This window comes from Bradyrhizobium nitroreducens (assembly GCF_002776695.1).
GTDB classification, from domain to species: Bacteria; Pseudomonadota; Alphaproteobacteria; order Rhizobiales; family Xanthobacteraceae; genus Bradyrhizobium; species Bradyrhizobium nitroreducens.
In genome coordinates this window covers 1,890,074-1,933,360 of sequence record NZ_LFJC01000003.1, presented here as the reverse complement: position 1 = coordinate 1,933,360, position 43,287 = coordinate 1,890,074, and the positions used below count along the sequence as shown (strand labels likewise).

The window sequence follows — 43,287 nt, the reverse complement described above, 5'->3', positions numbered from 1 at the left end:
ATCAGAACCGAAGCTCTAGATTCTTGTTTTGACGCGTTTTCTTCACGCGAACCGGTGTCCACTTCGCTCGAAAACGCTCTAAGCTGTCACGTCGGAGCTGGCCGCGCCCGCAATGACGCCGTTCTTTGAACGTCGCGCCAGCCAACGCGCCGCCCAGCGATTGATCGGACGCTCGAGCAAGATCCAGGACGCCGACGCGATCGCGATGACCACCACGAGCATGATCCAGCGCCAGATCTCGCCATTCGCCTTGTCGAAGTGCAGCCAGGCCGCCAGCCACGGCAAGAACATGAATGCCGGCCAGTGCCACACATAAAGGCCATAGGAGACATCGCCAAGCTTGACCAGCAAGCGCGGCGCCGCCGGCAGAAGCGCCAGGCCGGCGACGGCCAGGCAGCACGCCATGGGGGTTGCCCATACCGTCAATCGCGGACCGAAAACATACGCACCGGCCGCGAGCGCCAGAAGCCCCAGACTGGAGCTCCAGCGCGGGGAGAGCCGTCCGATCATCATGTAGGCGAACACGCCCGCGGCGAAGTCGGCATAATGGCCGTCAGCGAAACGGGCGATGATCGGAGGTTGAGGCTCGATCGCGCGCCCGACCCAGGCAGCCGCGACGCACCAGACGAGCAACAGCCGGACTCCGCCGAGCGGGATGAGCACTGCGGAGACGAGGTAGAAAATCACCTCGTATTCGAGTGTCCAGCCGACCGAGTTCATCGGTGTGGCTTGCGGAACGATCAGGAGCGACCGCAATATCCGCCCCAGCTCGATCTCTTGAGGCGGCCCCCCGATGCTGCGGCTGAAGAGAACGATCATCACCAGCGTGGCCAGCGCGTTGAGGGGGTAGATGCGGAAAAAGCGCTTGGCGAGGAAACTTAGGGGCGTGTAACCCGGCGCCGTCGAGACGTAGCAGACAATGAAGCCGGATATGGCAAAGAACAGATCGACCCCGTCGGCTCCGTGATCGGCCAGAAATTTCCAGGTGACGAGCTGCGACTTGTCGAAATAGATCAGCGCGAGATGCGTGTGAAAGTAGAATACGGCCAGAGCGGCCACCGCGCGCCCGAGCTGCACGCCCGGCAGTCGGCCATGACGTTGAGCGTCTCCCCTCCGGTCCACGCCTGCGAGCGCACCCGGCCTTGCGTCACTCGGCATGTCCGCTCACGCGCAGTTCGGATGACGCATCCTAAAGCATGATCCGGAAAAGTGCGAAGCGGTTTTCCGGAAAGATCAGGCGCAAACAACAACCTGAAGGGCGATGACGGTTCCTCCGAATCTCATCGCGCTTTACGTCGCCTTCGCCGTCACGATCCAGATCGCGCCCTGCAGCGCCACGCTCTGCTCCTTCAGGAACGGCGTGAGCATCTCGCGGATCGAGGCTTTTGCGGCCTCATATGTCTCCGGCGGGTGCCCCTGCAGCGCGCGGCTGGCCGGACCGATCTGGAGGGCGCCGTCGACCGCCGCGTCGAGACCGCCGCCGATCGCGACATCCATCGGCAGATCGTGCGGCTCCATCGCCACGTCCACGAATCCCGCGCCTTTCAGGATGCGCGTCACGCGCTCTTCCGAGGCGAAGGCGAACGGGCCCGGCTCTTCCGGTCCCACCGGCGGCATCTTCGGCACATGCTTGTAGACCGCCATCAACGGCGCCATCATCCACGGGTTTTCCTTCGGCTCGCGCCAGCAGGCAAAGGCGAGCCGCCCTGTGGGCTTCAGCGCGCGGCGCAGGTTGGCGAAGGACGCGATGGGATCGGCAAAGAACATCACGCCGAAGCGCGAGGCGAGCAGATCGAAGCTCGCCGGCTCGAATGGGTAGACGGTGGCATCCGCCAGCACGAAATCGAGCGGCAGCCCCTTGGGCGCAAACGCGCGTGCCTGCGACAGCATCGGCTCGGACACGTCGAGGCCGAGTGCAAAACCGTCAGGCGCCACTGCCTTCGCAAATGCGAAAGTCGTCGCCCCCGAACCGCAGCCGACATCGAGGATACGCTCGCCCGGCTTCGGCTTGGCGCGGTCGATCAGCACCTCGGCAATGGGGCCGAGCAGGCGCTCCTGCGCCGCATGGCGATCGGCCCAGCGCTGCCCGCTCGGGCCGTTCCAATAGGCGATTTGATCGGCATTTTGCTCGTTTCCGCTGGTCTGTTGCATTGGGCTCCTCGCCGCACGCGCTCGCGCGCCATTTGTCCTTGCAGGATCGTATCCGTTCTCGGGAATTCTTATCAGATTTCCATTGTCTGAGTGCATCTCGGTCGGCGGGGCCGGCACGTCTCCGCCTAAAGTGACGTGGCTATCGGTCTGGGCCCGGCGACGAATTCCATGGCTATCGAGATCGGAACGCCGTCGAACTATGTGACAATAACCAAACACGGCTCAAGAGCGGATGCTGACACGAATTCGCCTGAAGCCTCGCATTCGCTATGCTTCGGTGCCTAGTTTCTCAGGGAGAGTGCTGTTGACCTTGCTATTTCCCATACATGCACGGGAAGGGCCGGCATCGGTGGCGTGACGTTCGGGCGATAGACTCGCTCGATCAGGTCAACGGAGGCTCTGTGCACATCCCGGACCGTAAGTGCTGCCTGCACGGACCAGGCCATCCAGACAAGAACGGGTAACCAGCGAATCCGCTGACTAGACGTCGCCATGGCGAGCAGCAGGCCGTAGGCAAGCGCCGGCAGCGCCAAATGACGATCCCTCGCATAGGCGTAGGAGAAAACCGCGCAGCCAAGAGCGACAATGAGGAGCAATATCGCCGGTCTGCTTCGCCATTTCGGCAATAGCAATGCGATCAAGGCAGTCGATGCCAATTGCAGAGGAGTCTCGTAGCGAAGTTCGTGTATCGGCTCTCCCCATTTGGTCAGGCGAGTCCAAAGCGCGATGACCTGTGACGCGATGTTGACGACATAGGAATGAATGTCGACCGGGCTGGCGTTGGCCAGACCCATTCCGTGGCCGATGGTCGCGGCTCTCATCGCGAAATATCCGAGCGTGATGGCTCCGAAAACCAGCGTTGCCCTAACCGGCAAAGACGCCGCAAGAAAAGGGTAGAAAACCAGCAGAGCCAGGCCGTTCTCCTTCATCGAGAGAGCCGCCACAAACAGGATGGCGCACAGAGTCAGCTTCATGCCTTCGCTCCGCGAAGAGAAGACAACAGCCAGACCCGCCGCAAAGCAGATCAAAACGACAACGTGAGGCAATTCGCTCAGCCATATGACCGACCCCGATATGAACGGAGATCCGATCAGAAAAACGGCAAGCAGTGGAACCGTTGAACCCGGCAGGTTTAGCCGCGCCGCCGCGACGGATGTCGTCCACAACAGTAAGAGCAAAGCGCCAAATTGGACGATCCGATAGGGCAAAAGATGCCAGCCAAAGGCGGAATGAAGCAGTTTCAGCAAGAGCTCCGCACCTGGCCGATAGAACGGGCTGCCGTCCATCCAAGCCGGGCTAAAGGGGATTTCGGCGAATCGTTGATTGCCGAGCCGGTAAAGCCACGCAAGATCGTCCACGTATTCGAACGGCTCGCGGGCCATGACCACGAACAGGCCGATCATGAGAACGGCGGTGCACGCCCACATGATCGTCATTGCCGAGCGGCGGATGGCGTGCGGGAGAGGCCGATCTGGCAGACTTAGATCCATGGTCGGATCAGTCCTAAAGCATGATCCGGAAAAGTGCGAAGCGGTTTTCCGGAAAGATCATGCGCAAACAACAACCTAAAGCGCGATGACGATTCATCCAAATCTCATCGCGCTTTAGTAGCGCCAGCGCGACGGCGGAGGACGCCGCGCGGGGCGCGACATCAACAGCGCGAGCGCAAAGCCGATGCCGCCCGCCACCAGCAGCGCGCCGAGCGGATTGTCCTGCACCTTCTTCGACAGCGCCTGCGTGCCGTCGCGGAAGGTCTCGCCACTGTTGTCGTAGGCGTCCTTGGCGTAGTTCGCTGCGGTATCCGTGGCGTCACGCACGGCATCCTTGGCCTGGCCGTAGAGATTCTGCACCGTGCCTGCAGCTTCGCGCGCCTTGCCCGATGCCTGCGTCTTGGCATCGCCTGCCGTGTCTCCGATCGCGCCTTCCGCGCGTCCGGCATATTCCTTGGCCGATCCAACAATCCGATCCGTGTCCATGAAGCTCCTCCTCGGGGGTCAGCCCAAGTAACAGATCAGGAGCGGCGCAGTTCCAAGTCAGGACGAAAGTGTTGCCCTACAGAATCAGCCCACCATCGACAACGAGGGTTTGCCCGATGATGTAGGACGACAGCGGCGAGGCCAGGAACAGCGCGGCGCCCGCCATGTCGGCCGGCGTGCCCAATCGTCGCAGCGGGATGCGCGCGAGCGCGCCTTCAAGCCGCTTCGGATTGTCGGTCGTCACCTTCGTCATCTTGGTGTCGACGAGCCCCGGCGCGATGCCGTTGACGCGGATGCCGTCCTCGGCCCAGGCCTCACCCAGCGTCCGCGTCAATCCGACCGCACCGGTCTTCGAGGCGTTGTAGGCGGGATTGCCCATGGTGGAATGATATGCTGCGGTCGAGGACACCATGATCAGCGCGCCCCTGGAATCCCGCAACATGGAATGAAACCGCGTGGCGCAGGCCATCAGGCTCATCAGATTGACCTCGACCACCTTGCGGAAGCCAGCCATCTCGAACTCGCCGCGCCGATAGAGCACCGCGCCTTGCGCCAGCACGAGGATGTCGAGCCTGTCGAAGGCCGGCTTGAACGCTTCGATCGCGCCGGGACTGCCAACGTCGAGCTGCGCATAAGAGAGGCCCGTGAGATCGGAGCCTTCCTCCGCAGAATATTCCGTTGCGCGAGCACGCGTGCCGCACACCGCGACCTGGGCGCCCCTGGTGCGAAACGCCTGCGCGATGCCGTTGCCGATCCCGCTCGAGCCGCCGACGACCAGCACCTGCCTGCCTGAGAAATCGAGCTCGTTCGCCATCGCGGCCTCCCCTTTTGTCTTGCTTGTTTGACCTGTCTGCGGATCGGTGCCAGCCTTGTCAATCATAACAAGAACAAGCAGCTTCCCGAGGAAACAGCATGTCCGAGTTCAAGCAGCTCAGCCGGTCCGTCAAGGGCCTGACCGTTCTCGTCACCGGCGCGGCGAGCGGCATGGGGCGAGCGACCGCGCGCGTGTTCGCAAACGAGGGCGCGAACGTTGCCGTCACCGATTACGACGAGCAGGGCGCGCATGCGGTTGCGAAGGAGATCGCGGCGAGCGGCGGAGCGGCGAAGGCGTGGAAGCTTGACGTTGCCGACGGCGGCGAGATCAAGCGTGTCGTGGCTGACGTTGCCGCGCATTTCGGCGGACTCGACATCGTCGTCAACAATGCCGGCATCTCCGTGCGCGTCGCGATCGACGACGAGACTTACGAGGACGCCTGGGCCAGGGGCATTGCCGTGATGCTGACGGCCCATCCGCGCATCATCCGCGCCGCGCTGCCGCATCTGCGCAAGTCGAAGAGCCCGCGCATCGTCAACATCGCCTCGACCGAGGCGCTCGGCGCCACCGCATTGCACAGCCCCTATTCGGCCGCGAAGGGTGGCGTTGCCAGCCTCACCCGCTCGCTCGCCGTGGAGCTCGGCCGCGAGGGCATTACGGTCAACTGCATCTGCCCCGGTCCGATCCGCACTGGTATCACCGACCGCATCTCGGAGGAGCACAAGACGATCTACGCCAAGCGTCGCACCGCCCTCGGCCGCTACGGCGCCCCCGAAGAGGTCGCGCATATGACGCTGAGCCTGTGCCTGCCGGCCGCGTCCTTCCTCACCGGCGCAGTCATCCCGGTCGACGGCGGGCTGATGGCGCGGAACGCGTGAGAGGCATGCGCTCGAAGCGTTGACAAGCACGAGCGCGGGAGTAGCTTTTTCGCCGACAGAGCGGGACCAACCGCTCGCGACCTGTGGGAGAAACGCCATGACGATCGCCATCCGGCAGCTTCAGAAGCATTTTGTCGGCGAGGTCTCCGGCCTCGACTTGCGAAAGCCCCTCACCGAGGCCGAGGCGCGCGAGGTCGAGGCCGCCATGGACAAATATGCGGTGCTGGTCTTCCACGACCAGGACATCACCGACGAGCAGCAGATGGCCTTCGCACTGAACTTCGGTCAGCGCGAGGACGCGCGCGGCGGCAACATCACCAAGGCAGATGAATACCGTCTCACCTCGGGCCTGAACGACGTCTCCAACCTCGGCAAGGACGGCAAGCCGCTGCCGAGAGACAGCCGCGCCAATCTGTTCAACCTCGGCAATTGCCTGTGGCACTCCGACAGCTCTTTCCGGCCGATCCCCGCGAAATTCTCGCTGCTGTCGGCGCGCGTGGTGAACCCGAAGGGCGGCAACACCGAATTCGCCGACATGCGCGCAGCCTATGACGCGCTCGACGACGAAACCAAGGCGGAGATCGAGGACCTCGTCTGCGAGCACTCGCTGATGTATTCGCGCGGATCGCTCGGCTTCACCGAGTACACCGACGAGGAGAAGGCGATGTTCAAGCCGGTGCTGCAGCGGCTGGTGCGGACGCACCCCGTGCATCGCCGTAAGTCGCTCTATCTCTCATCGCATGCCGGCAAGATTGTCGGCATGAGCATGCCCGAAGGCCGGCTGCTGCTGCGGGACCTGAACGAGCACGCGACGCAGCCGGAGTTCGTCTACGTCCACAAATGGAAGCTGCATGACCTCGTGATGTGGGACAATCGCCAGACCATGCACCGCGTCCGCCGCTACGACCAGTCCCAGCCGCGCGACATGCGCAGGGCGACGGTGGCGGGGACGGAGCCGACGGTGCAGCAGCAGGCGGCGGAGTAGCAGTTACAAACTCCGCCGTCGTCCCGGACAAGCGCAGCGGAGCAGAGCGCAGATCCGGGACGACAGCGAGACTGTGGCGCGAGCGTCTGAGCAACTACGCGTGCCCGGCCTCGTTGGAGAGCATGCCGGGATCAATACCGATCTTCTGCAGGGCGCGGTTGTATTTGTCGTCGACGTCGTCGCCGAAAATCAGATCCGCATCCGCATCGCAATGCAGCCAGCCGTTGCTCTGGATCTCGGTCTCGAGCTGGCCCGGCGCCCAGCCGGCATAGCCGAGCGCGAGGATGGCATGCTTGGGGCCGGAGCCGTTGGCGATGGCGCGCAGGATATCGACGGTCGCCGTGAGGCAGACGCCGTCATCGATCCGCAGCGTCGCGTTCTCGATGTAGAAGTCGCTGGAATGCAGCACGAAACCGCGGCCGGTGTCGACCGGGCCCCCGCGCAGCACCTTCATGCTTTCGGCATTCTCCGGCAGCTTGATGTGCTCGCCCTTCTTGATGATGCCGAGCTGCTGCAACAGCTCGGGGAAGTCAATGCTGCCAGCCGGATGGTTCACGATGATACCCATGGCTCCCTCTGCCGAATGGGCACAGAGATAGATCACCGAACGCTCAAAGCGGGAATCGCCCATCACAGGCATCGCGATCAGCAGCCGGCCGTCGAGATAGCCGGCCGAATTGGGCAGCGCGGCCCCCCCCCGGCGGGTGCTTTCGCCCGTTCTCTTTCCTGTGGGAGCCATCGGTGAAGCACTCCGGTTTCAATTCCTATCCTGATGTCGGACCTAGCCGCTGTCAAATCAAGGCTTGCAGAGACTCGATTCAAGTGCATCCATCACAAGCAATTCAATGGTTTGCCGGGGTGCGCCCCTGTAAAGACGTGCCATGCTGACAAGAGTTCCCCTGCGTGCGGCGATCGGCGTCGCGACAACCATGCTTGCGTCGTCTCTGGCCGTCGCAGCCCATGCCGATGACGCGTCGCCATGGCAGCGCGACGGACATTCCGCAGTGCGGCTGTTGGCGGGATCGCGAAGTGGCGCCGTGCTGCTCGGCGGTATCGCCTTCCAGCTCCAGCAGGGTTGGAAGACCTATTGGCGCATCCCCGGCGACTCCGGCGTTCCGCCGCGGTTCGACTTCTCGAAGTCGGACAACGTCGAGGCGGTGACGGTGATGTGGCCTGCGCCGCTGAAATTCGACGACGGCGCGGGCGGCCATTCGATCGGCTATCACGACCAGATCGTGCTGCCGTTGCGCATCGTCGCCAAGGCGGCCGACAAGCCCGTGACGTTGCGCGCCGAGATCAATTACGCGGTGTGCGAGAAGCTCTGCATTCCGGTCGAAGCCAAGATCGAGCTCGGCTTCAACAACGTCGCCTCGACCGAGGACGCCAATTTGCGTGCCGCGCTCGACACCGTGCCGAAGCCCGCCAATATCGGCGATCCCAATCCGCTCACCATCCGCGACGTCAAGCGCGACGGAACCAAGAACGTGGTGGTCGACGTGGTCACGCCCGACAGCCGCAACGTCAATCTGTACGTGGAAGGGCCAACGCCCGATTGGGCGCTGCCGATTCCGGAGCCGGTCAAAGACAGCCCGGCCGGCGTGAAGCGCTTTTCCTTCGAGCTCGACGGCCTGCCGCCCGGCGCCAAGCCCGACGGTGCTGCGCTGAAATTCACGCTGGTCGGGCCTGAGAAGTCGTACGAGTTCAATACGAATTTGGAGTGATCGTCGGTATCGCGAGTGAGTTGCTCGACTCGCGCCCTGGTTTCAGACGTCGTCCCTGACAAGCGTATGGTGGCGAGACAGCGCCCCGCCCAACCCAATCTTAACGAATGGTTGCTAATTCCTCATCTGCCGCAGCATGCCGGGCGACCTGAGGGATCTTCGAATTGGCCGTGATGGATGCACAACCCGCAACGACCGGACCGGCCGGGCTGATCGCGCGGCTGCGGGCCAGGCTGACGGGCGGCCCGAGCGAGGCATCGCTGACGCGGCGGCTGGCCGGCACCATCTTCATCATCCGCGTGATCAGCGCAGGCCTTGCCTATGTCTCGCAGGTGCTGCTGGCGCGCTGGATGGGCACCTCCGACTACGGCATCTATGTCTATGTCTGGACCTGGGTGCTGCTGCTCGGCAGCATGATGGATTTCGGCATCTCGGCCTCCGCGCAGAAGATCATTCCCGAGTACCGCGCCGGGGGCGAGCAGGCGCTGCTGCGCGGCTTCCTCTCCGGCAGCCGCTGGCTGACCCTTGCCGTCTCCACGCTGGTCTCACTCGCTCTTGCCGGCATCGTCAGGCTGCTGTCGCCCTGGATCGATCCGGCCGAGGTGCTGCCGCTCTATATCGGCTGCATAACACTGCCCGCCTTCGTCGTCGCCAACACCCAGGACGGCATCGCGCGCTCGCATGACTGGATGCAGCTCGGCTTGATGCCGCAATTCATCATCCGCCAGGCGCTGATCATCGGCATCACGGGCGCTGCCTTCCTGCTCGGCTATCATCTCGGCGCGGTCGCCGCGATGGCCGCGAGCGCGGGCGCGGTCTGGATCGCGATGACGGGACAGATGGCGGTGCTCAACCGCAAGCTCGCCGATCACATTCCGTCCGGCCCCAAGACGTACGACATCCGCGGCTGGCTCGCGGTCTCACTGCCGATCCTGCTGGTCGAGAGCTTCTACCTGCTCTTGTCCTATACCGACGTGCTGGTGCTGCAGCAGTTCCGCCCCTCCGACGAGGTCGGCGTCTATTTCGCTGTCGTGAAGACGCTGGCGCTGGTCTCGTTCATCCACTACGCGATGTCGGCGACGACCGCGCATCGCTTCGCCGAATACAACGCCAGCGGCGACAAGGCGCGGCTGTCGGCCTATGTCGCGCACGCCATCAGCTGGACGTTCTGGCCGTCGCTGGCGGCGACGATCGTGCTGCTCGCGCTCGGCAAGCCACTGCTCTGGCTGTTCGGGCCGCAATTCGTGGTCGGCTACGACATCATGTTCGTCGCCGCGATCGGGCTCGTGGTGCGCGCCGCGATCGGGCCGGTCGAGCGGCTGCTCAACATGCTCGGTCAGCAGAAGATCTGCGCGCTCGCCTATGCACTGGCCTTCGTGATGAACGTCGTGCTCTGCATCGCGCTGGTACCGCGCTACGGCGGCCACGGCGCCGCAGCCGCGACCTCGATCTCCCTCACCTTCGAGACGGTGCTGTTGTTCTGGATCGTGCGGCAGCGTCTCGGCCTGCACGTGCTGGCATTTGGCAAATAGGCGCAGTGCACCCTCGATGCTTGCTGCCGTTGGGGAACGGCTCTGTCAGCGCAGCCACGGGAACGAGGCAAAACGCCTCCCCTCCTTCAACCCGCGATAAAATTTTTCTTATTCTGCCCAAGTGGTTGCGCATTAGGGGAACTGTATTCTACGTCGTATTGCCTAACCGCCGAGATCAACCTAAGATTCCCTCGACATGTTTGATCCACTCTACGTCGCCTCCGGATTTGGCGTCGGCCTGCTTGTCGGAATGACCGGCGTGGGCGGCGGCTCGTTGATGACGCCGCTCCTGATCCTGCTGTTCGGCGTGCATCCCTCGACCGCGGTCGGAACCGACCTGCTCTATGCCGCCGCCACCAAGACCGGCGGCAGCCTGGTGCATGGCTGGTCGCGCAGCGTGCACTGGCCGGCGGTGCTGCGGCTGGCCTGCGGCAGCATTCCCGCGAGCGCAGTGACTCTGCTGGTGCTGTGGAAGCTCGACCTCAAGAGCGATTCCGAGCGCAGCCTGGTCAATCTGGTGCTGTGCTTCGCGCTGTTGCTGACCGCGACCTCGCTGATCTTCCGCAAGTCGATCATGGAGCGTTACCGCGGCAGGCTGGAGCGTGTCGACGACCGCACCACCGCGATTGCAACCGTGATCACCGGGATCGTGCTCGGCGTGCTGGTGTCGATCTCGTCGGTCGGCGCCGGTGCGGTCGGCGTCACCGTGCTGCTGCTGCTCTATCCGCGTCTGCCGATGGTGACCATTGTCGGCTCCGATATCGCCCACGCGGTCCCACTGACGCTGGTCGCCGGCATCGGGCACTGGGCGCTCGGCGACGTCGACTGGGCGCTGATGGGCGTGCTGCTGATGGGTTCGCTCCCCGGCATCATCGTCGGCAGCTACAGCGCGACCCGCGTCCCCGAGACGGTGTTGCGGCTGACGCTTGCCAGCGTGCTGTTCGTGGTCGCCGGCAAGATCATGTTTGCGGAGCTGAAACTGTCGTCGGCGTTCGTGACGGCGTTGGCCTGGACGCATTGAACGGAAAGCTGCCGCCTTGGTCTCGCTTTCCCAGGGTGGGTTAGCCGAAGGCGTAACCCACCCTACGGCACCTCGTCCCCGGCCCCTACTCCGCCGTCCAGCCGCCGTCGATCGACAGGTTGGTGCCGGTGATCTGGGCCGCATCGTCGCCGCACAGGAAGAGCGCGAGGGCCGCGACCTGCTCCGATGTCACAAACTCCTTGGTCGGCTGCGCATCGAGCAGCACGTCGTTGATGACCTGCTCGCGCGTCAGATTGCGCGCCTTCATGGTGTCGGGGATCTGCTTCTCCACCAGCGGCGTCCAGACATAGCCGGGGCTGATGCAGTTGCAGGTGATCTTGTGGGTCGCGACCTCCAGCGCCACGGTCTTGGTGAGACCGGCGATGCCGTGCTTGGCCGAAACGTAGGCCGACTTGAAGGGCGAGGCGACCAGCGAGTGCGCAGACGCCGTGTTGATGATGCGGCCCCAACCCTTCTTCTTCATGCCGGGCACGGCGGCGCGGATGCCGTGGAAGGCGGAGGACAGGTTGATCGCGATGATCTGGTCCCACTTCTCGATCGGAAACTCCTCGACCGGCGAGACGAACTGGATGCCGGCATTGTTGACGAGGATGTCGACCGAGCCAAACGTCGTCTCGCCCAGCGCGATCATGCCGGCGATCTCGGCGGGCTTGGTCATGTCGGCGGGCGAATAGATCGCTTTCACCTTGAAGTCCTGTTCGATCTTGGCGCGCTCCTTCTCGATGTCGTCCGGCGAGCCGAAGCCGTTGATGACGACGTTTGCGCCGGCGCCGGCGAACGCACGCGCATAGGCGAGCCCGATGCCGCTGGTGGACCCGGTCACGACGGCGTTCTTGCCTGACAGACTACCCATTCTATTCGCTCCTGTTTGCCGGGGGCGCGACGACGTCCCCCGTGAGATCGTAGGTCACCATGGTCTCGCCGGACTGCGGCCGCTCGAGCCAGTCCTTGTGGCGCATCGACAGATGCACGTCCTTCACGCCGGCCTCCCAATGCTCGACCATGGCGACGTGCGAGAAGTCGTAATCCTTGGACGAGGATTCGTAGTTCTTGCTGCGGTAGATCAGATGCACCACGGTGACGGTGCTTTCACGCGATACCTTCGCGAGGAATTCGACGGAAGGGTCGTTCTTCAGATAATCGGGCAGTTTGGAAATCAGGTCGCGCACCGCCCTGCGGGCGTTGTGCAGCTGCTTGTTCTTGTCGGTGTTCATCCGCGTGCGGCTGGAGAAGCGGATATCCTTCTCGCGCTCGGTGGCCTCCAGCAGCGAATTCGGCAGGTCGCCGCGGGCACTGAACAGATCGACCTGGAAGATCAGCATGTCGCGATCGACCTCGGCATCGAGCACGTAATCGAGCGGGGTGTTGGAGGCGATGCCGCCGTCCCAATAATGCTCGCCGTCGATCATCACCGAGGGAAAGCCGGGCGGCAGCGCGCCGGAGGCCATGACGTGCTCGGGGCCGATTTTCTTGCCGAGCTTCTTGAACTCGTAATTGTCGAAATATTTGAAGTTGCCCGAGGTGACGCCGACCGCGCCGACCGACAGGCGGGTCTTCAGGTCGTTGATGCGGTCGAAATCGACCAGACGCTCCAGCGTCTTCTTCAGCGGTGCGGTGTCGTAATAGCTCTCGGCTTCGGGATGCCCCGGCGGCCACAGCGGCGCCGGCGGGACGCGCGGGACGAAGAAGCCGGGCACACCGAAGGTGGCGATCAGCGCGGCACTGGTCGAGTTGAACAGTTCACGGCTGTGGTCGCTTTTGCCGATCGGTTTCCATGGCACCGGCGCCGACACCATCTCCCAGAATTCTTTCAGCCGCTTGACCCGGGTCTGCCCCTCGTTGCCGGCGATGATGGCGGCGTTGACTGCGCCGATCGAGATGCCGGCGACCCATTCCGGCTCGAAGCCGTGGCCGCACAGCGCCTGATAGGCGCCGGCCTGATAGGAGCCGAGCGCACCGCCGCCCTGCAGGACCAGGACGCGTTGCGCATTCGCGGGGATGCTGGCGGTTTCCGGACTACGATCGGTCATGGGGGAACAATAGCAATGGCGCATCACCGTGGCGACCCTCCGCCGCAGCGTCAATGCATGCCGGGATCAAGTCTGGCTTATCGCTCCGTCGAGGCCAGGATCATGGTCCAGAACACCTTGTATTTGGTGCCAGGAGCATAGCTCGCCGCGATGCCCAATTTTGTGACACCGCTCTTGAGCATGTTGGCGCGGTGCGGGGGCGAGTCGCGCCAGCCGGAAAACGCTTCCGCCAGCGTATGATAGCCGGCCGAGATGTTCTCGACCGCCACGGTCGCCGGATAGCCGCCGGCGGCAAGGCGCTTGGCCAGGGGCGCGCGGACGTCATGGTCCATCTTGTTGGCCGCCGCCATGGCATTGGACTGGGATTCGGCGAGCCGCATGAGATCGGGGTCGACCACGACGGTGCCGAGCATGTTGTTCTGGCGGTATTGCGAGATCATGATCGCGGCCGCCTGCGCATCGAGCTTGGAGCCCGGGGCGGCCATGTCGGTATACATCGACGGCTGCTGGACCGGCGCTTCGTTGCCGGCGCAGCCGGCAAGCAGCAAAGTAACGAGAATTGCGGCCGCAGCGCGCATGTTTGGAGGCCCCCGAATGAGGGGCCGTTGTTGCATATCAACAATGGCTGAAAGGTGAATTTTGAAGAAAATCGACGCAAGTCGTTCCGGGGCAGCGCGGAGCGCTGAACCCGGAATCTCGCTCAATAACCTCGGGATTCCGGGTTCGCGCTGACGCGCGCCCCGGAATGACGGGGACCTACCCCGCAAATATCCGGTAACGGCGCGGTTCGAGGCCGACGGTCTCGCCGACGCGCAGTTCCTTGTCACGGGGAGCGTCGATCTCGATGGTCTTGCCGCCTGACAGGACGATCTCGGCCCGCTGCACGGGACCGAAATTGCGGACGTGCTGCACGGCGCCCTCGAAGGCGCCGCTGCCGGGCGGGCCGACCAGCATATCATGTCGCCGCACGAACAGCTTTGACGCACCAGGCGCAGCCCCGCCTGCCGCAAGCGCGAGCGGCCGGTCGCCGAGCCTGACCACGCCCCCTTCGACCTGAACCGGCAATTCGATGGATTCGCCGATGAAGCCGTGAACGAACGCGCTTGCCGGGCTCTCGTAGACGTCGTCGGGGGAGCCGACCTGCTCGATCCGACCCTTGTCCATCACCACGACGCGGTTGGCGACTTCGAGCGCCTCCTCCTGGTCGTGGGTGACGAAGATCGAGGTCACGTTGATCTCGTGATGCAGCGAGCGCAGCCATCGGCGCAGCTCTTTCCGGACCTTGGCATCGAGTGCGCCGAACGGCTCGTCGAGCAGCAGGATGCGCGGCTCGATCGCGAGCGCGCGGGCGAGCGCGATGCGCTGGCGCTGACCGCCGGAGAGCTGGCTCGGATAGCGGTCGGAAAGCCAGTCGAGCTGCACGAGATCGAGCAGCTCCTTGACGCGCGCGCGGATGGCCGCCTCGTCCTTGCGGATTGCGCGCGGCTGCACGCGCAGGCCGAAGGCGACGTTCTCGAACACGCTCATGTGGCGGAACAGCGCGTAGTGCTGGAACACGAAGCCGACATGCCGCTCGCGCGCGCCCTGCGCCAGCGCGTCCTCACCGTTGATGAGCACTTCGCCGGCGTCGGGCCAGTCGAGGCCGGCGACGATCCGCAGCAGCGTGGTCTTTCCCGACCCGGATGGTCCGAGCAGTGCCACGAGCTCGCCGCTGTCGACCTTGAGGTCGACGCCGTCGAGGGCTTTGAAGCTGCCGAACGTCTTGACGAGATCTTTGACTTCAATGGTCACTTGCGTCTTGTCCCTCATCCAGGTGACGTTCAAGAACGGTCTTGGCGATCAACGTGATCAGCGCCAGCATCGCCAGCAGCGAGGCGATCGCGAAGGCGGCGACGAACTGGTATTCGTTGTAGAGGATCTCGACCAGGAGCGGCATCGTGTTGGTCTCGCCGCGGATGTGGCCGGAGACGACGGAGACCGCGCCGAACTCGCCCATCGCCCGCGCGTTGCAGAGCAGGACGCCGTAGAGCACGCCCCATTTGATGTTGGGCAGCGTGACGCGGAAGAAGGTTTGAAGACCCGAGGCGCCGAGCGAGATCGCGGCCTCCTCCTCCTGGGTGCCCTGCTCCTGCATCAAGGGGATCAGCGCGCGCGCCACGAAGGGGAAGGTCACGAAGGTGGTGGCGAGCGCGATGCCGGGCACCGCGAACAGGATCTGGATGTCGTGGTCGCGCAGCCAGCCGCCGAAATAGCCCTGCGCGCCGAACAGCAGCACGAAGACGAGGCCGGAGATTACCGGGCTCACCGAGAACGGCAGATCGATCAGCGTGATCAGGAAGGTCTTGCCGGGGAAGTCGAACTTGGCGATCGCCCAGGCGGCGACGAGGCCGAACACGAGGTTGAGGCCGACCGAGATCGCGGCGACCAGCAGCGTCAGCCTGATCGCAGCCAGCGCCTCGGGCTCGGCGAGCGCGGCGAAATAGGCGGCGATCCCTTTCGAGAAGGCATGCGCGAACACCACGACCAGCGGCAGCACGACGAAGATTGTGAGAAACGCGATCGCGATCGTGATGATGGCGATGCGCACGGCCTTCGGCTCGGTGCGGAGATTGTCCCGCGCGAGCGCTTCTCGCGCCCGGACCGTCTCGTCGGACGAGGTGACCGGGCCTGAATGGACAATCTGCATCGTCATGGTCCGCCCTCAGCGCGCCGGGATCCGGCTCTGCGCCCAGCGCTGGAGCCGGTTGACGGCGAAGATGATGACGAAGGACACGACGAGCATGACCACCGCGATGGCGGTCGCATCGGCGTAGCGGAACTCGGAGAGGCGGATCACGATCAGAAGCGGGGCAATCTCGGAGACGTTGGGCAGATTGCCGGCGATGAAAATCACCGAGCCGTATTCGCCGACCGCGCGGGCGAAGGCGAGCGCGAGCCCGGTGAGCAGCGCCGGCGCCAACGAGGGCAGGATCACGCGGATGATGGTCTGCCAGCGGCTGGCGCCGAGGCTGCCCGCCGCTTCCTCGATTTCAGGGTCGAGATCCTGCAGCACGGGCTGCACCGTGCGCACCACGAACGGAATACCGATGAAGATCATGGCGACGAAGATGCCGACCGGCGTGAACGCCACCTTGATGCCGAGCGCCGCAAGCGGCGCCCCCAGCCAGCCCTTCTCGGCGAACAGCGCGGTCAGCGCGACGCCCGCGACCGCCGTCGGCAGGGCGAAGGGCACGTCGACGATGGCGTCGAACAGCCGGCGGCCGGGAAAGCGGTAGCGCACCAGCGCCCAGACGATGATGCTGCCCATGACGAGATTGACGCAGGCCGCCGCGAAGGCGAGGCCGAAGGAGACACGCAAGGCGTTCAGGGTGCGGCGGCTGGAGAGGATGTTCCAGAACTGCTCGGGACTGAGCTCGAGCGACTTCAGGAACAGCCCGGCGAGCGGAATGAGGATGATGACGGACAGCCAGGACAGCGTCAGTCCCATCGTGAGACCGAAGCCCGGCAATGTCCGGTGTCGTGCTGTGACTGCGCTCACCAGGCCCCCTGCTAAAGCCCCTTAAGACAGCGCCAGATCAGTTCTTGTAGATCTGGTCAAAGATGCCGCCGTCGGCGAAATGTTCCTTCTGCGCCCTGGTCCAACCACCGAAAACGTCGTCGATCGTAAATAGTTCGACCTTGGCGAAGGAATTTTCGTATTTTTTCGCGATTTCGGCATCGCGCGGTCGGTAGAAGTTGCGTGCGGCGATCTCCTGCCCCTCCTTGGTGTACCAGTACTGGAGGTAGGCATCGGCGGCGTTGCGAGTGCCCTTTTTGTCGGCAACCTTGTCGACGATCGCGACCGGCGGCTCGGCGAGGATGGATTGCGGCGGCGCCACGACCTCGAACCTGTTCGCGCCGAACTCCTTCAGCGCGAGGAACGCCTCATTTTCCCAAGCGAGCAGCACGTCGCCCACGCCGCGCTCGACGAAGGTCACGGTCGCGCCGCGTGCGCCGGTATCGAGCACCGGCACCTGCTGGTAAAGTTTTCCGATGAATTGCTTGGCCTTGTCGGCCGAGCCGTATTTCTTCTGCGCGAAGCCCCAGGCGGCAAGATAATTCCAGCGCGCGCCGCCCGACGTCTTCGGGTTCGGCGTGATCACGGCGACGCCCGGCTTGATCAGATCGTCCCAGTCCTTGATCGCCTTGGGATTGCCCTTGCGCACCAGGAACACGATGGTGGAGGTGTAGGGCGACGCGTTCTGCGGCAACCGCTTCTGCCAATCCGTCGCCGTGAGGCCCTTGTTCGCGATCGCGTCGATGTCGTAGGCGAGCGCGAGCGTCACCACATCGGCCTGCAAGCCGTCGATCACCGCGCGCGCCTGCGACCCGCTACCGCCATGCGATTGCTTGATCTCGACGCTCTTGCCGGTTTCCTTCTGATAGGCGCTCGCGAACGCCTTGTTGAATTCGGCATAAAGCTCGCGTGTCGGATCATACGACACGTTCAGCAGATTGATGTCAGCAGCGAGAGCCGCGCTTGCCAAAAAACCCGTTGCGAGCAATCCTGCAGCGAGCGGAACGATACGGCGCATCATGTCCATCTCCATTCACTTCACTGACATCGGTGTCAGCGAAGGCAGGCGAAACTCGCGGCGAAACGTGCTCAAGTCAACGAAACCGGATTTTCTTGTTCGCGAACTCGCAGTGCGGCTGTACTACGAAGTCTTCATCGTGTGGATGCCGCATTCTGTCTTGGCCCGGCCGCGCCAGCGACCGGCGCGCTCATCCTCGTCGTCGGCCGTTCTGCTCGTGCAAGGCATACACCCGACCGACCGGAATCCGGAGGCGACCAAGGGGTGACGCGGCAATTTGGCGCGGACGAAGATCGCCTCGAGTTCCTCGCGCGAGACGTTGGCGAAGGGATTGAACTTCAATCGCGCACCGTCGTCCTCGACGACGGCAATGTCGGCACGCGCGTTGCCCTGGAAGCGCTTGCGGCCGTTCAGCCAGGCCGAGAACGGCTCGAGCGCACGCGCCAGCGGTTCCACCTTGCGGATGCGGCAGCAGGCGTCGGGATCGGTGAACCAGAGCTCGCGGTCGGGATCTTCGCGCGACAAGGCTTCCTCGGCCGGCTTGATCGAGCGAACGTCCTTCAGGCCGAGTGTCGCGATCAAAGTATCGCGGTAGGCCAGCGTCTCCTCGAACAGCCATCCGGTATCGAGGAAGATCACGGGGATCGCCGGGTCGACGTCCGCCATCACCTTCAGCAACGTCGCCGATTCCGTGCCGAAGGACGACACCAGCGCCAACTTCTCGCGCCCGACCGTCTTCAGCGCCGCAGCGACGATCTCGGCGGGCGAGGCATCGCGCAAGCTCCGATCGAGCTCCTTCGCCGAAGGCAGTGCAGAAGCAGATACCGGCGTAAGCTGGGACGCAATGACGTTCACGTGCCGACACCCTCGGAGTGACGCAGCTGCATGCGCCGGTGCAGGGCCGTGATGCGGCCGTCGCCAGTCGGCTGGTAGAACACCGAATAGCGCTTGGCGGTCTGCATGAAGGCTTCCGCGTCGGCCTGCTTCTTGACCTCGAAGGAATCGAAGCCGGCACGCAGCATGAACACGAACTGATCACGCAGGATCTGTCCGGTGGCGCGCAATTCGCCGCGGTAATTGTAACGCTCGCGCAGCAGGCGGGCCTGGCTGTAGGCGCGCCCGTCGCGGAAGGTCGGGAACACCAGTGCGACGGCGGCGATCCTGCCGAGATAAGGCACGAGCTCGGAGATGTCGCGGCTGTTGGGCCAGATCACGCCGACCTTGCCCGAACGATTGAGCAGCGCATCGGCTTCGCCGATGAAGCGCTCGGCCGGCACCAGGATGTCGCCGCCCTCGGGCAGCGGCGTGTCGACGGCCAGCTTGGCGAAGCTGTCGTCGGTGATCTTTCCGCCTTTAACGAGTGGCATAGACGCGCTCCTTGAAGGGTTCGACGCCGAGACGCTTCACGGTGTCCATGAACAGCTCTTCGGGCCGCTCGCGCAGCGCCAGATAGGCTTCCACGATGTCCTCGATGACGTCGGCGACCTCGTCGAACTTGACGCCCGGCCCGATCAGGGTGCCGAGCGCGGCGTTCTCGTCGGCGCGGCCGCCGATGGTGATCTGGTAGACCTCCTCGCCGTTCTTCTCGACGCCGAGAATGCCGATATGGCCGACATGGTGATGGCCGCAGGCGTTGATGCAGCCGGAGATGTTGATGTGCAGCCGGCCGATCAAATTGGCGAGCTCGTGATTGGCAAAGCGCCGCGTCAGCTCCTGCGCGATCGGGATCGAGCGCGCATTCGCCAGCGAGCAATAGTCGAGACCCGGGCAGGCGATGATGTCGGTGATCAGGTTGACGTTCGGCGTCGCGAGCCCGAGCTTGTCGAGCGCCTTCCACAGCGCCGGCAGATCGCGCTTGGCGACGTGCGGCAGCGCCAAATTCTGCTCGTGGCCGACACGTATCTCGCCGAAGGAAAATTTGTCGGCGAGATCGGCGAGCGCATCCATCTGCTCGGCGGTGGCATCGCCCGGGGGCCCGCCGGTCGGCTTCAGCGAGATCGTGACGATGGAGTAGCCCGGCACCTTGTGCGGAGCCACCGAGTTCTTGCGCCATGCCTCGAAATCGGGATCGGCCGCGGCCTGCCGCAGCTCGTCGGGCATGTGCGGCAGCTTCTCGTAAGCCGGATAGGTGAAGCGCGAGCGGATGTCCTCGATCACCTCGTCGTCGATCTGGAGCGAAGAGTTGCGGATGTGCTGCCACTCCGCCTCGACCTCGCGCGAGAATTTCTCGATGCCGAGCTCATGCACCAGGATCTTGATGCGCGCCTTGTAGATGTTGTCGCGGCGGCCGTACTGGTTGTAGACGCGCAGGATCGCCTCGATGTAGCTGAGGATGTCGCGGCCGTGCACGAAGTGCTTGATGGTCTTGGCGATGAACGGCGTGCGGCCGAGCCCACCGCCGACCAGCACCTCGAAGCCGGTCTCGCCCTTCTCGTTCTTGATCAGGCGGAGGCCGATGTCGTGGATCTTGATCGCGGCGCGGTCGTGATCCGAAGCGGTGATCGCGATCTTGAACTTGCGCGGCAGGAACGAGAATTCCGGGTGCAGCGTGGTGTGCTGGCGGATCAACTCCGACCAGATGCGGGGATCCTCGATCTCGCCCGGCGCGACGCCGGCCCACTGGTCCGAGGTGACGTTGCGCATGTTGTTGCCGGAGGTCTGCATCGCATGGATGCCGACCTTGGCGAGATCCTCCAGCGCGTCCGGCAGCTCGGCGAGCTTGATCCAGTTGAACTGGATGTTCTGCCGCGTGGTGAAATGTCCGTAGCCGCGATCGTACTTTCGCGCGACATGGGCCAGTGCCCGCAACTGGTTCGTCGCCAGCGTGCCGTAGGGGATGGCGACGCGGAACATGTAGGCGTGCAGCTGCAGATAGACGCCGTTCTGCAGACGCAGGATCTTGAACTCGTCCTCGGTGAGCTCGCCGGAAAGGCGTCGCTTCACCTGGTCGCGGAACTCCGAGACGCGCTCGTTGACGAGCGTGCGGTCGATTTCGTCGTAAGCGTACATCAGAGAATGCCTTACACCTGGGCCGACTGTCCGATGGTGACACCGGTACGGCGGATCTGTTCGCGCAGATTGCCGGGCTCGATCTTGCCGTCCGCGCCGACCTGCACCGGGGCGATATAGGGTCCGATCGCGCCGACGTCATCGGCGACGGACTCCGCAAGCAACGCCTTGGCTTCGTCGGAATTGCGTACGATCGCGGCCTCCGACAGGTCCGCAGACCAGCTCTTGGTGGCGGTGCGATAGACGACGATGCCGTCCCAGGTCCGGTTGGCAGTCACGATCGAGGGGCCGGCGATCTTGATCTTCTTCTGTTCGAGCGGGGAGGTCATTCGGCTGCATCCAATAGGTCAGAGATGATTTGGGTGGGTGTCTGGCGGCGAAGCGAACCGGCATGCCGGATCACCTCGCCGATGATGAGAATGGCGGGACCGCCGTCGGTCCGCTGCGCGAGCTCGGGCAGATTGCCCAGCGTGCCGATCGCGCCTTGCGCGTCGGGGCGCGTGACGCGGGCGAACACGCCGACCGGCGTCTCCGGCGAGCGGCCGGCGGCGAGCAGGCCCGCACGCACGGCAGGTGCAGCGGACACGCCCATGTAGACGACGATGGTCATCCGCGTGTCGGTCAGCGTCGACCAGTCCACGGCTTCCGCGTCTCGCGCCTTGTGCGCGGTGAGGAAGGTGATGCGGGTCGCTTCGTGGCGGTAGGTCAGCGGCACTTCGAAATCGGCGGCGCCGCCGAGTCCCGCGGTGATGCCGGGAATGATCGAATAGGCGACGCCTGCGGCGCGCAGCGCTTCGACCTCTTCGCCGCCGCGGCCGAACACGAAGGGATCGCCGCCTTTCAACCGCACGACGCGCTGGCCGGCCTGAGCGGCTTCGATCATGCGCTGGTTGATGGCGTCCTGGCCGATGCCGGGCTTGCCGATGCGGCGGCCGACGGCAACGCGCGTGGTGTCGCGGCGGATGCGGTCGAGAATCTCGGGCGAGACCAGCTCGTCGTGGAAGACGATGTCGGCATCCTGCAGCGCGCGCAGCGCCTTGATGGTGAGGAGATCGGGATCGCCCGGACCGGCGCCGACCAGCGCGACCGAGCCTTCCGGCTTGTCCGCGCGCGCGAATGCCGAGGGATCGGCAATCGCCTCGAGCGCAGCGCCCGCCTCGCTCTTGCGGCCGGCGAGCACGGATGCGCCGATCGGACCGTCGATCACGCGCTCCCAGAAACGGCGGCGCAGCGGAAACTCGGCGATGCGCTCGTTGATGGATTTGCGGAAGCCGCCGATGAACTCGGCGAGTTCGCCGATGCGCGCAGGCAGCAGCGCCTCGATCTTCTCGCGCACGCGCCGCGCCACCACCGGCGAGGAGCCGCCGGTGCCGACCGCGACCACGACATCGCCGCGATCGACGATCGCCGGGAAGATGAAGCTGGAATGTTCGAGATCGTCCATGACGTTGACGGGAAGGCCGAGCGACTTGACGCGCGCCGACATGGCAACGCCGAGATCACCCGCGCCCGCGCAGACGATGGCGATGACGCCTGCGAGATCGGCGGTCAGCGGATCGCTTGTCGCGATTTCGATACGAGCGGCGGCGTCCGCGCCGGGATTGAAATCCTGATTGCCGTCGATCGCATGCACACGGATGCGCGCTCCGGCAGCGGCGAGCACGCGCAATTTTGCGCGCAAGAGCTCGCCCGCGCCGATGAGAACCACCGGACCGGCCTTGAGATCAAGAAACACCGGCAAGAACCGCATGCGATACTCGCTTCCCCCACATCCGGGGTTGACTGGAATTATTTTCTATATATGTGTCGTTTCTAGCGCGCAAAGAGAAATTTTTTCTTCTCTTCCTCGCCGCGACTATAGAATTTTCGCCTCCAAACGCAAAGTGGCAGAGATGCATCTTCTCAGGGACGATTCCGCAGCTATCGGAATGAGCAGCAAAGCCCCGCTCGCACGCGCGGGCTCGCAAGAATATTCTGTCGATGTTGCACCGAGCATGGACCATCTCGACCAGCTCGAGGCGCAGAGCATCTACATTTTCCGCGAGGCCTTCGCTCGCCTGAAGAAGATCGCCCTGCTGTGGTCGCTCGGCAAGGATTCCAACGTCATGATCTGGCTGGCGCGCAAGGCGTTCTTCGGCCGCATGCCGTTTCCGGCTCTCCATGTCGACACCGGCAAGAAGTTTCCGGAGATGTATCGCTTCCGCGACCACTACGGAAAGGAGTGGGATCTCGATCTGCGCGTCGAGCCCTGCCCGCCCATCGATGCCGTCGATCCGACGCTGCCGCCGGCCGCCCGCTCCGCCGCGCGCAAGACCGAAGGTCTCAAGATGGCGCTCGCCAAGTATGGCTTCGACGGCCTGATCGCCGGCATCCGCCGCGACGAGGAGGCGACGCGCGCCAAGGAGCGCGTGTTCTCGCCGCGCGGTCTCGAGGGCAATTGGGACGTGCGCGACCAGCCGCCGGAGTTCTGGGATCATTTCAACGCCTCGCCGCCGCAGGGCGCGCATTTGCGCATCCATCCGATCCTGCATTGGACCGAGGCCGACATCTGGGCCTACACCAAGCGCGAGAACATCCCGATCATCCCGCTCTATCTGTCGAAAGACGGCAAGCGCTACCGTTCGCTGGGAGATCAGGACATCACCAATCCCGTGAATTCGACGGCGTCGACCATCGACGAAATCCTGATCGAGCTCGAACAGACCAAGGTGCCGGAGCGCGCCGGTCGCGCGCTCGACCACGAGACCGAGGACGCCTTCGAGCGCCTTCGCGTCGCCGGCTATCTCTGATTCAACGACGCGAGCGCGACATGAACATGATCGTCACCCCAACCTCGCCCGCCACGCCGAACGGCACCACCCGTCCGCAGGTCCGCATCGTCATCGTCGGCCATGTCGACCACGGCAAGTCGACGCTGGTCGGCCGCCTCCTGCATGAGACCGGCAGCCTGCCCGACGGCAAGCTGGAAATGCTGAAGGCCGTCAGCGCGCGGCGCGGCATGCCGTTCGAATGGTCGTTCCTGCTCGACGCGCTGCAGACCGAGCGCGATCAGGGCATCACCATCGACACCACGCAGATCCGCTTCCGTACCAATTCGCGCGACATCGTCCTGATCGACGCGCCGGGCCACGCGGAATTCCTGCGCAACATGATCACCGGCGCTTCGCAGGCCGACGGCGCGGTGCTGATCATCGACGCGCTCGAGGGCGTGCGTGACCAGACCAGGCGGCACGGCTATCTGCTGCATCTGCTTGGCGTGAAGCAGGTTGCCGTCGTCGTCAACAAGATGGATCGCGTCGATTTCTCGGACCTGCGCTTCAAGGCGATCAGCGACGAGATTTCCGCCCATCTCAACGGCCTCGGCGTGACGCCCACGGCGGTCATTCCGATTTCGGCGCGCGATGGCGATGGCGTCGCCGAGCACACCGATCGGATCGGCTGGTACAAGGGACCGACCGTGGTCGAGGCACTCGACGCCCTCGAACCGGCGCGGCCGCTGGAATCTCTGGCGCTGCGCCTGCCGGTGCAGGCGATCTACAAGTTCGACGATCGCCGCATCGTGGCGGGCCGCATCGAATCCGGCAGCCTCACTGCCGGCGACGAGATCGTGATCATGCCGGCCGGCAAGATCGCCAAGATCAAGACGGTCGAGAGCTGGCCGGTGACGCCGGTCGCGGGACGGCAAGGAGCCGGACGCTCGGTCGGCATCACGCTCGACCGCGAATTGTTCATCGAGCGCGGTGACATCGTCGCCCATGCCGGCACCGCGCCGCGCGAGACGCGCCGGCTGCGCGCGCGCATCTTCTGGCTGCACGACAAGCCGCTCGCCAAGGGCGACCAGTTGCTGGTGCGCTGCGGGCCGAAGGAAAGCCGCGCGACCGTCGTCGCCATCGAGAAGGCGGTCGATCCCGGCGAGCTCTCGAGCAGCGAGAACAAGGCGATCGGCCGCAACCATGTCGGCGAGATCGACATCTCGCTTTCGAATCCGATTGCCACCGATCCCTACACCGACAACCCCCGTACTGGACGTCTCGTGATCGAAGTGTCCGGGCGTATCGCCGGCGGCGGCCTCGTGCTGTCGGTCGATGCCGGCCAGCGTGCCGTGCCTGTCGACATCGTGCCGGTGGAATCCGCGCTGCGTCCCGACGAACGTTCCGCGCGCTATCAGCACAACGGCGCCGTGGTCTGGCTCACCGGCCTGCCCGCTTCGGGCAAGTCGACGCTGGCCAAGGCGCTGGAGCGGCGTCTCTTCACCAATGGCGGCTCGCCGATCCTGCTCGACGGCGACACGCTGCGCGCGGGCCTCAACAGCGATCTCGGCTTCGCCGCCGCCGATCGCAGCGAGAACATCCGCCGCCTCGCCGAAGTCGCCACGCATCTGGCGCGCAACGGCCACATCGCGATCGTCGCCGCGGTCTCGCCCTCCCGCGAAGACCGCGCCACCGCGCGCCGCATCGCCGACACCGCCTTCCGCGAGATCCACGTCGCAACCCCTGCCGAAGTGTGCGAGGAGCGTGATCCCAAGGGCCACTACAAGAAGGCCCGTGCCGGCACCTTGGCCTCGTTCACCGGCATCGGCAACGACTACGAGGCGCCGCAGGCGGCCGAGCTCGTGATCGACACCTCGACGCGGACGGTCGCCGAGGCCGCCAACGAGATCGAGCGCATGCTGAAGACATCAGGCGTCTTGTTCGACGAAGTCGTGGACCTCGCCGCGAATATTTGAGGCCGCCCGCCCTCCGCTGTCGTCGCCCGGCTTGACCGGGCGACCCAGTATTCCAGAGACGGCGTTGGGATATTGAGAAGCCGCGGCGTACTGGATTCCCCGCTTTCGCGGGGAATGACGGCTGTGTGCCGGACACCTCCTTGACATTTTGACAACTTATGTGGGTCTTCTCACCGCCCCGATTTTGGGGCTAATAGGGCCCCGAAAGCCGCCCTCGATGGGCGCATTTTGCTGCTGTCGGGTCAAAAGCAGCCAAAAACAGCCATTTCCAACAAGAAAGCCCATCATGAAACGCGTCGACGCCCACGGATTGAAGATCGCCCCCGTCCTGTTTGACTTCATCGCCAAGGAAGCGGCCCCGAAGACGGGGATCACGCCGGACGCGTTCTGGGCCGGGGTTGCCGCCATCATCAAGGACCTCGGGCCGAAGAACCGCGCGCTGCTGGCCGTGCGCGACACGCTGCAGGCCAAGATCGACGACTGGCACCGTGCCAACAAGGGTAAGGCGTTCGACCTCAACGCCTATACCGCCTTCCTGAAGGAGATCGGCTATCTCGTGCCGGAGCCGGCGACGCAGAAGGTCGAGACTGCGAATGTGGACGAGGAAATCGGCAAGATCTGCGGCCCGCAGCTCGTCGTGCCCCTCACCAACGCGCGCTATGCGCTGAACGCGGCGAACGCGCGCTGGGGCTCGCTCTATGACGCCTTCTACGGCACCGACGCAATCCCGCATGATCCGTCCGAGAGTGGCAAGGGCTACAACAAGGCGCGCGGCGACAAGGTGATCGCCAAGGCCAAGGCGTTCCTCGATGCCGCCGTGCCGCTGGCGACCGGCAGCCACACCGACGTCACCGCCTATAGCGTCGTCGCAGGCCAGCTCGCGGTGAAACTGAAGAGCGGCAATGCCACCGCGCTGAAGAACGCCGCGCAATTCGCGGGCTTCCAGGGCGATGCGGCTTCCCCGAGCGCAGTGCTGCTCGTCAACAACGGCCTGCATGTCGAGGTCAGGATCGACCGCAGCAGCGCGATCGGCAAGGACGATCCGGCCGGCGTCGCCGACATGATCATGGAGTCCGCGGTCTCCACCATCCTCGACATGGAGGACTCGGTCGCCGCGGTCGATGCCGAAGACAAGGTGCTGGTCTACCGCAACACGCTCGGCCTGATGAACGGCACGCTGTCGGCCGACTTCGAGAAGGGCGGCAAGACGCTGACGCGCTCGCTCAACGCCGACCGCTCCTACAAGACCCCCGACGGCAAGGGCGAGCTCAAGCTGCACGGCCGCAGCCTGCTCTTGATGCGCAATTGCGGTCACCACATGTTCACCGACGCGGTGCTGGACGAGAAGGGCGAAGAGGTCCCCGAGGGCCTGCTCGACGCCGCGGTCTCGGGCCTGCTGGCGATCCACGACCTCAAGGGCAACTCGAAGGTCAAGAACAGCCGCACCGGATCGGCCTATATCGTCAAGCCGAAGATGCATGGTCCGGACGAGGTGTCGCTGACCTGCGAGCTGTTCGACCGCGTCGAGAAGATGCTCTCGCTGCCCGAGAACACGCTCAAGGTCGGCATCATGGACGAGGAGCGGCGCACCACCGTCAACCTCAAGGCCTGCATCCAGCGCGCCTCCATGCGCATCATGTTCATCAACACCGGCTTCCTCGACCGTACCGGCGACGAGATCCACACCTCGATGGAAGCGGGCCCGATGATCCGCAAGAACGAGATGAAGGCGCAGGCCTGGATCAAGGCCTATGAGGACTGGAACGTCGACATGGGCCTGACCTGTGGCCTTCCGGGCCACGCCCAGATCGGCAAGGGCATGTGGGCCGCGCCCGACAAGATGGCGGACATGCTTGCCCAGAAGCTCGGCCATCCGCAGGCCGGCGCCACCACCGCCTGGGTTCCCTCGCCGACCGCGGCGACGCTGCACGCGCTGCACTATCACCAGGTCAACGTGACCGCGCGCCAGCAGGAGCTGACCAAGGGCGGACCGCGCGCCAAGCTCGAAGACATCCTCACCATTCCGGTGTCGAAGTCGAACTGGGCGCCCGACGACGTCAAGCAGGAGATCGACAACAACTGCCAGGGCATTCTGGGCTACGTCGTGCGCTGGATCGACCAGGGCGTCGGCTGCTCCAAGGTGCCCGACATCCACGATGTCGGCCTGATGGAAGACCGCGCGACCTTGCGCATCTCCAGCCAGCATCTCGCCAACTGGCTGCATCAGGGCGTGATCACGGAAGCGCAGGTGATGGAATCGCTGAAGCGCATGGCCGTCGTCGTCGACAAGCAGAATGCCGGCGATGCCATCTACAAGCCGATGGCGCCGGCCTTCGACGGCGTCGCCTTCAAGGCCGCCTGCGATCTCATCTTCAAGGGCCGCGAGCAGCCGAACGGCTACACCGAATACATCCTCACCGCCCGCCGCCGCGAGGCCAAGGCGCTCGGCTGAGGGAAGTCACGGCAATGTCAAAAGCCCCGGCGCGAGCCGGGGCTTTTTTGTTGACGAAACGTCGCGGCGCGCCGCGGAACGGCTGAGCGCGCCTCGCGTTGTCCGGCCATCAACCCGTGGGAGATGGTCATGGACTGGAATCGGATCGAAGGAAACTGGAAGCAGTTCAAGGGATCGGCGAAGGAGAAGTGGGCCAAGCTCACCGACGACGACCTCACACTGATCGAGGGACGCCGCGAGCAGCTCGAGGGCCGGCTCCAGGAACGCTACGGCAAGGCCAAGGACCAGGTTCGTCAGGACGTCGACGACTGGCTCAAGGGGCTGCACTGAGCGGCACGAACGAAGCCCCGGCGAAAGCCGGGGCTTTTTGTTGCAGATAGCCCGGACGGCTCGCTCATCCGGGCTACGTGACCGTCGCTAGAACACCGCGAGATATTTCAACAACGACACGATGCCGATGATGATGACGATCACGCGCGCGATCTGCTTGGCGCGGCCGTCCATCGGCAACATGTTGATGAGATAGAGGACGAGAATAACGACGAGAAAAGTGACGAGCACGCCCACCAGCATCGGGATACCCCCTCAGGCAAAATTGCGATCCCTGCTCTAACTCCTGTCACGCGCCCTGGTTCCGCACAGGCAACCCGTTGCAACTTCTAGTAATTCCGTATTTCTACAGGGCCGCCGGGCGCCTAAAACTTTACCCTTTTGCTCTCAGATGCAGAAACCATGCGGGTGTTGCACCCCGAATGGCATGCGATTGTCGACCTGCTGCGCCCAATGTCTCGATGTTGCCGGGCGTCTTCTGATTTTGGACATGGGACTTGGGGGGATTTCGATGCTCAATCGTCTGACCGTATCCGCGTTGCTGAAGGCGGTAATCGCAATCACGTCGGCCTGCGTGGTGATCGCGCTCTCGCTCACCGCCCACGAGTCCTGGGATCGGTTGAGGACCGCCACCCGCATCTCCCAGATTACGGATGCGTCCGCGGACCTGTTCAAGGCGATGCACAATCTGCGCACCGACCGTTCGACCACCAACCGGCTCCTCAACTCGACCGAGCCAATGGACGCGGAGATCGAGAAATATCTGCGGGCGATCCGCGACGCCGAGATGCCGGCGATGGCGCACGCGCTGGAGCTGCTGCCGGCGATGGACTTTCCGCAATCCGTCGCGCTGGTGCCGGAGTTCGCGCGCCTCTACAAATCGGCGAGCGAGCAGCAGAAGCAGTTCTGGGAGGACGTCGTCAAACCGAAGGACCAGCGTCGCGCCGGCCTGCCGAAGGCCTATATGGAGACGACGCAGGGCCTGCTCGACACGCTCGACAAGCTTTCGAACGCCCTCGCCGCCACCGTCAACCACCAGGACGCCACGATCGACCAGCTGCTGTCGATCAAGCAGAATGCCTGGCTGCTCCGCAACACCGCGGGAGAAGCTTCGCTGATCGTCTCGACCGGTCTTGCCGCCGGCAAGATCACACCCGAAGCCCGCAACAACTACACCCAGCATGTCGGCGGCACGTCGGCGATGTGGAAGGCGCTGGAGTTGTCGACTTCGGGAATGCAGTTGCCGCCCGCGCTCGCCTCCGCCCTGGCCTCTGCCAAGACCGCCTATTTCGAGCCGCAATATCTGACCCTGCGGGACCGCCTCGCTGACACGCTGGTCAAGGGCGAGAAGGCCGAGATGACGGCCAATCAGTGGAGCCCGCTCACCGTCGGCCGCCTGTCCAGCGCGGTCGCGGTGGCGGAAGCCGCTCTCGACGCCGCCAAGGTCCATACGCTGGAGCAGCGCGGCGCCGCATTGCGCGCGCTGCTCGTGCAGCTCGTGCTGCTTGCGCTCGCCATCGGACTTGCCGCAGGCGCGATCATGCTGGTCAGCCGCCGCGTGATCCGTCCTCTCAACACGATCCGCGACGCCATGCTGAAAGTTGCGGGCGGCGATCTTGCCGTCGACAGTGGCTATCTCGATCGGCAGGACGAGATCGGCGCGCTTGCCGGCGCGCTGGAAACCTTCAAGCAGCAGGCCACCGACAAGTTGAGGATCGAACAGCAGGAGCGCGAGCGCAATGCCGGCGCGATCGCACGCCAGCGCGCCGTCGAAGCCTATGTCGGCGAGTTCGAGGGCGCCGTGCGCAAGACGCTCGGCGAATTGAGCGATGCCTCCGGCGAGATGCGCAAGACATCCGGTGACCTCTCCGCCGTGTCGCGCCAGACCAACGACCGCGTGCAGGTCGCCGGCAAGGCTTCCAACGACGCCTCGATGAGCGTCGACAGCGTGGCCGCGGCCGCCGAAGAGCTCTCGGCCTCGATCAACGACATCAGCCAGCAGGCAGCCCATGCCGCGGGCATCGCCGGCCGCGCCGTCGCGCAGGCGCGCGAGACCGACGGCACCGTGCAGGGGCTGGCAAAGTCGGCGGGCCGCATCGGCGAGGTCGTCGGGCTCATCAACACCATCGCGGCACAGACCAACCTGCTCGCGCTCAACGCCACCATCGAAGCCGCGCGCGCCGGCGAGGCCGGCCGCGGCTTTGCCGTGGTGGCCTCCGAGGTGAAATCGCTGGCTAGCCAGACGGCGAAGGCGACCGAGGAAATCTCCGAGCAGATCGCCGACATCCAGAAGGTCGCCGGCGATGCCATCAACGCGATCCAGACCATCGGCGGCATCATCGGCGAAGTGAACGAAGTTGCGACCGCGATTGCCGCCGCCGTGCAGGAGCAGGGCGCGGCGACCCAGGAGATCACCCGCAGCACCCAATATGCGGCTCAGGGCACCAAGAACGTGTCGGACAACATTACCGGCGTCAAAGCCGATGCGGATGCTGCCGCCGCGGCCGCCGACAATGTGAAGCAGGCATCCGAAATGCTGGAGACCCAGAGCCGCCAGCTCGGCCACGAGGTCAGCGACTTCCTGGGCAAGATCCGCGCGGCGTAAGGCCGGGGGCGGCCTTCGGCTCGCGCCACAAGCTCCCGTGTCATCCCCGCGAACGCGGGGATCCTAACCCCGGGGAGTGGTTTGGCACGAGCCGGCAACCACGAGTCTTCGCCAAATCCAATCCTGTGGCTATCGCGACGAGCGCAAGCGCTCGCGCTGGGATCCCGGATCTGCGTTTCGCTCGTCCGGGATGACGGTGTTTGTGGGGCGGCCAGCGCCGGCAAATCAGCCGACACCCGCGCGCCTATTCCTTCGCCACCACCGGCACCTGGCGGAATTTGGCGCGCACCGAGTCCGGCAGCGGCGAGAAATTCATCGCGACGCCGCGGCGGTCGTTGGCATTGCGGTTGGCGACCACGAGGCCGTCGGCACTGGCGACGATGTCACCCCTGCGCAGGGTGGGATCGTCCTCGACCTTGACCTGAGCGAGCCCGACCGGATCCTTGCCGTTGCAGGTGCAGCCCGCGACGATCTCATTGCGATAGCGATACGCGTTCGGCATTTCGGAATAGGGTTTTCCCTTATCCGAGGTGGCGTCGTCGATGTCGCCGCCATAGACCAGCGAGGTTTCGGAAGCCGGGCAGAAGCTCTTGCAGGATTGCGCCTTGCTCTCGGCATCATTGCCTTGCGCCGGGAAGTAGCGGCCATCGCAGCCACGCACGCAATAGGCGGTGCCGCCGCCATAGGAGGCCCGTTGGCGCGGCGCGTCGTATCGCGGCATGTCGTCATTGGGGAACGGCACCCGGATCTCCGGCGGCGGCCGCATCCGGAAGCCGCCAAACAGAGCCGAGAAGAAATCCTCCGCATGTGCCGCTGGCGACAATGCCAGCCCGGCGGAGACGACGATCAGGATCGCCGCACCGCCAGCCACTTTGCCAATCAGGCGTCTGCTCATGTGACCTCACTCAATCCGACTTAGTTGACGGCCGATGGCGCCGAAATATTCAGCGCCTGCCGCCCCGAGGGCAGCGTCGTCACGGCCGGACGCTTGCGCACGGGGTCGCCGCCTCTGGCCATCAGCGGAGCGTTCTTCGGCAGCACCACGACCTTGGCACCGACATTGACGCGACCGAACAGGTCGATGACGTCCTCGTTGGTCATGCGGATGCAACCGGAGGAGACGAACTTGCCGATCGTGGAGGGATCGTTGGTGCCGTGGATGCGGTACTCGCTGGAGCCGAGATACATCGCACGCGCACCGAGCGGATTGCCGGGACCGCCGGCGACGAAGCGCGGCAGATAAGGCTGGCGCGCAATCATCTCGGCCGGCGGATGCCAGTCCGGCCACTCCGCCTTGCGGCTGACGCTCTGCACGCCGGACCAGGTGAAGCCTTCACGGCCGACGCCGACGCCATAGCGGATGGCGCGGCCGTTGCCGAGCACGTAGTAGAGATAGGTGTTGTTGGTGTCGATCACGATGGTGCCGGCCGGCTCGCTGCGGTCGAAGCCGACAATTTGCTTGCGCAGGCGATCGGGCAGCTGGGCATCCTCATCGGCCGCCTGCGGTGCCTCGTTGACCGCGCCCTGCGAATACGCCTGGTCCGGCGGGTAGGCCTGTGGCTGTATCGGCGCATAGCCGAACGTCTGCGCGCTCGCGCCGCCGAACGGCACCGCGAGAAGAGCGGTTGCAAGAGCGAATGCGGTGACGACGCGCGGCGAAAAGCTGCGACGGACTGCAGAGAACTTTGTCATGTGCTGCCCCGTGAAGTGTGTGCATCAGGGTGATGCGCTGTCCAATGAACTCCGCGAGGGCGCCCCAAGTTCCGGTGCAGCGAGCGGCAGCCATGTCACAGTCAAGCGAGCCCGGCTTCACGATGCCGCGATGGAACCGCCGCGCTTCTGGCGCATTATCGGTCGTCAAATGGGCGCGCGGACGAGGCTTCCGTGCGGGAGAGAGATTGTGCGCGTCCTTCCGAGTGAACGTCCGAGTCCCGGCAACAGCGAAGGCGATCCGCTTCCCGACAGCCGCAGTGAGCTGCCGCCGGTCATCCGCCGCACGGAGTTCGTCGCCTTTGCGCTTGCAGGCTTGCTGCTGATTGCCTTCGTCACCGTGCTCTACGTTGGCAGGGCTTTCTTCCTGCCCGTGGTGATGGCCTTCGTCACCGGCACCATGCTGTCGCCGGCGGCGGGCTTTCTGGAGCGGTACAAGGTCCCGCGCGGACTGGGCGCCGCTCTGATCGTGGCCGCGGGGACCACCGTGGTCGCTTTCGTGGTAGCGCTGATCGCCTCCCCGGTGATGGAGTGGAGCACGCGCTTGCCGGAGCTCGGCGCGCAACTCAAGGACAAGATGCACGTGTTCGACCGGCCGCTTGCGCTGTGGCGCGAGACGCAAGCCATGATCGGCGGCTCGGAAGGGTTGCCGAGCTTCCAGATGCCGAAGGTCGAGTGGGTGCAGCCGACCCTGGAATTCCTGTCACCGACCTTTACCGAATTCCTGCTGTTCTTCGTCACCCTGATCCTGTTCATCGCCAGCTGGCGCGACCTGCGGCGCGCCATGATCATGATCTTCAGCGATCATGACGCGCGGCTTCGCACACTCCGGATTCTCAACGAGATCGAGGTGCATCTCGGCAATTATCTCCTGACCGTGACGCTCATCAACGTCGGCGTCGGTGTCGGCACCGGTCTCATCTGCGCGCTCACCGGGATGCCCAATCCGGCCGGGCTCGGCGCGCTCGCAGCAGCGCTCAACTTCATCCCGATCATCGGGCCGGTCGCGATGTTCGCGGTGCTGGTCGTGGTAGGGTTGGTTGCCTTTCCGACCATCGGCGGCGGCCTGATGGCGGCACTTGCCTTCGGCGGTCTTACCTTTCTGGAAGGGCACTTCATCACCCCGGCGATCATCGGCAGGCGGCTCGCGCTGAATGCACTCGCAGTCCTGCTTGCGCTGGCGTTCTGGACCTGGCTCTGGGGCCCGATGGGCGCGTTCCTGTCGTCTCCGCTGCTGATCGTCGCGCTGATCCTCAAGGAGCATCTGTTGCCGTCGGATTCGCCGCAATTGCCGCAGGCCTGACCGGTTTCCGCAAACGGAACTTCCCCGGTGACGAAACGTTTTCCGGCTATCTCAGCCGTCAACAGTTTGGAGCTCCCGATGTCCGCGACCAGTACCGAAGCCGGGATGAGTGACTGGACCGACAAAGCCACCAGAGAACGCCTCGAAAAGGATGTAGCAGCCGTGAAAAGCGATATCGCCGCCCTCACCGACCAGATCACCGACGCGCTCAACAGTTTTGCCAATTCCACGAGCAGGCAGGCCCGTCGCGGCTACCGCCAGGCGCGCGAGAACATGGATACCGCGATCGACGACGTGTCGGAGCGGGGCGGCGCCATGATGGATGCGGCCCAAGAGGCTTACGGATCGATCGAGGAGACGCTCGAAGACGCGATCACGCAACGGCCGCTCGCGACCGTCGGCCTCGCGCTCGGGATCGGCTTCCTGATCGGCGCCGCCTGGCGCCGGTGAGATCGCGGAGGTAGCTCGAAGTGGCGGCGCCGGCGCGCCGCCGCTCTCGACCCGTGACGGTTTGGCTTGTGGGGATTTGAGGAGCGAGGCCATGTTTCAGCGCATCATCGACGGGATCAATGCATCCGCCGGCACGACTGTGCGGCTGACCTCGCTCGCTGCAGGCGCGGCCCTCGCGCTGTTCGTCACGACCTGTTTCCTTTGTGCCGCCGCCTTCATCTCGGTCCTGGAGAAATATGGCCCGGTGCAAGCCTGTCTTGCCGGCGCAGGCATCTTCTTCCTGCTGACGCTGACTGCGGCGGGCTCCTATTGGGGCTACAAGCGCGAGGTTCAGAAGCGCGCCCAGATCGCGGCCGAGCGTGCCGCGAAGTCGGCGGCCTCGAGCATGCTCGCGGACCCCATGCTGCTCGCCACCGGGCTCCAGATCGTTCGTGCCATCGGCGTCAAGCGGCTGCTACCGATCCTGGCGATCGGCGGCGTTGCCCTCGGCATCATGGCGAGCCGCGCCGGCGCATCCGACGAGGTCTCGGCCGAACCGGCCGAATAAGGACGGGACGACGTTAAGAAAATTTCGTCGCAAGAGGAGCGCGGGCGCACGGCGGCAATCATTTGTCCGTTCTGCGCAATTTTCTTTGAGCACCCGGCCTTCGCTCACGCAAACGCTACTCGGATGGGCAGGCGGTTGCCGCTAAAAGCGTCGCCCCTGATTCCAAAAGTCATTTTTCCCGATGAAACCGTCCGTCCAGGCGAATCTTGCCGCATTCCGTCACGACGCCAGGCTGTATTTGACGCTCGGCATCGCCAATTGGTCGGTTTTCGTCGACCACATCCCGAACAACGTCGTCAACCTGCTGACGCTGCGCAATTTCGGCTTCAGCGGCGCCGCCGACCTGTTCGTGTTCGTGGTGGGTTACGGCGTCGCGATCATCCACGGCCGGATCGCACTGGAGCGCGGCTATCTCGTCGCCGCGACGCGCATCTTCCGCCGCGTCTGGCGGCTTTATGCCGCCTATGTCGTGCTGTTCGTGATCTATATCGACACCATCGCCTACGTGGCGTCGCAATCGATGGCGCCGGAGATCATCCACGAATACAACATTTCGGGGATTCTCGAGCATCCGCTGCGCATCCTCGTCCGCGGACTCGTGCTCCAGGAGGAGCCGCTGAATCTCGATCTCCTGCAATTGATGATCCCGCTGATGGCTTTCTTTCCATTCGCGCTGTGGGGCCTGTTGCGGCGGCCGAACGTGACCCTGGCGGCGTCGGTCGCGCTCTATCTGGCCGCGCGCTGGTTCGACTGGAATTTCCGGGTCTACCCGGACCAGGAATGGACCTTCAATCCGCTGTGCTGGCAGATGCTGATGGTGCTCGGGGGCTGGTTCGCCGTGACAGGCGCATCGGGGCGCGTGCTGCGCGAGATGGGTTGGCTGCGGATCCTCGCCGCGAGCTATCTCATCTTCGCGATGGCGGTCACCTTGCTGCGCCATTCGCCGGCATTGTCCGCTTACCTGCCGGACTTCCTGCTCGACAGCATCGCGCCGACCGACAAGGAAAACCTCGCGCCCTACCGCGTGGTTCACTTCCTCGCACTCGCCCTGCTGGCGACCCATCTCATTCCGGCCGATCACCCCGGCCTGCGGTTGAAGCCGCTCCAGGCGGTCATCAGGTGTGGTGAGGAATGGCTCGCGGTGTTCTGCGTCGGCGTGTTCCTGTCTTTCGCCGGCCATCTCATCCTGATCACCAGCGCCAATCTGGTGGTGATGCAGATCGTGGTGAGCCTCACCGGCTTCGCCGCGATGACCGCGGTGGCCTACTACGTCGCCTGGTCGAAGTGGCAGGATCTGCCCGCGGCCTTGCGACAGCAGGCCTAACGCACGACCGATTTCCCTAGGCCGGCCGCTGCGGCTGCGCTATCCCGGAGCAGGAGCGGGTTGCGCGAGGAGACCGGGCGTGGTGACGGCCAATGGCGGGGGTGACGGGGCCGACAATGCCCCCCGGCGCGGCCGGCCCCGATCGATCGAGACCAGCAACGCCATTCTCGAAAGCGCCTACGCGCTGATGGCGTCCACCGGCCTTGCCGCCACCACCATCGACGCGGTCGCTCGCCACAGCGGCGTCTCCAAGATGACGATCTACAAATGGTGGCCGTCGCGCGAGGCGCTCTTGATCGACGCCTTTCTTCAGCATGCGGCGCAGATGCTGCCGCTGCCGCCGGAAAGCTCCGGCAGCCCCGCGGCACGCGCCCGCCGCCACGCCACGGCCTATGCCGAGGCATTGCAGGGCGAGTTCGGCAAGGTCCAGCTCGCCGTCATCTCCGAATGCATCTCCAAGACGGGCTCCGCCGAACTGTTCTATGCCCGCTATCTGCAGTTCCGTCGCGACGCGCTTGTGAGAATGATTGCGGCAGGCCAGAACGACGGCAGCATCCTGGCCGAAGGGCCGGCTGAGGATCTCTACGACGCGATCTATGGCGGCCTGTTCTATCGCTACGTCTTCGGCATCGCGCCGATCACGCCTGGCTACGCCCGCAACCTGGTCGACCTGGTGTTGCGGCCGAAGGGATAGCTATCGCGCAGGCCGCACCGGAGCCGAGATCTTATCCGTGCGATCGCGTTCGGTCATGTCGACCACAGTCTCCATCGGTGCCGTGAGCTCATAGACGTAGGAGACGTCGGTGAAATAGCGCTTGGCGGTGCCCCCTAACGCCTCAGGCGCGACACGGTCGAGCAGAATCAGGCCGAAATCGGAATCGGGGCGGCGCGTCGCCTCGCTGGTGTTGAACTCCTCCCAGCGAAACTGAAAGACCTCGTCGGGCTCCCGGCCCGTCACCGTCCAGCTGGCGGTGATGTGCGGATGCTTTCCGACCAGCGACAGTCCCTCATCGGAATGCGAGGCGAGCTCGAAAAACAGCAGCGAGAGGCTCTGCGCGGCGCGTGCACTGACCGCGATATCGGGCCCGGTGACGGCGATGCGGTCGGCATGCGGGATGGCCCGCGCCTCGAACAGGCCTTTCAACTTGACGCCCTGCCACTGGCTCTCGCTGAGCAGCGAGACCACGTTGGACATCGCGTGGATGCGCCCGATCAGGAGCTCGCGGGCGACGTCGATGTCCGAGCCGTGGCGCAAGGTGCGCGTCACGATCGACTGGATCACCGCAAGGATGTTCTTGACCCGGTGGTTGAGCTCGTCGATCACGGCGGTCAAGCGGCGCTCGAAGCCGATTCGGACCTGGATTTCCCGGCTGAGCCGCAGATTGTTGTACGCGACATAGCCGAACAGGCCGCACACCATCGCCGTGATCGCAAGGCCGATCGCCGCAACGATGATCGCGGTCTGTTCCGCACGGCGCACCGAGTTGGTCTTGGCGTAGTAGCCGAGCTGCCAATCTCGCGCACCGAAGCTCACCGTGCGCGTCGCCGATGGCGCCGGCCCGTCCGCCGCCACGCTGCGCGTCGAGACCACGCCCTGGTCGTTGGCGATCAGCTCGCCGCCTTCCTTGCGTGGATCCCTGAGCGCGACCGAGAACAGCGACATGTCGTCATTGGTCAACATCAGCGAAGCGAGCTCGTAGGAAAACGTGACGAACCCGGCCGGCTCGGTTGCCCCCTCGGGAATGACGGGCGCAGCCACGATGACGCCGATGGGCCCGTTCCCGCGCAACAGCGGAATCGGGTCCGAGGCAACCGATCTCTTCTCGACTCGGGCGCGCGTCAGCATGGCGCTGCGAACCGGGTCCTGGTCGTAACTTCGTCCCGGCAGAGCCTTGGTCTCGTCGCTGCGCGGCTCGAGATCCAACAGCACGTCGATCGGCTCGGTGATCTCCACCGGATTGATCGGCTTGTCGTCAAAGCTGCGGATCTTCGGGTTCGGGAAGCCGGCGCCCCCGATGGCAGCCTGCGCCGCGGTCAGCTCGTTCGGCTTCAGCCGGGCGATCCAGCCGGCCACCACGAAATCCGTCTTGAACGCGTAGATGGCCGAGCGCAGCGGCTCCAGCATGTTCGGCTTGATCACGGATGGCGCGCGGAACAGGCCTGAGGCGACACGGGCGAGCAGTTCGCGTTCGGTGAGCCGATCCTGGACCAGGCTGGCGTGAACGTCGATCGCACGCGCGAGCGCGATCCGGTCCAGTGCCAGCTCCTGGTCGTGGACGCGATAGGCCGCAAGCCCGGAGAGCAAGGCCCCGAGCAGAGCGATGAAACCGATGATGAAACCCAGCCGGACCACGCGACTACTCAGGCGAAGGCAGGAGGTCGGCAATAAACAGGGAGCATATGAACGCCGCTCGAACGGCCATGTGCCGAAACAAGGTGGACCCCAGTGGCAGAGATAATGGAGGAGGAGGCATCAGTACGCAACTTGGGTCGCCTGAAAAGCTTAATCCGACCGGCCGATGGTCTGGCCGGGATGATTTGCCCGGGCACCGGAGGTAATCAATCGCCGTGTCCGAAATTTGTTCCGTCGTCGCGGCCCGGACCCCAAGGTTAACGGCGAAAAACGCATGCGCCAGTTCGTCGCGTCGTCAACCCGCCCGTTTCAAGCCGCCCTTGGCCTCGATGAAGCCGACGATGCGCTCGAGCCCCTCGCTCTTCTTCAGGTTGGTCATGACGAAAGGACGCTCGCCGCGCATGCGCCGGGCGTCCGTGTCCATCTTCTCCAGGGAGGCGCCGACATGGGGCGCGAGGTCAATCTTGTTGATGACCAGAAGATCGGACCGGGTGATGCCGGGACCGCCCTTGGACGGGATCTTGTCGCCGGCGGCCACGTCGATCACATAGATGGTGAGGTCGGCCAGCTCCGGGGAAAAAGTGGCAGCGAGATTGTCGCCGCCGGACTCGATCAGCACGAGATCGAGCCCAGGAAATTTGGCGCGCATGTCCGCGACCGCGGCGAGGTTCATCGAGGCATCCTCGCGGATGGCGGTGTGCGGACAGCCGCCGGTCTCGACGCCGGCAATGCGGTCCGGCGTCAGCGAGCCCGACCGCACCAGGAATTCCGCATCCCATTTGGTGTAGATGTCGTTGGTGATCGCGGCGATATCATAGCGTTCGCGCATGGTCTTGCAGAGCAGGTCCATCAGCGCGGTCTTGCCCGATCCGACCGGGCCGCCGACGCCGACACGCAAGGGGCCGTGGGATTTCGACATGTAATTCGCTCTCTCTCGATGGGTGAAAGGCTGCTTCGCTCTCACGAGCGGAACAGCCGCGTATATTGCGTCTCGTGCCGTAGACTGGCGAGATCGGCGCGGAAGGTCGCACTGCCGAGATCGTCCAATGTCGCATGCAGCGCACGGTCGGCGGTGGCGGCCACAGCGGCCTCCAGCCTCACAAGCACGCGCTGGCTGTCGGTCTGACCCAGCGGAATGAGGCGGCTGGCTGCGGAAATCCAGTTGGAGACCAGCGCATGCAGGAAGGCGTGCAGCGTCGGCGCCAGCGGCACGCCGTGCATGGCCGCGACCACACCGACCGCGACCGGATAGACCAGTGGCGCGCGGCATGCCGAAACCATGGCGTCCAGTCCGTCGGCGTCCCACGCGGCGCGGGCGATGTCGATGAAGGCGCGGCCCTGCGAGGTCGTCTCCAGCTGCCGCTCACGCGACGGCACGAACGCGGCGGCGAGCTCGGCGACATCGCTCAATGCTGTCTCCTCGGCCACCTCCGCGGCGCGATAGGCGTGGACCAGGAACGTCGCATCGCAGAAGCCGGAGCCGTCACTGAGCATGGCGTCGAGCCAGTCGGCCAGCGTTGCCGTATCGACGATGTCGCCCGCCTCGACCGCCCATTCGATGCCGCTGGAATAGGAGAAGCCGCCGACCGGGAATGCCGGCGACAGCCAGGTCATCAGCCGGTACAGCGCCGCCGCCTCGCCCTTGTCGAGGTCACCGGCGCCGACCGGCTCATTTGTGGTCATGAGCATGCTTGTGGCCGTGGTGATGGTCGGGATGGTCGCAATGCTCGTCGTGGTGATGATCGTGCCCATGGCCGTGCGAGGCATGGTCATGGTGGTGATGATCGTGGCCGTGGTGATCATGATCATGGTGATCGTGACCATGATCATGATGATGCCCGTGATCGTGCTGGACATGGTCGTCGTGACCTTGTCCATGGCCGGCATCGGCATAGGCACCGCCTTCGGGATCGAACGGCGCCTCGATCTCGATCACGCGCGCGCCGAGGCCCTTCACCATGGCCTCGATGACGTGGTCGCGGCGAATGCGCAGGGCCTTGGCCATGATCTGCGTCGGCAGATGGCGGTTGCCGAGATGCCAGCCGACGCGGACGAGGTGGTGCGGATCACGGCCGCGGATTTCCAGCAGCGGCTCGGGCGCCGCGACCACCTCGACCAGCCGGCCGTCCTCCAGCACCAGCGCATCGCCGCCGCGCAGCGCGACGGCATTCTCCAGGTCGAGCAGGAATTCGAGACCCCGCGTGCCCGTCATCGCCATGCGGCGGCGGTGCCGATCGTCGAAATCGAGCACGACCGTATCCACCGGCGCTTCCGTGAAACGGTGTTGTCCCCTGACCTGCGTCGCCCGGATCATGCTTCTACCTCGTTACCGTGTCTCGACCTTCTCGGGCGTGATGTATTCGATCTTCGGCGGCGCCGTGAAACACTTCACCGCGACCCGGCCGAAGGTCTTCATGTGCTCGGCGGCGCGATGTGGCCCCAGCGCCTCCATGTTCTCCCACTGCTCGACGAACACCATCTTGGCGGGATCGGTGACGCTCTCATGCAGGTCATAGGCGATATTGCCGGGCTCCTTCCGCGTCTCCTTGATGCAGGCGGTGGCGGCTGCAATGAATTCGGCGCGCGTCTCGGGCTTGATGGTCAGGGTGGCAACGACGTAGATCACGAGAAATCCTCCCGGCTTTTCTTCTGAGGGGGTCAATACCGGGCGGGACATTAGACCAGCCGGCATCGAACGCAAAACCGCAAAAAGCCGTTCCCGGATACCCGCCGGGGACATGCGTTGAGGCGCTATTTCAGTACATGAAATATCGCTGCGCCATGGGCAGCACCTCGGCGGGGGCGCAGGTCAGCAGCTCACCATCGGCGCGCACCTCGTAGGTCTCCGGATCGACCTCGATATTGGGCGTGGCGTCGTTGTGGATCATGCTCTTCTTGGAGATCTTGCTACGGGTGTTCTGGACCGCATAGAGCTTCTTCTCGATGCCGAGCTTTCGCGCCAGGCCGCCGGTGATCGCCGCCTTGGAGGTGAACACCACGGACGATGCCGTGCGCGCCTTGCCGAAGGCACCGAACATCGGCTGGTAGTGCACCGGCTGCGGCGTCGGGATCGAGGCATTGGGATCGCCCATGGGCGCCGCGACGATGGTGCCGCCCTTGACGATGCAGTCCGGCTTGACGCCGAAGAAGGCCGGCGACCACAGCACGAGATCGGCGAGCTTGCCCTTCTCGACCGAGCCGATCAGCTTCGACACGCCGTGCGCGATCGCGGGGTTGATCGTGTATTTGGCGATGTAGCGCTTCACGCGGAAATTGTCGTTGTCCTTGCCCTTGTCCTGCGGCAGCGAGCCGCGCTGCTTCTTCATCTTGTCCGCGGTCTGCCAGGTCCGGATGATGACCTCGCCGAGGCGACCCATCGCCTGAGAATCTGACGACATCATCGAGAGCGCGCCGAGATCGTGCAGGATGTCTTCGGCCGCGATGGTCTCCTTGCGGATGCGGCTCTCGGCGAACGCCAAATCTTCCGCGATCGAGGGATCGAGGTGATGGCACACCATCAGCATGTCCAGATGCTCGTCGATGGTGTTGCGCGTGAAGGGCCGCGTCGGATTGGTCGAGGACGGCAGCACGTTCTTCAGGCCGGCGACCTTGATGATGTCAGGCGCGTGACCGCCGCCGGCGCCTTCGGTGTGGAAGGCGTGGATGGTGCGGCCCTTGAACGCTTTGATCGTATCCTCGACGAAGCCGGATTCGTTCAGCGTGTCGGTGTGGATCATCACCTGGATGTCGTGAGCGTCGGCGACCGACAGACAGTTGTCAATCGCCGCCGGCGTCGTGCCCCAGTCCTCGTGCAGCTTCAGCGCGCAGGCGCCGGCCTTGATCATCTCGACCAGGGCTGCGGGCCGCGAGGCGTTACCCTTGCCGGAAATACCGAGATTGACCGGGAAGGCGTCGAACGACTGGATCATCCGCCCCATGTGCCACGGCCCCGGCGTGCAGGTGGTGGCGAAGGTGCCGTGCGAGGGACCGGTGCCGCCGCCGAGCATCGAGGTGACACCTGACATCAGCGCGTGCTCGATCTGCTGCGGGCAGATGAAATGGATGTGGCTGTCGAAGCCGCCCGCGGTGAGGATCTTGCCTTCGCCAGCGATCACGTCGGTGCCGGGGCCGATGATGATGGTGACACCTGGCTGGATGTCGGGATTGCCGGCCTTGCCGATCGCGGAGATCATGCCGTCCTTGATGGCGACGTCGGCCTTGACGATGCCCCAATGGTCGACGATCAGCGCATTGGTGATGACCGTGTCGGCCGCGCCCTGCTTGTTGGTGACCTGCGACTGCCCCATGCCGTCGCGGATCACCTTGCCGCCGCCGAACTTCACCTCCTCACCATAGGTGGTGAAATCCTTCTCGACCTCAATGATGAGGTCCGTGTCGGCCAGCCGCACCCTGTCGCCGGTGGTCGGGCCGAACATGTCGGCATAGACGGAACGCTTTATCTTGACGGACATCACAAGCCCCGTTTGCGATTGAATTTCTGGGCGAACGCGCGCTGGAAGCTCACAACTTCCCCATCACGTCGCCACGAAAACCGTAGATCGTCCTCTTCCCCGCCATGGCGACAAGCTGCACGTCGCGGGTCTGGCCGGGTTCGAAGCGGACGGCGGTGCCGGCGGCGATGTCGAGGCGCATGCCGCGGGATTTCTTGCGGTCGAATTTCAGCGCGGGGTTGGTCTCGAAGAAATGATAGTGCGAGCCGACCTGGATCGGGCGGTCGCCGGTGTTGGCCACAGTCAGCGTCACGGTCTTGCGGC

At 64.6% G+C, this 43,287-nt stretch carries 43 protein-coding genes (1 of these 43 running past the window's edge); 15 read left to right on the top strand and 28 right to left on the bottom strand.

What is annotated here, in order from left to right; translation table 11 throughout:
• Nucleotides 1-78 precede the first annotated feature (78 nt).
• The 5 genes from TSA1_RS09630 to TSA1_RS09610 all read right to left on the bottom strand — a co-directional run bounded on the left by TSA1_RS09630 (nucleotide 79) and on the right by TSA1_RS09610 (nucleotide 4,941).
• The gene (locus tag TSA1_RS09630; protein ID WP_100176141.1) at nucleotides 79-1,158 is read right to left on the bottom strand and encodes an acyltransferase family protein; all 1,080 of its coding nucleotides are present in this window, start codon (nucleotides 1,156-1,158) and stop codon (nucleotides 79-81) included.
• A gap of 132 nt (nucleotides 1,159-1,290) precedes the next feature.
• Nucleotides 1,291-2,151, bottom strand: a complete 861-nt coding sequence (locus TSA1_RS09625) for a class I SAM-dependent methyltransferase (protein WP_100176140.1) — start codon at nucleotides 2,149-2,151, stop codon at nucleotides 1,291-1,293.
• A 281-nt stretch (nucleotides 2,152-2,432) separates the two neighbouring features.
• Nucleotides 2,433-3,641 (bottom strand): hypothetical protein, encoded by a 1,209-nt coding sequence (locus tag TSA1_RS09620; protein WP_145984289.1) that lies wholly within the window; start codon nucleotides 3,639-3,641, stop codon nucleotides 2,433-2,435.
• Nucleotides 3,642-3,755: 114 nt separating this feature from the next.
• On the bottom strand, nucleotides 3,756-4,127 hold the full coding sequence (locus tag TSA1_RS09615) for a CsbD family protein (RefSeq protein ID WP_100176138.1): 372 nt from the start codon (nucleotides 4,125-4,127) through the stop codon (nucleotides 3,756-3,758).
• A 76-nt stretch (nucleotides 4,128-4,203) separates the two neighbouring features.
• A complete protein-coding gene (locus tag TSA1_RS09610; protein WP_100181055.1) occupies nucleotides 4,204-4,941 on the bottom strand; it encodes an SDR family NAD(P)-dependent oxidoreductase in 738 nt (245 codons plus the stop codon).
• Between the two features lie 98 nt (nucleotides 4,942-5,039).
• Between TSA1_RS09610 and TSA1_RS09605 the strand changes: the two genes are divergently transcribed.
• Nucleotides 5,040-5,819, top strand: a complete 780-nt coding sequence (locus tag TSA1_RS09605; protein WP_100176137.1) for an SDR family NAD(P)-dependent oxidoreductase — start codon at nucleotides 5,040-5,042, stop codon at nucleotides 5,817-5,819.
• A 97-nt stretch (nucleotides 5,820-5,916) separates the two neighbouring features.
• Nucleotides 5,917-6,804 (top strand): TauD/TfdA dioxygenase family protein, encoded by an 888-nt coding sequence (locus TSA1_RS09600; RefSeq protein WP_100176136.1) that lies wholly within the window; start codon nucleotides 5,917-5,919, stop codon nucleotides 6,802-6,804.
• A 94-nt stretch (nucleotides 6,805-6,898) separates the two neighbouring features.
• On the opposite strand, the gene TSA1_RS09595 is transcribed toward TSA1_RS09600, so the two are convergent.
• Complete coding sequence (locus TSA1_RS09595; protein ID WP_100176135.1) at nucleotides 6,899-7,543, bottom strand: YqgE/AlgH family protein; 645 nt, start codon at nucleotides 7,541-7,543, stop codon at nucleotides 6,899-6,901.
• A 142-nt stretch (nucleotides 7,544-7,685) separates the two neighbouring features.
• On the opposite strand from TSA1_RS09595, the gene TSA1_RS09590 reads away from it, so the two are divergent.
• The 3 genes from TSA1_RS09590 to TSA1_RS09580 all read left to right on the top strand — a co-directional run bounded on the left by TSA1_RS09590 (nucleotide 7,686) and on the right by TSA1_RS09580 (nucleotide 11,078).
• A complete protein-coding gene (locus TSA1_RS09590) occupies nucleotides 7,686-8,525 on the top strand; it encodes a protein-disulfide reductase DsbD domain-containing protein (protein ID WP_100176134.1) in 840 nt (279 codons plus the stop codon).
• Nucleotides 8,526-8,689: 164 nt separating this feature from the next.
• The gene (locus TSA1_RS09585) at nucleotides 8,690-10,057 is read left to right on the top strand and encodes a flippase (RefSeq protein WP_174718837.1); all 1,368 of its coding nucleotides are present in this window, start codon (nucleotides 8,690-8,692) and stop codon (nucleotides 10,055-10,057) included.
• 196 nt (nucleotides 10,058-10,253) lie between these two features.
• Complete coding sequence (locus TSA1_RS09580; protein WP_100176132.1) at nucleotides 10,254-11,078, top strand: sulfite exporter TauE/SafE family protein; 825 nt, start codon at nucleotides 10,254-10,256, stop codon at nucleotides 11,076-11,078.
• Nucleotides 11,079-11,163: 85 nt separating this feature from the next.
• Here TSA1_RS09580 and TSA1_RS09575 read toward each other — a convergent pair whose 3' ends face one another.
• The 12 genes from TSA1_RS09575 to cysG all read right to left on the bottom strand — a co-directional run bounded on the left by TSA1_RS09575 (nucleotide 11,164) and on the right by cysG (nucleotide 22,462).
• The gene (locus TSA1_RS09575) at nucleotides 11,164-11,952 is read right to left on the bottom strand and encodes a 3-hydroxybutyrate dehydrogenase (protein WP_100176131.1); all 789 of its coding nucleotides are present in this window, start codon (nucleotides 11,950-11,952) and stop codon (nucleotides 11,164-11,166) included.
• A 1-nt stretch (nucleotide 11,953) separates the two neighbouring features.
• The gene (locus TSA1_RS09570) at nucleotides 11,954-13,129 is read right to left on the bottom strand and encodes a DUF3734 domain-containing protein (protein ID WP_100176130.1); all 1,176 of its coding nucleotides are present in this window, start codon (nucleotides 13,127-13,129) and stop codon (nucleotides 11,954-11,956) included.
• A gap of 77 nt (nucleotides 13,130-13,206) precedes the next feature.
• A complete protein-coding gene (locus tag TSA1_RS09565; protein ID WP_097659942.1) occupies nucleotides 13,207-13,707 on the bottom strand; it encodes a CAP domain-containing protein in 501 nt (166 codons plus the stop codon).
• Between the two features lie 178 nt (nucleotides 13,708-13,885).
• Nucleotides 13,886-14,920, bottom strand: coding sequence for a sulfate/molybdate ABC transporter ATP-binding protein (locus tag TSA1_RS09560; protein ID WP_100181054.1), 1,035 nt, complete (start codon nucleotides 14,918-14,920; stop codon nucleotides 13,886-13,888).
• Entirely contained in the window at nucleotides 14,910-15,821 is a 912-nt protein-coding gene (cysW, locus tag TSA1_RS09555; RefSeq protein ID WP_100176129.1) for a sulfate ABC transporter permease subunit CysW, read from the bottom strand. The genes TSA1_RS09560 and cysW overlap by 11 nt, the downstream gene beginning before the upstream one ends.
• A 9-nt stretch (nucleotides 15,822-15,830) precedes the next feature.
• Nucleotides 15,831-16,637 carry a sulfate ABC transporter permease subunit CysT gene (gene cysT / locus TSA1_RS09550; RefSeq protein ID WP_174719293.1) on the bottom strand — a complete coding sequence of 269 codons (807 nt, stop codon included), beginning with the start codon at nucleotides 16,635-16,637 and terminating at the stop codon, nucleotides 15,831-15,833.
• A 67-nt stretch (nucleotides 16,638-16,704) separates the two neighbouring features.
• Nucleotides 16,705-17,718 (bottom strand): sulfate ABC transporter substrate-binding protein, encoded by a 1,014-nt coding sequence (locus TSA1_RS09545; RefSeq protein ID WP_100176127.1) that lies wholly within the window; start codon nucleotides 17,716-17,718, stop codon nucleotides 16,705-16,707.
• Between the two features lie 108 nt (nucleotides 17,719-17,826).
• A complete protein-coding gene (locus TSA1_RS09540) occupies nucleotides 17,827-18,558 on the bottom strand; it encodes a phosphoadenylyl-sulfate reductase (RefSeq protein ID WP_100176126.1) in 732 nt (243 codons plus the stop codon).
• Nucleotides 18,555-19,070 (bottom strand): DUF934 domain-containing protein, encoded by a 516-nt coding sequence (locus TSA1_RS09535; RefSeq protein ID WP_100176125.1) that lies wholly within the window; start codon nucleotides 19,068-19,070, stop codon nucleotides 18,555-18,557. The genes TSA1_RS09540 and TSA1_RS09535 overlap by 4 nt, the downstream gene beginning before the upstream one ends.
• Nucleotides 19,057-20,712, bottom strand: coding sequence for a nitrite/sulfite reductase (locus TSA1_RS09530; protein WP_100176124.1), 1,656 nt, complete (start codon nucleotides 20,710-20,712; stop codon nucleotides 19,057-19,059). The genes TSA1_RS09535 and TSA1_RS09530 overlap by 14 nt, the downstream gene beginning before the upstream one ends.
• Before the next feature lie 11 nt (nucleotides 20,713-20,723).
• Nucleotides 20,724-21,041 carry a DUF2849 domain-containing protein gene (locus TSA1_RS09525; RefSeq protein ID WP_100176123.1) on the bottom strand — a complete coding sequence of 106 codons (318 nt, stop codon included), beginning with the start codon at nucleotides 21,039-21,041 and terminating at the stop codon, nucleotides 20,724-20,726.
• Nucleotides 21,038-22,462 (bottom strand): siroheme synthase CysG, encoded by a 1,425-nt coding sequence (gene cysG, locus TSA1_RS09520; RefSeq protein ID WP_100176122.1) that lies wholly within the window; start codon nucleotides 22,460-22,462, stop codon nucleotides 21,038-21,040. Before cysG ends, TSA1_RS09525 begins: the two co-directional genes overlap by 4 nt.
• Nucleotides 22,463-22,706: 244 nt before the next feature.
• On the opposite strand from cysG, the gene cysD reads away from it, so the two are divergent.
• The 4 genes from cysD (at nucleotide 22,707) to TSA1_RS09500 (ending at nucleotide 28,220) form a co-directional block, all read left to right on the top strand.
• Nucleotides 22,707-23,501, top strand: coding sequence for a sulfate adenylyltransferase subunit CysD (gene cysD, locus TSA1_RS09515; protein WP_100181053.1), 795 nt, complete (start codon nucleotides 22,707-22,709; stop codon nucleotides 23,499-23,501).
• 20 nt (nucleotides 23,502-23,521) lie between these two features.
• On the top strand, nucleotides 23,522-25,438 hold the full coding sequence (cysC, locus tag TSA1_RS09510) for an adenylyl-sulfate kinase (protein WP_100176121.1): 1,917 nt from the start codon (nucleotides 23,522-23,524) through the stop codon (nucleotides 25,436-25,438).
• A gap of 286 nt (nucleotides 25,439-25,724) precedes the next feature.
• Complete coding sequence (locus TSA1_RS09505) at nucleotides 25,725-27,890, top strand: malate synthase G (RefSeq protein WP_100176120.1); 2,166 nt, start codon at nucleotides 25,725-25,727, stop codon at nucleotides 27,888-27,890.
• A 129-nt stretch (nucleotides 27,891-28,019) separates the two neighbouring features.
• A complete protein-coding gene (locus tag TSA1_RS09500) occupies nucleotides 28,020-28,220 on the top strand; it encodes a CsbD family protein (protein WP_028178419.1) in 201 nt (66 codons plus the stop codon).
• Nucleotides 28,221-28,307: 87 nt separating this feature from the next.
• Here TSA1_RS09500 and TSA1_RS09495 read toward each other — a convergent pair whose 3' ends face one another.
• Entirely contained in the window at nucleotides 28,308-28,463 is a 156-nt protein-coding gene (locus TSA1_RS09495) for a Thivi_2564 family membrane protein (protein WP_008546817.1), read from the bottom strand.
• A 268-nt stretch (nucleotides 28,464-28,731) separates the two neighbouring features.
• Between TSA1_RS09495 and TSA1_RS09490 the strand changes: the two genes are divergently transcribed.
• Nucleotides 28,732-30,825 carry a methyl-accepting chemotaxis protein gene (locus tag TSA1_RS09490; protein ID WP_100176119.1) on the top strand — a complete coding sequence of 698 codons (2,094 nt, stop codon included), beginning with the start codon at nucleotides 28,732-28,734 and terminating at the stop codon, nucleotides 30,823-30,825.
• Nucleotides 30,826-31,069: 244 nt separating this feature from the next.
• Here TSA1_RS09490 and TSA1_RS09485 read toward each other — a convergent pair whose 3' ends face one another.
• Both TSA1_RS09485 and TSA1_RS09480 read right to left on the bottom strand, forming a co-directional pair.
• Nucleotides 31,070-31,720, bottom strand: a complete 651-nt coding sequence (locus tag TSA1_RS09485; protein ID WP_100176118.1) for a DUF2865 domain-containing protein — start codon at nucleotides 31,718-31,720, stop codon at nucleotides 31,070-31,072.
• Between the two features lie 20 nt (nucleotides 31,721-31,740).
• Entirely contained in the window at nucleotides 31,741-32,517 is a 777-nt protein-coding gene (locus tag TSA1_RS09480) for a L,D-transpeptidase (RefSeq protein ID WP_100176117.1), read from the bottom strand.
• 208 nt (nucleotides 32,518-32,725) lie between these two features.
• Between TSA1_RS09480 and TSA1_RS09475 the strand changes: the two genes are divergently transcribed.
• From TSA1_RS09475 to TSA1_RS09455, 5 genes are all read left to right on the top strand, one after another.
• Nucleotides 32,726-33,838 (top strand): AI-2E family transporter, encoded by a 1,113-nt coding sequence (locus TSA1_RS09475; RefSeq protein WP_174718835.1) that lies wholly within the window; start codon nucleotides 32,726-32,728, stop codon nucleotides 33,836-33,838.
• Between the two features lie 78 nt (nucleotides 33,839-33,916).
• Nucleotides 33,917-34,288: an ElaB/YgaM/YqjD family protein gene (locus TSA1_RS09470; protein ID WP_100181052.1), complete on the top strand. Its 372-nt coding sequence runs from the start codon at nucleotides 33,917-33,919 to the stop codon at nucleotides 34,286-34,288.
• Between the two features lie 91 nt (nucleotides 34,289-34,379).
• Nucleotides 34,380-34,835 carry a hypothetical protein gene (locus TSA1_RS09465; protein ID WP_100176115.1) on the top strand — a complete coding sequence of 152 codons (456 nt, stop codon included), beginning with the start codon at nucleotides 34,380-34,382 and terminating at the stop codon, nucleotides 34,833-34,835.
• A 181-nt stretch (nucleotides 34,836-35,016) separates the two neighbouring features.
• Nucleotides 35,017-36,159 (top strand): OpgC domain-containing protein, encoded by a 1,143-nt coding sequence (locus tag TSA1_RS09460; RefSeq protein WP_100176114.1) that lies wholly within the window; start codon nucleotides 35,017-35,019, stop codon nucleotides 36,157-36,159.
• Between the two features lie 79 nt (nucleotides 36,160-36,238).
• Nucleotides 36,239-36,853 carry a TetR/AcrR family transcriptional regulator gene (locus tag TSA1_RS09455; RefSeq protein WP_174718834.1) on the top strand — a complete coding sequence of 205 codons (615 nt, stop codon included), beginning with the start codon at nucleotides 36,239-36,241 and terminating at the stop codon, nucleotides 36,851-36,853.
• Here TSA1_RS09455 and TSA1_RS09450 read toward each other — a convergent pair whose 3' ends face one another.
• The 7 genes from TSA1_RS09450 to TSA1_RS09420 form a co-directional block, all read right to left on the bottom strand.
• Complete coding sequence (locus TSA1_RS09450) at nucleotides 36,854-38,512, bottom strand: CHASE domain-containing protein (protein WP_100176112.1); 1,659 nt, start codon at nucleotides 38,510-38,512, stop codon at nucleotides 36,854-36,856.
• A gap of 295 nt (nucleotides 38,513-38,807) precedes the next feature.
• Nucleotides 38,808-39,431 (bottom strand): urease accessory protein UreG, encoded by a 624-nt coding sequence (gene ureG / locus TSA1_RS09445; RefSeq protein ID WP_100176111.1) that lies wholly within the window; start codon nucleotides 39,429-39,431, stop codon nucleotides 38,808-38,810.
• 41 nt (nucleotides 39,432-39,472) lie between these two features.
• Nucleotides 39,473-40,201, bottom strand: a complete 729-nt coding sequence (locus tag TSA1_RS09440) for an urease accessory protein UreF (protein WP_100176110.1) — start codon at nucleotides 40,199-40,201, stop codon at nucleotides 39,473-39,475.
• Nucleotides 40,182-40,826, bottom strand: a complete 645-nt coding sequence (locus TSA1_RS09435) for an urease accessory protein UreE (RefSeq protein WP_100176109.1) — start codon at nucleotides 40,824-40,826, stop codon at nucleotides 40,182-40,184. Before TSA1_RS09435 ends, TSA1_RS09440 begins: the two co-directional genes overlap by 20 nt.
• A gap of 12 nt (nucleotides 40,827-40,838) precedes the next feature.
• Entirely contained in the window at nucleotides 40,839-41,138 is a 300-nt protein-coding gene (locus TSA1_RS09430) for a putative quinol monooxygenase (RefSeq protein WP_035998129.1), read from the bottom strand.
• Nucleotides 41,139-41,268: 130 nt separating this feature from the next.
• Complete coding sequence (ureC, locus tag TSA1_RS09425; RefSeq protein WP_100176108.1) at nucleotides 41,269-42,984, bottom strand: urease subunit alpha; 1,716 nt, start codon at nucleotides 42,982-42,984, stop codon at nucleotides 41,269-41,271.
• A gap of 49 nt (nucleotides 42,985-43,033) precedes the next feature.
• Nucleotides 43,034-43,287: the 3' portion of an urease subunit beta gene (locus TSA1_RS09420; protein ID WP_100176107.1), read on the bottom strand. The gene runs 52 nt beyond the window's last position; only the last 254 of its 306 coding nucleotides appear in the window; the start codon falls outside the window, past its right edge — the gene reads right to left on this strand; its stop codon occupies nucleotides 43,034-43,036.

Coding starts and splice junctions, on each gene's coding strand:
- cysW (WP_100176129.1), bottom strand. CDS start 15,821: ATGACGATGCAGATTGTCCATTCAGGCCCGGTCACCTCGTCCGACGAG.
- TSA1_RS09625 (WP_100176140.1), bottom strand. CDS start 2,151: ATGCAACAGACCAGCGGAAACGAGCAAAATGCCGATCAAATCGCCTAT.
- TSA1_RS09620 (WP_145984289.1), bottom strand. CDS start 3,641: ATGGATCTAAGTCTGCCAGATCGGCCTCTCCCGCACGCCATCCGCCGC.
- TSA1_RS09525 (WP_100176123.1), bottom strand. CDS start 21,041: ATGACCTCCCCGCTCGAACAGAAGAAGATCAAGATCGCCGGCCCCTCG.
- TSA1_RS09495 (WP_008546817.1), bottom strand. CDS start 28,463: ATGCTGGTGGGCGTGCTCGTCACTTTTCTCGTCGTTATTCTCGTCCTC.
- cysG (WP_100176122.1), bottom strand. CDS start 22,462: ATGCGGTTCTTGCCGGTGTTTCTTGATCTCAAGGCCGGTCCGGTGGTT.
- cysC (WP_100176121.1), top strand. CDS start 23,522: ATGAACATGATCGTCACCCCAACCTCGCCCGCCACGCCGAACGGCACC.
- TSA1_RS09545 (WP_100176127.1), bottom strand. CDS start 17,718: ATGGAGATGGACATGATGCGCCGTATCGTTCCGCTCGCTGCAGGATTG.
- ureC (WP_100176108.1), bottom strand. CDS start 42,984: ATGTCCGTCAAGATAAAGCGTTCCGTCTATGCCGACATGTTCGGCCCG.
- TSA1_RS09590 (WP_100176134.1), top strand. CDS start 7,686: ATGCTGACAAGAGTTCCCCTGCGTGCGGCGATCGGCGTCGCGACAACC.
- cysD (WP_100181053.1), top strand. CDS start 22,707: ATGGACCATCTCGACCAGCTCGAGGCGCAGAGCATCTACATTTTCCGC.
- TSA1_RS09575 (WP_100176131.1), bottom strand. CDS start 11,952: ATGGGTAGTCTGTCAGGCAAGAACGCCGTCGTGACCGGGTCCACCAGC.
- ureG (WP_100176111.1), bottom strand. CDS start 39,431: ATGTCGAAATCCCACGGCCCCTTGCGTGTCGGCGTCGGCGGCCCGGTC.
- TSA1_RS09595 (WP_100176135.1), bottom strand. CDS start 7,543: ATGGCTCCCACAGGAAAGAGAACGGGCGAAAGCACCCGCCGGGGGGGG.
- TSA1_RS09485 (WP_100176118.1), bottom strand. CDS start 31,720: ATGAGCAGACGCCTGATTGGCAAAGTGGCTGGCGGTGCGGCGATCCTG.
- TSA1_RS09480 (WP_100176117.1), bottom strand. CDS start 32,517: ATGACAAAGTTCTCTGCAGTCCGTCGCAGCTTTTCGCCGCGCGTCGTC.
- TSA1_RS09570 (WP_100176130.1), bottom strand. CDS start 13,129: ATGACCGATCGTAGTCCGGAAACCGCCAGCATCCCCGCGAATGCGCAA.
- TSA1_RS09465 (WP_100176115.1), top strand. CDS start 34,380: ATGTTTCAGCGCATCATCGACGGGATCAATGCATCCGCCGGCACGACT.
- TSA1_RS09440 (WP_100176110.1), bottom strand. CDS start 40,201: ATGCTCATGACCACAAATGAGCCGGTCGGCGCCGGTGACCTCGACAAG.
- TSA1_RS09460 (WP_100176114.1), top strand. CDS start 35,017: ATGAAACCGTCCGTCCAGGCGAATCTTGCCGCATTCCGTCACGACGCC.
- TSA1_RS09610 (WP_100181055.1), bottom strand. CDS start 4,941: ATGGCGAACGAGCTCGATTTCTCAGGCAGGCAGGTGCTGGTCGTCGGC.
- TSA1_RS09490 (WP_100176119.1), top strand. CDS start 28,732: ATGCTCAATCGTCTGACCGTATCCGCGTTGCTGAAGGCGGTAATCGCA.
- TSA1_RS09605 (WP_100176137.1), top strand. CDS start 5,040: ATGTCCGAGTTCAAGCAGCTCAGCCGGTCCGTCAAGGGCCTGACCGTT.
- TSA1_RS09630 (WP_100176141.1), bottom strand. CDS start 1,158: ATGCCGAGTGACGCAAGGCCGGGTGCGCTCGCAGGCGTGGACCGGAGG.
- TSA1_RS09535 (WP_100176125.1), bottom strand. CDS start 19,070: ATGCCACTCGTTAAAGGCGGAAAGATCACCGACGACAGCTTCGCCAAG.
- TSA1_RS09600 (WP_100176136.1), top strand. CDS start 5,917: ATGACGATCGCCATCCGGCAGCTTCAGAAGCATTTTGTCGGCGAGGTC.
- TSA1_RS09615 (WP_100176138.1), bottom strand. CDS start 4,127: ATGGACACGGATCGGATTGTTGGATCGGCCAAGGAATATGCCGGACGC.
- TSA1_RS09530 (WP_100176124.1), bottom strand. CDS start 20,712: ATGTACGCTTACGACGAAATCGACCGCACGCTCGTCAACGAGCGCGTC.
- TSA1_RS09500 (WP_028178419.1), top strand. CDS start 28,020: ATGGACTGGAATCGGATCGAAGGAAACTGGAAGCAGTTCAAGGGATCG.
- TSA1_RS09435 (WP_100176109.1), bottom strand. CDS start 40,826: ATGATCCGGGCGACGCAGGTCAGGGGACAACACCGTTTCACGGAAGCG.
- TSA1_RS09470 (WP_100181052.1), top strand. CDS start 33,917: ATGTCCGCGACCAGTACCGAAGCCGGGATGAGTGACTGGACCGACAAA.
- TSA1_RS09580 (WP_100176132.1), top strand. CDS start 10,254: ATGTTTGATCCACTCTACGTCGCCTCCGGATTTGGCGTCGGCCTGCTT.
- TSA1_RS09505 (WP_100176120.1), top strand. CDS start 25,725: ATGAAACGCGTCGACGCCCACGGATTGAAGATCGCCCCCGTCCTGTTT.
- TSA1_RS09565 (WP_097659942.1), bottom strand. CDS start 13,707: ATGCGCGCTGCGGCCGCAATTCTCGTTACTTTGCTGCTTGCCGGCTGC.